This is a genomic window from Kitasatospora purpeofusca, from assembly GCF_000718025.1.
GTDB classification, from domain to species: Bacteria; Actinomycetota; Actinomycetes; order Streptomycetales; family Streptomycetaceae; genus Kitasatospora; species Kitasatospora purpeofusca.
Map to the genome: position 1 here is coordinate 169,107 of NZ_JODS01000006.1, position 55,171 is coordinate 224,277.

Consider the following 55,171-nt stretch of genomic DNA (forward strand, 5'->3'; position numbering starts at 1 on the left):
GGCGCCTGACCACCGCGTCCGGCCGCCGAGCCTCCGGGCCCACCGGGCCCGGCCCGGCGCCGACCCATCCGATCGACGACCCCGAAGGACGGGAAGCCATGAGCGAACCGCGCCGGACCAGGCGCAGGCCGGTGAAGACCACCGGCACCCTGCCCCCCGAGGGCTCGGCGGCCGCGCTCGGGCGCGACCACGCGCTGCCGGTCCGGCAGTGGCCGATAACGGTGGTCCTGCTGGTGGTCGCGGCGGGTCTCGCGGTCACCTGGTTCGCCGACTTCCAGGACGGCTTCAAGTACGGGCTGCTGATCGTCGGCGGCGGTGTGCTGCTCGGCGCGCTGCTCCGGCTGGTGCTGCCGGAGGTCGGCATGCTGGCGGTGCGCAGCCGCTTCACCGATGTGATCGTGCTGACGTTCCTGGGCCTGTCGATCGTGCTGCTGACCCTGATGGCCCAGCCGAACCCCTGGCTGGAGCTCCCGCTGCTGGACAACATCGGCCAGCTGATCGGCCGCCCGCGCCGTTGACCGGCCGTCCGCGCCGCTGACCGGGACCCCTTGCCGGCCCCCCGCCCGACGCCCGGGCGGGGGGCCGTCATCGTCTGTGACCGAGCAGTCACGACCGCGGCCGCGGCGTACGCTTCCCTTTGCGATACCCTGACGCCGGTTCTCTCGATGTCGAGAGACCGTCCTCGGCTCCAGCGCGCCGACGTGCCTGGGGCACCTGGCGATTTGCTGGAGAAGGTAGAAATGACCCGCACCCCCGTCAATGTCACCATCACCGGAGCCGCCGGCCAGATCGGCTACGCGCTGCTCTTCCGCATCGCCTCGGGCCACCTGCTCGGCGCCGATGTCCCGGTGAACCTGCGCCTCCTGGAGATCCCGCAGGGCCTCAAGGCCGCCGAGGGCACCGCCATGGAGCTCGTGGACTGCGCCTTCCCGCTGCTGCGCGACATCACCATCACCGACAAGCCGGCCGAGGCCTTCGACGGCGCCAACGTCGCGCTGCTGGTCGGCGCCCGTCCGCGCACCGCCGGCATGGAGCGCGGCGACCTGCTGCAGGCCAACGGTGGCATCTTCGGCCCGCAGGGCAAGGCCATCAACGAGAACGCCGCGGACGACATCAAGGTCCTGGTGGTCGGCAACCCGGCCAACACCAACGCCCTGATCGCCCAGCGCAACGCCCCGGACGTCCCGGCCGAGCGCTTCACCGCGATGACCCGCCTGGACCACAACCGGGCCGTCGGCCAGCTCTCGCTGAAGACCGGCGCCCTGGTCTCCGACATCAAGCGCGTCACCATCTGGGGCAACCACTCCGCCACCCAGTACCCGGACATCTTCCAGGCCGAGATCGCCGGCAAGCCGGCCTTCGAGGCCGTCGGCAGCGACCAGGCCTGGCTGGAGAACGACTTCATCCCGACCGTCGCCAAGCGCGGCGCGGCCATCATCGACGCCCGCGGCGCCTCCTCGGCCGCCTCGGCCGCCAACGCCGCCATCGACCACGTGTACACCTGGGTCAACGGCACCGCCGAGGGCGACTGGACCTCGATGGGTGTCGTCTCCGACGGCTCCTACGGCGTCCCGGCCGGCCTGATCTCCTCCTTCCCGGTCACCACCAAGGACGGCGAGTTCTCGATCGTCCAGGGCCTGGAGATCTCGGACTTCTCGCGCGGCCGCATCAACGCCTCGGTCCAGGAGCTGACCGAGGAGCGCGACGCGGTCCAGGAGCTCGGCCTCATCTGAGCCGGCCCCGACGCCTCCACGACGGCCCGTCGTCCCCGTTCCGCGGGGGCGGCGGGCCGTCGCCCTACACTGGCCCGCTGTGAACGAAACCATCGAGGACGCCGCGCTCGTCCTCGTCTTCATCGTCCTGGGCGGCCTGTTCAACGTCGCCGAGATCTCGCTGATCTCGCTGCGCGAGGGACAGATCCGGACGCTGGAGGCACGCGGCACCCGGCGGGCGGCCCGGGCCGCGCACCTCGCCGCCGACCCGAACCGCTTCCTGGCGGCCGTCCAGGTCGGCGTGACCTGCATGGGCTTCCTCTCCGCCGCGTTCGGCGCCGACACCTTGGCCGGCAAGGTGGCCCCGCTGTTCGTCCGGGCCGGGCTGTCCGAGGGCGTCGCCGACGCCACCGCCCTGGTCGGGCTGACCCTGGTGATCAGCTACGTCTCGCTGGTGCTCGGCGAGCTCACCCCGAAGCGGATCGGCCTCCAGCGCGCCGACTCCATCGCCCTGCTGGCGGCGCCGGTGGTCGACGTCATGTCGGTGGTGCTGCGCCCGGCGATCTGGCTGCTCGGCCGTTCCACCGACCTGATGGTCCGGCTGCTCGGCGGCGACCCGACCGCGGGCCGGGGCTCGATGAGCTCGGAGGAGCTCCGCGGCCTGGTCGCCGCCAACACCGAACTCGGGAACGACGAGCGGACGCTGATCGCCGATGTGTTCGCCGCGGGCGAGCGCCAGCTGCGCGAGGTGATGGTCCCGCGCACCGAGGTGACCTTCCTGGACGCCGAGCGCCCGCTCGCCGAGGTCCGCGCCCAGGCGGACTCCTCGCCGCACTCCCGCTACCCCGTGATCGAGGGCAGCTACGACGCGGTGACCGGCTTCGTGCACGTCCGCGACCTCTACGGCGTGCGCGGCGAACGGGCCGCCAAGGTCCGTGACCTGGCCCGCCCGATCAAGCTGCTGCCCGGCACCAAGCGGGTGCTGGAGGCGATGGGGGAGATGCGCCGGGAGGGCCACCACCTGGCGATCGTGGTCGACGAGTACGGCGGCACCGCCGGCATCGTCACCCTGGAGGACCTGGTGGAGGAGGTGATCGGGGAGATCCGCGACGAGTACGACACCCCGGAGTCCTCCCCGACCCGGCGCCTGGCCGGCGGCGGCGTGGAGCTCGACGGCCTGCTCAACCTGGCCGACTTCGTCGAGGAGACCGGCGTCACCCTCCCCGAGGGCCCGTACGAGACGGTGGCGGGCTGCCTGGTCGCCGCGCTCGGCCGGCTGCCCGCCGACGGCGACCGGGTGCGGATCCCGGCCGGTCCCGGCGAGGAGGTGCTGCTGACGGTGGCCAAGCTGGAGGGCCGGCGGATCGCCCGGGTGAGGGTGAGTGCGGTCACACTGGCGGAACCGCCGGGGCAGGAGGTTTCCTGACCGGTCGGTGGAACTGGAACAATGGCCCGCATGGTCAACGCAGCGGTCACTGGTCCGGTCAAGGACCGTCCCCGGGTGCTCTCGGGCATCCAGCCCACCTCCGGTTCCTTCCACCTCGGCAACTACCTGGGCGCGGTGCGCCAGTGGGTCGACCTGCAGAAGGAGAACGACGCCTTCTACATGGTCGTCGACCTGCACGCGATCACCGTGCCGCAGGATCCGGCGACGCTGCGCCAGAACACCCGGATCTCCGCCGCGCAGCTGCTCGGCGCCGGTCTGGACCCGGAGCACTGCACCCTGTTCGTCCAGTCGCACGTGCCCGAGCACGCGCAGCTCGCCTGGGTGATGAACTGCCTCACCGGCTTCGGCGAGGCCTCCCGGATGACCCAGTTCAAGGACAAGTCCTCCCGGTACGGCGCCGACAGCACCACCGTCGGCCTGTTCACCTACCCGATCCTGCAGATCGCGGACATCCTGCTCTACCAGGCGGACGCCGTCCCGGTCGGCGAGGACCAGCGCCAGCACGTGGAGATCACCCGCGACCTCGCGGAGCGCTTCAACTCCCGCTACAGCCCGACCTTCACGGTCCCGAAGCCGTACATCCTCAAGGAGACGGCGAAGATCCAGGACCTCCAGGACCCGGCCGTCAAGATGAGCAAGTCCGCGTCCTCCGTCAAGGGCCTGGTCAGCCTGCTGGACGAGCCGAAGGCCAGCGCCAAGAAGTTCAAGAGCGCCGTCACCGACACCGGCACCGTGGTCAGCTACGACGAGCAGGAGAAGGCCGGCGTCTCCAACCTGCTGCGGATCCACTCGGCGCTCAGCGGCCAGTCGATCGAGCAGCTGGTCGCGCACTTCGAGGGCAAGATGTACGGCGCCCTGAAGACCGAGCTGGCCGAGCTCTTCACCGAGTGGGTGCTGCCCTTCCAGGAGCGCACCAGGACCTTCCTGGACGACCCGGCCGAGCTGGACCGCGCCCTCGCGGTGGGCGCCGAGAAGGCCCGGGCGGTGGCGTCCGAGACGCTGGCCACGGTGTACGACCGGATCGGCTTCCTCCCGGCCTCCGCGCGGTGATTCCGCTGACGAGCCTGCCCGGTGGTCAGGAGCTCCCCGAGTTCCTGACCATCGGCGTGTCCGTCACTGTCCCGGATCCGTACGGCACGGCGATCCAGGACGCGCGGGCCGGGCACGGCGATCCGCTGGCCCGGTCGATACCCACGCACGTCACCCTGCTGCCGCCCACCGAGGTGCCGGCCGAGGCGCTGCCGAAGATCGAGGAGCACCTGGCGGCGGTGGCCGCCGCGCACCGGCCGTTCCGGATGGTGCTGCGCGGCGGCGGCAGTTTCCGCCCGGTCTCCCCGGTGGTCTTCGTCCGGGTGGAGGAGGGCGAGCGGGAGTGCCGGCTGCTGGAGGCGGACGTCCGCTCCGGTCCGCTGGCCCGTGAGCTGGCGTTCCCGTACCACCCGCACGTGACGGTGGCGCACGGTCTGGAGGAGCACGTGCTCGACCGGGCCCAGGAGCAGGCCCGGTCCTTCCACGCGGCGTTCCCGGTTCCCGGGTTCAGCCTCTCCCGCTTCGACGTCGACGAGGTCTGGCGGCCCTGGCGTTCCTACGCCTTCTGCTGACCCCCGGGGCGGGCGCCGAGCTCCAGCATCCGGTCGACCACCCGGCGGGCCGCGGCGCCGTCGTCCAGCACGCAGTGGGTGTCCCGGAAGCGCCGGTAGCGCTCGGCGTACCCGGCCGGCAGTCCGTCAGCTCCGTTGCCGCCGTCCGCGAGCGCGCGCAGCGCCGTGACCAGGGCGGCCGAGTCGTCGAGCAGCGGTCCCGGGGCCTGGGCCTCGAAGTCGAAGGCGAAGCCGCGCAGGCCGTCCCGGTAGTGCGCCAGGTCGTAGGTGAAGAACAGCACCGGCCGGCCGGTGACCGCGAAGTCGAACAGGATCGACGAGTAGTCCGTCACCAGGACGTCGGCGATCAGCAGCAGCTCCTGGACGTCCGGGTAGTCGGCGCAGTCGATCGCGAAGCCGTCCCCGGTGCCGGTGAGCGGCTCGCGGACGTGCGCGTGCGGCCGCAGCAGCAGCACGTGGTCCCCGCCGAGCGCCTGCCGGGCCCGGTCGAGGTCGAGCCGCAGGTCGAGCCGGAAGCCGTCGCCGTCCGGGCGTGGCCGGTCCTCCCGCCAGGTCGGCGCGTACAGCACCACCCGCCGGCCCGCCGGGATCCCCAGCCGGCGCCGGACGGCGGCCGCCCGGCGCGGGTCGGGGCGGGCCAGCACGTCGTTGCGCGGGTAGCCGGACTCCAGGATCTCGCCCCGGTAGCGGAAGGCCCGGCGCAGGATCGGGGTGGCGAAGGGGCTGGGGGAGAGCAGCAGGCTCCAGTGCGGGGTCTCCCGGTCGAGGGCCGCGAGGTAGCCGTGGTCGGCGAGCCAGGGGTTCTCGACGTCGTGGGCGATCCGCTTGAGCAGGGCGCCGTGCCAGGTCTGCACGACCACCTGGCCGGGGCGCCGGCGTAGGAAGTCCGGGAAGTGGGTGTTGCCGACGAGGTAGCGGCTGGTGGCCAGCGCCCGGTACCACTCGGGGCTCCAGACCCGGACGGCGCGGACCCCGGGCGGCAGCTCGGCCTGGGCGTCGTCGACCACCCACAGGTGCTCCAACGGCGTTCCGCGGCGGGCGAGTTCGGTGTGCACGGCGCGCGGTGAGTCGGCGTAGCCGCGGCCGCCGAAGACGTCGTAGAGCACGGCCTCGCGCAGCGGTTCGCGGCAGGCGGCCGGGTAGCCGGCGGTGCGCTGGCGGGCCTGGGTCCAGGCGCTGCGCTCGGCGGCGGTGAGCACGGGGGTGGAGTCCAGCAGCAGGGTGTCGTGCCAGCGGCGCTCCAGCAGGATCCGCTTGCCGCCGGCCAGGGTGGCGGCGGGCAGCGCGGCCAGGACGGCGGGCGAGGCGGTCAGCGGTCGGGCCGGTCCCGGCCGGCCGACGGGCTCCAGGGTGGCTTCCCACAGGCCCTTGCGCAGGGGCAGCGCGGTGCCGTCGGAGCCGGTGCGGGTGGCGGGCAGCCGGATCGTGAACCGCCGGCCGGGGCCGGTCCGGACCGGGTGGCGGACCTCGCCGCCGGTGCCGTTGTGCCGCAGGACGAGCTCCAGCGGGCCGTCGGTGGGGCAGTGGCCGGTGAGTTCGAAGCCGCCGGCCCGGGTGGTGAGCCGCTCGACCCAGCCGGCGGCGGGCCGGACGCAGAGCTGGAGCCGGCCGTCGGCGAGGTGCTTGAGGTGCAGGGCCCGGTCCTCGGCCCCGGGCAGCGGGTGCTGGCCGGAGACCGGCCCGCCGCGCTCGTCCAGGACCAGCGGCTCGGCGGTGCCGTCGGGGTGGACCAACGCGGCGTCCCAGTGCTCCAGTTCGCCGGCGCCGCGCCCGTCGGCGGTGAACGGCGCGTACGGCAGGAGGACGCCGCGGGTCCGCCCGGTGCCGGTGGCGGGCCGGATCAGGACGGTGCCGCTCTCGCGGTGGCGCAGCCGGAACGCGGTCCGGTCCGGGAGCGGCCCGGCGGTGGTGAGGTGCAGCTCGATCCCGTCGGGGCCGGGGACGGCCCGGGTGAGGCGGGCGGCGGGGCGTTCCAGCCGCACGGCGAGCCGGCCGTCGGCGAAGTGCGGCTGGAGCCGCACGTCGTGGTCGACCCAGCGGGCGGGCGGGTACTCGCCGGAGCCGCACCAGTGCGGGGCGAGGCCGCCGTACTGGCGGCGCAGCCGGGTGGGGCGGGCGAGGGTGAACAGGGTGGCCTCGACGGTCCAGTCGCCGAGCAGCCAGCCGTCGGCGGTGCGCAGCCGGCGCGGCTCGACCAGGGCGGTGAAGCCGGCCCAGTCGTGGTTGTGCTCGGGCTGGGCGCTGTCGTCGGTGATCTCGGGGAGCCGGCGGGGCCTGGTGGGGAGGTGCAGGGGGGTGCCGAGGTGGTCGGCGCGCAGGGTCAGCCAGGTCCAGGCCGAGCCGGGGCGGGCGGTGGACCGGTCGTCGGGGCGGGCGAAGCCGGTGAGCTCCAGGCCGCGGGAGGACCAGCGGGCGCGCAGCAGTCCGAAGGCGGCGTGCTCCTCCTCGCCCGGCAGCGGGGTGCCGAAGCGCGGGTCGCCGAACCGGGGGACGGCGTGCGGGAGGACGAACCGGGTGAGGACAGCCATTTCCACGGACCTTTCTCGGCGAGAATTTCCATCTCACCGGGAAAAGTATGCGAGGTCAATTTGAGAATTGACTGTGAATTAGCTGGCGAGTTCGTTCGGGAAACTCCTGTTCGAAAGCCGGGAAATGCAGGGGCCGGGAAATGCGAAAGGCGCCCGACGCGGAATGTGCGTCGGGCGCCCTCCACCGGGCGGGAATTCCCGGTCAGGCCTCGCGGCTCAGCATGGCGTCCACCGCCCGGGCGGCGGCGTGGCCGTCGTCCAGGTCGCAGTACTTGTCGCGGAACGCCGCGTACTTATCGGCGTACTCGGCGGTGATCTCGTCCACCCGGCCGAGCGCGGCCACCAGCTCCTCGGACGTGGCCAGCAGCGGGCCGGGCGCGTCCGCCTCGAAGTCCAGCGAGAAACCGCGCAGGTTGTCGCGGTAGTGCGCCAGGTCGTAGGTGAAGAACAGGATCGGCTTGCCGGTCACGGCGAAGTCGAAGGTCGCCGCCGTGTAGTCGGTGACCAGCACATCGGCGGCCAGCAGCAGTTCGCCCATGTCCGGGTAGCTGCTGACGTCCCAGACGTAGCCGTTGCCGGCGGCCGGGATCTGCTCGCGGACGTTGGCGTGCCGGCGGACCAGCAGCACCTGGTCGTCGCCCAGCGCGGCCTGCGCCGCCTCCAGGTCCAGCTGGAGGTGCAGCTGGTAGCCGCCGTAGTGGCGGCGCCGGTCCTCGCGCCAGGTCGGCGCGTACAGCACGACCTTCTTGCCCTCGGGCAGGCCGAGCCGCTCGCGCACCCGCTCGGCGGTCTTCTCCTTGTCGGCGGCGAAGAACACGTCGTTGCGCGGCAGGCCGCTCTCCAGGATCTCGCCCTTGAAGTCGAAGGCGCGGCGCAGCACCGGGGCGGCCCAGGTGCTGCCGGCCAGCAGCAGGCTCCAGTTCGGAACCTCCTTGGCGAGGCCCTTCAGGTAGTGCGCGTCGGTGAACCAGACCTTCTCGAAGTCGTGGCCGATCTGCTTCAGCGGCGAGCCGTGCCAGGTCTGCAGCACGATCTGGCCGGGCCGGCGGACGAAGAAGTCCGGCAGGTGCGCGCTGGTGACGATGTACTTCGCGGTGGCCAGGGTCTCGAACCACTCCGGGCTCCAGAGCCGGACCGAGCCCGCCGTCTGCGGCAGGTCCGCCTGCAGGTCGTCGGTGCCCCACAGGTGCTGCAGCGGCAGCTCGCGGCGCACCAGCTCCTCGTGGATCGCCCGCGGCGAGTCCGAGTAGAGGCCGCCGAGCGCGACGTTGTAGAGCACCGTGTCGCGCAGCGGCAGCCGGCGGGCGGCCGGGTAGTCGGTCGTCCGCAGCTTGCGCTGGCGCCAGCCGCTGCGCTCCTCCGGAAGCAGTATGTTCTCGGACTCCAGCTGCAGGCCGTCGTGGTGGCGCCGCTCCAGCACGATCCGCTTGCCGCGGGCCTCCACCTCCAGCGGCAGGCTGTTCCAGCACTCGGGCGCGATCAGCGCGTACGAGGCCATGTCCGGGTGGAAGACGGCGCCGACCGGGCGGAACGAGACGTTCCAGCCGCCCTGGGCCAGCGGCACGTTGCCCGCGAAGGACGCGGTCGGCACGGCCGGCAGCGCGGTCCGGAACCGGCCGTCCGCGATCTCCACCGGGTAGATGTGCTGCTCCTCGCCCCAGTGGTGGCGCACGACCAGCTCCCAGCGGTGGGTGCCGGGCAGCGGGAAGGTGCCGCTGAGCAGGAAGCCGTCCGCGCCGCGCGAGGTCACCTCGTGCACGACCGGCTGCAGCAGCTGGTCCAGGAACTGCAGGTAGCCGCCGGGGGAGGGCTTGGAGTAGAGGGCGCGCCGCTCCTCGGGCGCGGCGTCGGGGTTCAGCACCAGGTTGAGCTGCTCCGGCGCGTTCCGGTCGTCCCAGACGAGCGGCGCGGTGGTGCCGTCGGCCAGCTCCAGGGTGGTGTCCCAGCGGTCGCGGGCGCGCTCCACGGCGATCGGGTCCAGCTCGGCCCAGGACTCCCGGACCTCGGTCAGCTCGGCGATCGGCACGGCGGCGTGGAACTGCTGGAGGCTGCCGACCGAGGAGCCGGTGGACACCGGGAAGGTCAGCTCGCGCTCGGACTCCACGTGGGTCATCCGCAGCCGGGCCCCGGCCAGCCGGACGCCGGAGCGGGCGGCGCCGGACACCTCGACCGTGTCGCCGTTCGCGGCCAGCCCGGTCACCCGGACCTTGGCGTTCTCCACCCGCAGGTAGACGCTGCCGTCGCGGACGAACGGGACGACCCGCACGTCCGGCTCGACCCAGTGCGAGGGCTGGTAGAGCGCGGTGTCCGCCCAGCCGGCCCAGACCCGGCCCTTGTAGACGCCGCCCTTGCCCGCGCCGGCGACCAGGACGCGCCAGTTGCCGTCCTTCCACTGGCCGCGGTGCTTGAGCTTCTCCGGGTCGAGCGCGACGGTGAAGCCGGCCCAGTCGCAGTTGTAGAGGTCGTGGTGGTTGGTGGCGGTGGCCTCGGGGCTGTACTGGGTCTTCATCGGCACGGCGATGACCCGGCGGCCCTTGGCCTCGCGCAGCACCAGGGTGCGCACCATGTCGTGCTTGTTGGCCGCGCCCAGCTGCTCCGGGTACGCGTGCCCGGTCAGCCGCAGCCGGCCGGCCTCCCAGCGCGCGTCGTAGAGCCGGCTGCGGATGACGGTGGAGTTGCGCAGGCTGAGCAGGCCGGCCGGCACGCTCTTGCGCCCGCCGCGCAGGAACGGGTAGTCGGCGTACGGGCGCAGCAGGCCCTTGGCGACGACACCGCCGTTGCTCTCGCCCTCGTACTTGATCTGCTCGACGAACTCGTCGATCCGGCCCTGCAGGGTCAGGTGGTACTTGAGTCGCAGCGGCGCGCGCAGCTTCTTGACCTGCTCGGGGCCGATCGCCCGCAGCAGCCGGCTGACGCTGGTGATGTACGCGTCCCGGTACTCCTTGTCGCCGTCCACGACGGACCAGAAGAACATCGGGATCTCTTCGACGAGGGTGTTCTCGTCGTAGGTCTTCAGGTACTCGGCGAAGCGCGGCTCGGTCTGCTTCCTCAGCCAGGCGCGGACCAGCTCGACCGAGGCGACCCGGTCGACCAGGCCCTTGGGGTTGGTGCGCATCTGGGTGATCGACATCTCGCCGACCTCGCGCTCGCGCCAGTGGTAGATCGGCTCGGAGAGCACGTCCACGCTCTTGGCGAGGTAGTGGTGCGGCACGCTGACCGGGGCGTCCTCGTACAGGATGCCCTCGGGGTAGATGATCCCGGCCGCGTCGAAGAAGGAGCGGCGGTACACCTTGTTCCACGCGGTGCGGTCGGTGACCAGCGAGGGGATCTCGGTGATGTGCGTCTTGAGCACGGTCTTGGCGAACGGGCGGCTGTGGCCGCCGGACTGGTAGTAGCCGATCGCGCGGAAGCGCAGCACGTTGCCGGTGGCGAAGTCCGAACCGGTCTCGTCCAGCGTGTTGATCATCAGCTCGTACGCACTGGGCGGCATCGAGTCGTCGCTGTCGACGAAGCACAGGAACTCGGCGTCCGGGTCGATGTGCCGGATACCCGTGTTGCGGGCCGCGCCGAGGCCCTTGTTGACCTGCCGGACCAGCCGGAACCGGGAGTCCTTGGCGGCGTACGCCTCGGCGAGGGCGGCGCTGTCGTCCTTCGAACCGTCGTCGACCATGACGCACTCGAAGTCCGTGAAGGTCTGGGCGGCGATCGAGTCGAGGCATTCCACGAGGTAGCGCTCGACGTTGTAGATCGGGACGACGATGGAGAGGCGGGGAGCCATCGGCTACGCAGGCCTTTCTCGGGAAGGAGCGTGGCAGCCCCCTCGGGGTCTGACCGCACTTTGATTCGGTGCGTACGTGCGCGTCGATCCTACCCCCGGCACATGGCCCCGCCGGGGGCCCTCCGGGGGGCCCTGCGCAGGCCCACTACCCTGGGGCCATGCCCCGCTTCAGTGTGATCGTCCCGGTCTACCGGGTCGAGGAGTACCTCGCCGAGTGCCTCGCCTCGGTGCTCGGCCAGGACGGTCCGGACATCGAGCTGATCGCGGTGGACGACCGCTCCCCGGACGGCTGCGGCGCGCTGCTCGACGCGGCCGCCGCCGAGGACCCCCGGGTGCGGGTGCTCCACCTGCCGGAGAACGTCGGTCTCGGCCGGGCCCGCAACGCCGGCCTCGCCGTCGCCACCGGCGACTACGTGCTCTTCCTCGACAGCGACGACACCCTGACCCCCGGTCTGCTGACGGCCGTCGACGACCGGCTGCGCTCCGTCGGCGACCCGGACGTCCTGGTCTACGACTACGCCCGCACCTACGCGGACGGCCGGACCGTCCGGGCCGCCTCCGCCAAGGTCTTCGGCGCCCCCTCCCGGGAGGTCTTCGACCTCGCCGAGCGCCCCGAACTGCTCGAACTGCTCCAGGTGGTGTGGAACAAGGCCTACCGCCGCGACTTCGTCACCGCCCAGGGCCTGACCTTCCCGGCCGGGTACTACGAGGACACCCCCTGGACGTACCCGGCGCTGCTCGCCGCTCGCGGCATCACCCTGCTCGACCGGGTCGGCGTCCACTACCGGCAGCGCCAGGAGGGCGGCAACATCCTGGCCACCGCCAGCCGCAAGCACTTCGACGTCTTCGGCCAGTACGACCTGGTCTTCGCCTTCCTCGACGACCGCCCCGAGCTCGACCGCTGGCGCCCGGTGGTCTACGGCCGGATGCTGCACCACCTCAACACCGTGGTCTCCCGGCCCGGCCGGGTCCCGCCCGGCGACCGCCGGGAGTTCTTCCGGCGGGCCGCCGAGCACTGCGCCCGGCTGCGCCCGGCCGGCTACCGGGCGCCGATCGGGGTGTCCGCACTGCGCACCGAACTGCTCGGCCACGGCCGGTACACCGCCTACCAGGCGGTCCGCGCGCTGGCCCGGGCCCGCCGGATGGTCCGACGCTGACGGCGGGCCTGACGGCCGGTCTGACCGTCGGTCTGGCCGCGGGTCTGACGGCGGGCCTGACGGCCGTTCGGGGGACGGGCCGGTATAACCGGACGGTGGACTTTCTGACCCGCCTCCCGGTGATCGGCCCGATCGTGACGCGGGTGCTGCGCAGCCGCCCCTACCGCGCCTACGAGCACTTCACCGCGCTGCGGGGCAACCGACTGGCCGGCGCGGTCACCTTCTTCGGCTTCCTCGCGCTCTTCCCGCTGCTGACGGTCGCGCTGGCGATCGCCGTCGCGACCCTCAGCGACAGCCGGGTCGACGACATCCAGAAGCGGATCTCCGACCAGCTGCCGGGCATCTCCGACGCCCTCAACCTGCCCTCGCTGGTGGCCAACGCGGGGGCGGTCGGGCTCGTCAGCGGCGTCCTGCTGGTGCTCTCCGGCCTCGGCTGGGTGGACACCATGCGGACCTCGATCCGGGACATCTGGCAGCTGCCCGACGAGGAGGGCAACCCGCTGCTGCGCAAGGGCTGGGACTTCCTGGTCCTCGGCGGCCTCGGCCTGGTCTCGCTGGTCTCGCTCGGCGCCTCGGCCGCCGGGACGACGCTGGCCGGCCGGATCGCCGACTGGATCGGCCTGGGCTCGGGCGGCTACCTGCTCACCGCGGCCGGGCTGCTGATCGCCGTCGGCTGCGACATGCTGCTCTTCGCCTACCTGCTGGCGCCGTTCCCGAGGATCACGCACCAGCACCGGCGGGACGTCCTGAAGGCGGCGCTGATCGGCGCGGTCGGCTTCGAGCTGCTCAAGATCCTGCTGTCCTCGTACCTCGGCTCGGTCGCCGGGAAGAGCCTCTACGGCGCCTTCGGCGTGCCGGTGGCGCTGCTGCTGTGGATCAACTTCGTCTGCCGGCTGCTGATGTACTGCGTGGCCTGGACGGCGACCGCCGACCCGGCGGCGGCCCGGGAGCGGGCCCGCGAGCGCGCCGCCGCGCTGGTCGCGGCCGCGGACGAGGCGGAGGCGGCACCCGGCCCGGGGGAGCCGGCCGGCCCCGAGGAGGCGGCCGCGGGGGAGACGTCCGCCGAGGAGGACCGGCCCCGGCCCCGGCGCTCCCGGGACGACGGGGAGGGCTGAGACCGGACCGGGACTCCCCGGCGGACCGGGCTCAGCGGGCGGCCGCGCGCCGCCGGTTCAGCAGCAGCACGGCACCCGCGCCGCCCGCCGTCAGGACCACCCCGAGGACGACCCAGCCGACCGGCCCGAGGCCGTCCCCGGCGGAGTCCGCCGCCCGGGCGCCCGCCGGGGCCGACCGCCCGGTGGCGGTCGGCGAGGGGTGCGGCGGCGGGGCGGGCACCCCGGCGGCACCGCCCGCCTGGCCGGTCGGCGTCGGCGCGGCGCTCTCGCCCTCCTCCACCAGCTTCCCGACCGGGGCCACCTTGCCGGCCGCGGCGAAGCCCCAGTCCAGCAGCGCGGCCGTCTCGTCGTACACCTTCTGGTAGGTGGTCGGGTGCATCACCGTCACCAGCAGGGTGCGGCCGTCGCGTTCGGCGGCGCCGACGAAGGTGGAGCCGGCATTGGTGGTGAAACCGTTCTTCACCCCGATCAGGCCCGGGTACTTGCCGAGCAGCCGGTCGGTGTTGGCGATCCCGAAGCTGCCCCGCTGCCCGGTGTTCCGGTCCACCGCGCCCGGGAACATCGCGTCGCGGGTCGCGCAGTAGCTCCGGAAGTCCGGGTTGCGCAGCCCCGCCCGGGCGAACAGCGTCAGGTCGTAGGCCGAGGACACCTGGCCGTCCGAGTCGTAGCCGTCCGGCGAGACCACCCGGGTGTCCCGGGCCTGCAGCGCCTCCGCCCGCGCCTGCATCTCGGCCACGGTCTGCTGCACGCCGCCGTTCATGTGCGCGAGGACGTGCACCGCGTCGTTGCCGGAGCTCAGGAACACCCCGCGCCAGAGGTCCTCGACCCGGTAGTCCAGGTCCTCCTTGATGCCGACCAGGCTGCTCCCCGCGCCGATCCCCTGGATCTCCTCGGGCGCGACCCGGTGCACCGCGTTGCGGTCGAACTTGGGCAGCACGGTGTCCGCGAAGAGGATCTTCAGCGTGGAGGCCGGGGCGAGCCGCAGATGCGGGTTGCTGGCCGCCAGCACCTCGCCCGACGCGGCGTCGGCGACTATCCAGGACTGCCCGGTGAGGTCCCCCGGCAGCGCCGGGGCGCCCGCCAGCGGATCCACCTGGACCCCCGGGAGCCCCAGCCGGTCGCCCCCGACCGAGGCCGACGGCGGCGACCCGGGCGGGGCCGCGACGGCCACCGGGGCGGCGAACAGGAGCGGAAGGGCCGCGGCGGGGGCGGCGATCAGGCGTGCGAGCTTCGAGCTAGTGGGCACCAGCAGACGGTACCCACTCGGGACCCCCGCCGTCCGCCTCTCCGCTCCGGTCCGCCGCAGGAGGGGGCCGCCGTACGCCGAACGGACGCCCGCGCATACTGGGGAAGCACACCGCCTTCACCTCCCCGCCCCACCGAGGACCGCCCCATGAAGCTCAGCCGCCGCACCTCCTGGTTCCTGACCGCCTTCGGCGTCTGGTCCCTGTTCATCTGGACCACCTTCGTCAAGAACCTCTGGAAGGACTCCGGCGGCCAGGCCTTCACCGGCGGCGACCACTCCCAGCCCACCGCCTTCTTCTGGGTCCACCTCCTCCTCGCCCTCACCTCCCTCGCCCTCGGCCTCGCCATCGGCACCCTCGGCCTCCGCGGCCTCCGCGCCACCCGCCGCGAACCCGCCACCGACTGAGCGGGGCGCCGACCGGCAACGCGAAGGCCCCAACGCGAAGGCCCCCGTCCTGAGCGGACGGGGGCCTTCGGCGTGGGGCTCGGGATCAGAAGCGGCGGGTGACCAGGGCGCGCTTCACTTCCTGGATCGCCTTGGTGACCTCGATGCCGCGGGGGCAGGCCTCGGAGCAGTTGAAGGTGGTCCGGCAGCGCCAGACGCCCTCACGGTCGTTGAGGATCTCCAGCCGCTGCTCCGCGCCCTCGTCGCGCGAGTCGAAGATGAAGCGGTGGGCGTTGACGATCGCGGCCGGGCCGAAGTACTGGCCGTCGTTCCAGAACACCGGGCAGGACGACGTGCACGCGGCGCACAGGATGCACTTGGTGGTGTCGTCGAAGCGCTCGCGGTCCTCGGCGGACTGCAGGCGCTCGCGGGTCGGCTCGTTCCCCTTGGTGATGAGGAACGGCATGACGTCCTTGTACGCCTGGAAGAACGGGTCCATGTCCACGATCAGGTCCTTGAGGACCGTCAGGCCCTTGATGGCCTCGATCGTGATCGGCTTCTCCGGGTTGACGTCCTTGAGCAGGGTCTTGCACGCCAGCCGGTTGCGGCCGTTGATCCGCATGGCGTCGGAGCCGCAGATGCCGTGGGCACAGGAACGGCGGTAGGTGAGGGTGCCGTCCTGCTCCCACTTGATCTTGTTGAGCGCGTCCAGGACGCGCTCCTTCGGGTCCATCTCCAGCTGGTAGTCGACCCACACCGGGTCCGGGTGCTCCTCCGGGTTGAACCGGCGGATCCGGACGGTGACGGTGATCAGCTTGGTACCGCCGGCCTCGGCCGCGTCCAGAGCGGCCGAGTGCTTCTCCATGGTCGGAGTGCTCATCAGTACTTACGCTCCATCGGCTGGTAGCGGGTCGTGACGACCGGCTTGTAGTCGAGGCGGATGGAGGTGCTGCCGTCGGCGGCGACCTCCTGGTACGCCATGGTGTGCTGCATGAACTTCACGTCGTCACGGGTCGGGAAGTCCTCGCGGTAGTGACCGCCGCGCGACTCCTCGCGGGCGAGCGCCGAGACCGCCAGGACCTCGGCCAGGTCGAGCAGGTTGCCCAGCTCGATGGCCTCCAGCAGGTCCGTGTTGTAGCGGAAGCCCTTGTCCTGGATCGAGACGTTCTTGTAGCGCTCCTTCAGCGCGGCGATGTCCTCGACCGCCTGCTTCAGGGTGGCGCCGGTGCGGTACACCATCGCGTTGGCGTCCATGGACTCCTGCAGCTCCTTGCGGATCTGCGCCACGGACTCGGTGCCGGTGGACTCGCGGAGCGAGTCGACCAGGTTCTGGACCAGCTGCTCCGGGTTCTCCGGCAGCGGGACGAAGTCGTTGGCGTCGGCGAAGCCCGCGGCGGCGAGGCCCGCGCGACGGCCGAAGACGTTGATGTCCAGCAGCGAGTTGGTGCCCAGGCGGTTGGCGCCGTGCACGGACACGCAGGCGACCTCGCCGGCCGCGTACAGGCCCGGGACGACGTCGGTGTTGTTGCGCAGCACCTCACCCTCGACGTTGGTCGGGATGCCGCCCATGGCGTAGTGCGCGGTGGGCTGGATCGGGATCGGGTCCGTGTAGGGCTCGATGCCGAGGTAGGTGCGGGCGAACTCGGTGATGTCCGGGAGCTTGGCGTCCAGCTGCTCCGGCGGCAGGTGGGTCAGGTCCAGGTAGACGTGGTCGCCGTCCGGACCGCAGCCGCGGCCTTCGCGGATCTCGGTGTAGATCGCGCGGGAGCAGACGTCACGGGACGCGAGGTCCTTCATGACGGGGGCGTAGCGCTCCATGAAGCGCTCGCCGTCCTTGTTGCGCAGGATGCCGCCCTCGCCGCGGGCGCCCTCGGTGAGCAGGATGCCCATCCGCCAGATGCCCGTCGGGTGGAACTGGAAGAACTCCATGTCCTCCAGCGGCAGGCCGCGGCGGTAGGCCACCGCCTGGCCGTCACCGGTGAGGGTGTGGGCGTTCGAGGAGACCTTGAACATCTTGCCGGTGCCGCCGGAGGCGAACACGACGGCCTTGGCCTGGAAGACGTGGATCTCGCCGGTGGCCAGCTCGTAGGCGACGACGCCGGCCGTGCGGCCCTCGTTGATCAGCAGGTCCAGGACGTAGAACTCGTTGAAGAACTCGACGCCGTGCTTGACGCAGTTCTGGAACAGCGTCTGCAGGATCATGTGACCGGTGCGGTCGGCCGCGTAGCAGGAACGGCGGACCGGGGCCTCGCCGTGGTTGCGGGAGTGGCCGCCGAAGCGGCGCTGGTCGATCCGGCCCTGCTCGGTGCGGGAGAAGGGCAGACCCATCTTCTCCAGGTCGAGGACCGCGTCGATGGCCTCCTTGCACATGATCTCGGCGGCGTCCTGGTCGACCAGGTAGTCACCACCCTTGACCGTGTCGAAGGTGTGCCACTCCCAGTTGTCCTCCTCGACGTTGGCCAGGGCGGCGCACATGCCGCCCTGGGCCGCGCCGGTGTGGGACCGGGTCGGGTAGAGCTTGGTCAGGACCGCGGTGCGGCTGCGCTGCGTCGACTCGATGGCGGCGCGCATCCCGGCGCCGCCGGCGCCGACGATGACGGTGTCGTACTGGTGAATCTGCATGGGGGGTTAACTCGCCTCTGGCCTCTGCCGATGTCCGATGTGGATGCTGTCGGCTCAGATGTTGGGATCGAAGGTGAAGATCACCAGGGTGCCGAGCAGCACGGTGAAGACCGTGGCGGTACCCATGAGGCCCTTCAGCCAGAGCCGGGTGGAGTCCTTCTCGGCGTAGTCGTTGATGACCTGACGCATGCCGTTGGCGCCGTGCAGCATGGCGAGCCAGAGCATGGTGAGGTCCCAGACCTGCCAGAACGGCGAGGCCCAGCGGCCGGCCACGAAGGCGAAGCCGATCTTGGAGACGCCGCCGTCGAGCACCAGCATGATCAGCAGGTGGCCGAGGATCAGCACCACGAGGACGATGCCGGACAGGCGCATGAAGAGCCACGCCAGCATCTCGAAGTTGGTACGGGTGCGGCGCGGGGTCTTCTTCGACCGCTGCCTGGCCGGTTCGATCACGAACGCGTCGGCCGGGTTGCCGGTGCCGAGACCCTTGCCGGTGTGCGCCTGGGCGGAGGGGACCACCAGAGCGTCGGAGATTTCCGTGGACATGTCTCAGATCACTTCCCGAACCAGGAGGTCAGCGTGTGCTGCAGGATCGGGTAGAAGGCGCCGGCCATGAGGACGACCCAGACTCCGACCACGGTCCAGAGCATCTGCTTCTGGTACTTCGGGCCCTTGGACCAGAAGTCGACGGCGACGACGCGCAGTCCGTTCAGGGCGTGGAACAGGATGGCGGCCACCAGGCCGTACTCCATCAGGTTCACGAGCGGCGTCTTGTACGTCTGAATGACGGTGTCGTACGCCTCGGGAGACACCCGCACCAGTGCGGTGTCCAGGACATGGGCGAACAGGAAGAAGAAGATGAGGACGCCGGTGACTCGATGAGCCACCCAGCTCCACATGCCTTCCCGGCCGCGGTACAGCGTTCCAGCCGGCACGGAAAAACCCTCCGGAAGCGATTGGGGGCTCGGCCGGCTTCGGTGTCGGTCAGCCCGGCCGGGTACGGTCCACCGGCCGCGAGCATCCTATCGACGCGTTGTCGGGAACCGCCTCCGGGGGTCCGAGGTGTGATCAATCAGGCACGACTGGCCTAGTCGGGCGGGAACCCGGGCGGGAATCGCGACGCAGAGTGACCGCTCGAGTGCTCCGGGTCGCGCTACGGTGGCCCACCCGTTCGCCGCCGACACCCCGCCGAGGCCCCCGTGCCGCACCGCGCCCCGCATCCCGCCCGTCCCGCCCGCCCGTCCGGCCCGCTGCCGGTGACCCAGCAACGGGCCGTCCCACCGCTGGCCGTCCCGCTGCTGGCCGGGGCACTGCTGCTCGCCGCCGGCTGCGCCGCCCCGGCGGGCGGCTCGTCCGACCGGGCCGCCGCCGCCCCGGCCCGGGAGCTGTCCGCCGCCGAACTGCGCGCCGCCGCGGTCACCGATGCCGAGCTGGGGCCCGGCTTCACCGTCACCGTGATCGCCCCCGGCCACGGCGAGACCGGCCCGGACGGCGGTCGGGAGACCGCCGACAAGCCGGTCTGCCAGCCGCTGCTGGACGCGGTGGCGCCGGCGGCGGGCCCGGCGAAGGCGGCCCGGGCGTCCGCCTCCCCGACCCCGGTTTCGGCGGTGCCGTACGCGGAGACCGATCTGAGCGTGGCCCTGGCCGCCGACCCCTCGGGGAGCCTGTACGGCGGGCTGCTCGGCTACCGGGGCGACCGGGCGGCCGAGCTGCAGGCGGAGCTGGAGGGACTGTTCGCTCCGTGTGCGGAGTTCGGCTCGACCGCGCCGCCGCCCCCGGCGGACCGGAGCCGCGGGACGACCCGGACCGGGCACCGGCTGAGCCGGAACGACACGCCCACGCCCGAGGGAGCCGACGCGGCGACGGGTTTCACCCTGACGAATGAATCCGGTGCGGTCGTGCTCGCGCAGCGTGCCGTCCTGGCGCGGGTCGGACCGGCCCTGGTGATGTTCAGCACGGTGGGCGTCGGCGCCGAGCCGGCCCCGGCACCGGACGAGCGCGTCGTCCGGCACCAGGTGGCCAAGCTGCGCGCGGCCCAGAAGGCCCGGAAGAGCTGAAGGCCCCGGGCGCCGAGGGCGCCCGGGGCGAGGGGTCAGCGGGCCCCGGCCCCGGACTGGGTGGCGACCAGGTGCTCCAACCGGGTGAGGGCGATCCGGCGCAGCTCGTCGGCGGCGACCAGGCGCTCCTCGTCGGGGTCGTTGGCGAGGCGGGTGCGGATCGAGCTGAGCACGGCGTCGAGCATCTCCTCGGGGTCGATGCCCTCCAGGCAGACCACGAAGACATGTCCGAACCGTGCCTCGTAGGCGGCGTGGGCGGCCCGGAGCGCGGTGTGCGCAGCCTGGCTGCCGGGTGCGCGCATGCCGAGGAGCGGCTGCGGCATCCAGCTCTCGTCCGCCAGTGCCTCGGCCAGGTCGGCCGGACGCAGGTCGTACGAGGCCTCGCTGGCGGCGGCGCGCAGGGACTCTATGTCGGGGTAGGGCCGGTGGGCGGTGAGCCGGAGGGCCCACCGGTGGCTGCCGCAGCAGGCGAGCAGGGCCTCCTCCGCGGCTCCGGCGTCGGCCTCGTTGAAACGGTGCAAGCCGAGGAGGGTCGGCTCGTCCCGGGGGTCGAGCCTCGGTGACGGAATCTCGCTGGCCAGCGGGTCCTCCTCGTGAGGGCGGGAAGGGGCCGGTGAAGTGGCGGTGACGGCAGGTGAAGTATGAGGCTGCGGAACGGCGTCCAACGCCCGCCCGGCCGCGGCTCAACGGTAGTTGAGCCGTCATCAGTTGGGGAGGGCGCACGCGGATTTCATCCGAACGAGCTATCAAGTTGTGACGTTGACACCTTCGTGTCAGCGCCCTCCCCTTCTTCATCTGCTACGACGCACCGCCTCCACCGCCCCCGACGCCGCTCCGGTCGGCCCGGCGCCGGGTCAGAGCTCGCGGTGGACCTTGTGGTTGGCGGCCTGGGCGCGGGGGCGGACCACCAGCAGGTCGATGTTCACGTGCGGGGGCCGGGTGACGGCCCAGGCGACGGTGTCGGCGATGTCCTCGGAGTCGAGCGGCTCGGCGACGCCGGCGTACACGGCGGCGGCCTTCTCCTCGTCGCCGCGGAAGCGGGTCACCGCGAAGCCCTCGGACTTCACCATGCCCGGGGCGATCTCGATCACCCGGATCGGCTCCCCGCACAGCTCCAGCCGGAGCGTCGCGGCGATGGTGTGCGCGGCGTGCTTGGCCGCGACGTAGCCGCCGCCGCCCTCGTACGCGGCGAGCGCGGCGGTGGACGACATCACCAGGACCGTGCCGTCGCCGCTCGCCCGCAGGGCCGGCAGCAGCGCCTGGGTCATGTGCAGCACGCCGAGCACGTTGACCTGGTACATGGCGAGCCAGTCGGCCGGGTCGCCGTGCTCCACGGTCTCCGCGCCGATCGCGCCGCCGGCGTTGTTCACCAGGACGTCCACCCGGCCGAGCCCGGCCGCGAAGGCGTCCACGGCGGCCCGGTCGGTGACGTCCAGGGTGTGGGCGCGGCCACCGATCTCCTTGGCCAGCGCCTCGATCCGGTCGGTCCGGCGGGCGGTCAGCACCACCTCGAAGCCCTCGGCGGCGAGGCGGCGGGCGGTCGCCGCGCCGATCCCACTGCTCGCACCGGTGACGACGGCCACCTTCTGCTGGGTCATTGCCACTCCTGGGATAGCCCGGTCGGTTCGGCCGATCATCTCAAGACCGCCGACGAGGGGCGCAGGCGCGGGGCCGCGGGGCCGGGTCGAACACTTCGCGGGGCCGCAGGGTCGGGTCGAACACTTTGAGCCAGGATTCGAACTGCCGGGAGCCGGGCACCGCCGCCGGAGCGTCCGCGAACCGCCCGGCCGGGAGTGGCGTGACCGCCGTCGCCGATGGTCGTTGCACTGGGCAGGCACCATGGGGAAGGCGGCTGAAACAAGATGTCATACCCACCGGCGCGGCCGGTATGCGCCCATCCGGGCAGTGATTTTCGGGAAGTCAGGCCAAATCCCCCCAACGGGCCTACCCTTGTTGAGATGAACCGTCGTGAGTCCGCCCAGTCGGCCGTCACCCTCACCGCTGCACGCCCCGCCGCCGGTCTCCGTGACCGGGTACGCGAGCTGGAGCCCGAGCTGATCGCCTTCCGGCGGGACCTGCACCGGCACCCGGAGCTGGGCCGCCAGGAGTTCCGTACCACCGGCCGGCTGCGCGACCGTCTGGTCGCGGCCGGCCTCGCCCCCCGGATCCTCCCGGGCGGCACCGGAATGCTCGTCGACATCGTTCCCGAGTCCGCCCCGCGCGGGGCGGAGTTCCTCGCCTTCCGCGCCGACATCGACGCCCTGCCGATCGACGACGCCAAGACCGAGGTGCCCTACCGGTCGAGCGTCCCCGGCCGGGCCCACGCCTGCGGCCACGACGTGCACACCTCGGTGCTGCTGGGCACCGCGCTGGTGCTCGCCGAGGCGGCCCGGACCGGTGAACTGCGCCGCCCGGTGCGGCTGGTGTTCCAGCCCGCCGAGGAGGTCATGCCCGGCGGCGCCCTGGACGTGATCGCGGCCGGCGGCATGGAGGGCGTCGGCCGGATCTTCGCCGTGCACTGCGACCCCAAGGTGGAGGTGGGCCGGATCGGCCTGCGGGTCGGGGCGATCACCTCGGCCTGCGACCGCCTGGTCCTGCACCTGGACGGCCCCGGCGGCCACACCGCGCGGCCGCACCTGACCACCGACCTGGTCACCGCGATCGCCAGGACCGCCGCCGAGCTGCCGGCCGCGCTGGCCCGCCGGATGGACCCGCGCTGGGGCGTCTCGCTGGTCTGGGGCCGGATCGCCGCCGGTTCCGCGCCCAATGTCATCCCGCAGCACGCCGAACTGGAGGGCACCGTCCGCTGCCTGGAGCTGGACGGCTGGCGGGAGGCGCCGGACCTGCTGCACGAGCTGATCGCCCGGCTCGCCGAGACCCACCGCGCCAAGTGGACGCTGGACTACCACCGGGGCGTGCCGCCGGTGGTGAACGAGGCGGGCTCGGTGGGCCTGCTGGACGCCGCGATGACCGCGCGCTTCGGCGGACCCGGGGCGACCGTGGTGGAGGACACCGAGCAGTCGCTCGGTGGGGAGGACTTCTCCTGGTACCTGGAGCACGCTCCCGGCGCGCTGGCCCGCCTCGGCGTGCGCACCCCCGGCGACACCGCCGTCCGCGACCTGCACCAGGGCCGCTTCGACGTGGACGAGCGGGCGATCGCGGTCGGGGTGGAGCTGTTCGCCGCGCTGGCACTGGAGCCCGGGACGCCCTGACACACGCCCTCGTACCGACCTGAACCGGACACCCGCACAGGGTGTCCGGTTTGTCGCAATACTGCCTTTATTTCGGGTTACGTACACTGGGCTGGGCCAGTTCCAATCACCCTCAGTGAAGGGGAAAGGGGTGTCGGGTGGACCGTGAGACCACGGTTTGGTAACAACCCGAATGCTCCGGCGGCCCGTAACACAACCGTGTTCTACGCGCGTTACGGTGGCGTCCGACCACGCTAAACGGGTGCGTGTGAGAAGGAGATATTCCCTTGCGCCGTTCTACTAAGCTCGCTGCGGTTGTGCTCTCGGGTTCCCTGGGCATCGCCTCGCTCGCCGCTTGCGGCGCAAAGAGCAATGACACTTCCGCCTCCTCCGGCGCCTCCGACGGTGCGCTGAAGGTCGGTATGGCCTACGACATCGGCGGCCGTGGCGACCAGTCCTTCAACGACTCCGCCGCCCGCGGTCTCGACCAGGCCAAGTCCCAGCTCGGTGTCGCCGTCACCGAGGCCGACGCCAAGACCGGCGAGGCCGAGGCCGACAAGGAGACCCGTCTCAAGAACCTGGTGACCGCCGGTTACAACCCGGTCATCGCGGTCGGCTTCGTCTACCAGGCGGCCGTCGAGAAGGTCGCCAAGGAGAACCCGAACACCAAGTTCGCGATCATCGACTCGGCGTCCGACACCCAGCCGAGCAACGTCACCTCGCTGACGTTCTCCGAGCAGGAGGGCTCCTACCTCGCCGGTGTCGCCGCCGCCCTCAAGACGAAGACCAAGCACGTGGGCTTCATCGGCGGTGTGCAGACCGAGCTGATCAAGAAGTTCGAGGCCGGTTACCGCGCGGGCGTCAAGTCCGTCGACCCGAGCATCCCGGTCGAGGTCACCTACCTGACCACCCCGCCGGACTTCTCCGGCTTCGCCGCCCCCGACAAGGGCAAGGAAGCCGCGCAGGGCCAGCTCGACAAGAAGGCCGACGTCATCTACACCGCCGCCGGCTCCTCCGGCAACGGTGCGATCGAGGCGGCCGCCGGCGCCGGCGCCCTGGCCATCGGTGTCGACTCCGACCAGGCCGCGCAGCCCGCCCTGGCGAAGTACAAGAACAGCATCCTGACCTCGATGGTCAAGAACGTCGACAAGGCCGTTTTCGCCTACATCGAGTCCGCCAAGAAGGGCCAGGTCTTCACCGGTGTGAAGAACTTCGACCTCAAGGCCGACGGTGTCTCGCTCGCCACCACCGGCGGCAAGATCGACGACATCAAGACCAAGCTCGACGAGGCCGCGGCCGGCATCAAGAACGGCGCGATCACCGTTCCGACCGACCCGTCCAAGATCTAAGGTCCACGGCTCGACCGGACGTCGTTGCCGCTGCCGCCTGCCCGGCAGCGCGATGATGGACGCGACATCAGGGAGGGGCCCGGAAGGGTGCGCTCAACGCGTACCCCCGGGCCCCGTCCCGTCCCCCCACCCTTTTCGCTTTTGGCCCTCCAGCGCAACGACGCGCCTCCAGACCACCAGGAGATCGCCATCACCGCATCCGACCCCGCCCCGACCACGGGCGGCAACCCCAGCGCGGGGACGGCGACACCGGCCGTCGAACTGCGCGGCATCACCAAGCGCTTCCCCGGCGTCGTGGCCAACCACGACATCAACCTCACCGTCCGCACCGGCACCGTGCACGCCCTCATGGGCGAGAACGGCGCCGGCAAGTCGACGCTGATGAAGATCCTCTACGGCATGCAGAAGCCGGACGAGGGCACCATCGCGATCAACGGCGAGCAGTGCGAGTTCAACACCCCCGGCGAGGCCATCGCGCGCGGCATCGGCATGGTGCACCAGCACTTCATGCTCGCCGACAACCTCACCGTGTGGGAGAACGTCGTCCTCGGCGGCGAGCACCTGTACGGCATCGGCGGCAAGGCCAAGGCGAAGATCAAGGAGATCTCCGACCAGTACGGCCTGGGCGTGCGCCCGGACGCCCTGGTCGAGGACCTCGGCGTGGCCGACCGCCAGCGGGTCGAGATCCTCAAGGTGCTCTACCGCGGCGCCAAGATCCTGATCCTCGACGAGCCCACCGCGGTGCTCGTCCCGCAGGAGGTCGACGCCCTGTTCGACAACCTGCGGGAGCTGAAGTCCGAGGGCGTCACCGTCATCTTCATCTCGCACAAGCTGCACGAGGTGCTCTCGGTGGCCGACGCGATCAGCGTCATCCGCCGCGGCACCACCGTCGGCGACGCGGACCCGAAGAGCGTCACCGCCCGCCAGCTCGCCGAGCTGATGGTCGGTGCCGAGCTCCCCTCCCCGGAGAGCCGCGAGTCCACCGTCACCACCGACGAGATGCTGCGCGTCGAGGGCCTGCGGATCGCCAAGACCGACGCCGAGGGCATCGAGCGCGTCGTCCTGGACGACATCTCGCTGCGCATCCACAAGGGCGAGATCCTCGGCATCGCCGGCGTCGAGGGCAACGGCCAGGCCGAACTGGTCGAGGCCGTGATGGGGATGCTGCCGCTGGACGGCGGCACCGTCACCCTGGACGGCAAGGACCTCTCCGGCACCCTCACCCGGGCCCGCCGCGAGGCCGGCATCGGCTACATCCCCGAGGACCGCCACCGGCACGGCCTGCTGCTGGAGGCCCCGCTCTGGGAGAACCGGATCCTCGGCCACGTCACCGAGCGGCCCAACTCCAAGGGCGTGCTGCTCGACCCGGCCGCCGCCCGCAAGGACACCCAGCGGATCGTCGAGGAGTACGACGTCCGCACCCCCGGCATCGAGGTCACCGCGGCCTCCCTCTCCGGCGGCAACCAGCAGAAGCTGATCATCGGCCGCGAGATGAGCCACGAGCCCAAGCTGCTCATCGCCGCCCACCCCACCCGCGGTGTGGACGTCGGCGCCCAGGCGCAGATCTGGGAGCACATCCGGGTCGCCCAGCGGGCCGGCCTCGCCGTGCTGCTGATCTCGGCCGACCTGGACGAGCTGATCGGCCTCTCCGACACCATCCGGGTGATCTACCGCGGCCGGCTGGTCGCCGACGCCGACCCGGCCACCGTGACCGCCGAGGACCTCGGCACCGCGATGACCGGTGCCGCCCAGGGCCACATCGAGTCCGAGCCGGAAGCGGTCGCCGAGGCGCAGGCCCTGGCGGCCGAGGGGACCGAGGCGCAGTCCGCGGCCCCGACCGACACCGCCCCCACCGACACCGCCGACGACCAGCAGGCGGGGGAGTAGCCACATGACCAGTCCCAACCCCGCCGCCAAGCCCGCGCGGGCGAAGCGGTTCGACGGCGAGAAGATCGTCCTCGCCCTCGCAGCTCCGGTGCTCGCCGTGCTGCTGTCCGTCGTGATCTGTTCCGTCCTCCTGGCGACCTCGGGCAAGAACCCGTTCGACGCCTGGAACGTGATGATCACGTACGCGACCAAGTCGGACGGCCAGGTGGCCATCCTCAACCGGTCCACCACGTACTACCTGGCCGCCGCGGCCGCCGCCTTCGGCTTCCGGATGAACCTCTTCAACATCGGTGTCGAGGGCCAGTACAAGGTCGCCGCGCTGTTCACGGCCTACATCGGCAGCCAGCTCGACCTGCCGTCGTTCATCCAGATCCCGCTGCTGCTGATCACCGCCATGCTGGTCGGCGGTCTGTACGCGAGCATCGCCGGTCTGCTGAAGGTCTTCCGCGGCGTCAGCGAGGTCATCTCGACCATCATGCTGAACGCCATCGCGGTCGCCATCGTCGGCCTGCTGCTCGTCCCCGGCATCTTCGCGCCGGAGAAGAAGGGCGCCAGCAACGCGATCCAGACCGCCCCGGTCTCGGAGTCCAGCCACTTCTTCGCGATCAACACCGACGGCGGCCCGCTCTACGGCTTCCTCTTCATCGCGATCCTGGTCGGCGTCGCCTTCCAGTTCACCCTGACCCGCACCCGCTTCGGCTTCGACCTGCGCGCCACCGGCCGCTCGGAGACCGCGGCCACCGCGTCCGGTGTGAACGTCAAGCGCATGATCGTCATCTCGATGGTGGTCTCCGGCGCGCTGGCCGGCCTGATCGGCCTGCCCGAGCTGCTGCAGAACTCGTACAACTACGGCCAGAGCTTCCAGGCGGGCCTCGGCTTCCTGGGCATCTCGGTCGCCCTGCTCGGCCGCAACAGCCCGATCGGCATGGCCTTCGCGGCGGTGCTGTTCGCCTTCCTCGACGCGACCGGCGCCCAGCTGCCGCTCCAGGGCGGCTTCCCGTTCGAGATCGTCCCGGTCATGCAGGGCACCATCGTCATCTGTGTCGTCGTCGCCTACGAGCTGGTGCGCCGCTACGGCCTCAAGCGCCAGCAGCAGAAGGTCGGCGCCGAGCTCGCCGCCCAGGCCGCCGCGGCCGCCGAGAAGAAGGAGGTGTCCGCATGAGCACGGCCACCGCTGCCCGCGCCAAGGCGCCGGGTGCTCCCGCCAAGAAGCGCAAGATGTCCTGGCCGGTGGTGCTGCTGCTGATCGCGGGCGCCCTGGTCCTCTTCTCGGTCGTCGGCGTCATCACCGGCAACCACTCGCTGACCTCCTCCGGTCAGGTCACCGCCGCGCTCAGCGCCGCCGTGCCGATCGGCATGGCCGGTCTCGGCGGTCTCTGGTCCGAGCGGGCCGGCGTCGTCAACATCGGCCTCGAAGGCATGATGGTCGCCGGCACCTTCTGCGGCGCCTGGGGCGGCTACCTGGTCAACCCGTGGTTCGGCCTGGTGGCGGGCATGCTCGGCGGTGCGCTGGGCGGTCTGCTGCACGCCGTCATCACGGTGACCTTCGGCGTCGACCACATCGTCTCCGGTGTCGGCGTCAACCTGCTGATCCCCGGCATCTGCGCCTACGTCAACCGGATCTACTACAAGGACTACATCTCCGCCGGTGCCGGCGCGAACCAGTCCCCGCCGGCCGATCCGCTGCCGTACATCACGATCCCCGGCCTCTCCTCGGGGCTGAAGGACATCGAGGCGCACCACTGGTTCGTGGTCTCGGACGTCGCCGGTGTGCTCGGCGGCCTGGTCACCAACATCTCGGTGGTCGTGCTGCTGGCCGGCGCGCTGATCGTGGCGAGCTACTTCGCCCTCTGGCGCACCGTGTTCGGCCTGCGGCTGCGCTCCTGCGGCGAGAACCCGACCGCGGCCGAGTCGCTGGGCGTCAACGTCTACAAGTACAAGTACCTCGCGGTCATCATGTCCGGCGCCTTCGCGGGCCTCGCCGGCGCGTACCTCTCGCTGGTCGCGGCCCACTTCTACAAGGACGGCCAGACCAACGGCCGAGGCTTCATCGGCCTCGCGGCGATGATCTTCGGCAACTGGATGCCGGGCGGCCTCGCCATGGGCGCCGGCCTGTTCGGCTTCACCGACAGCCTCCAGCTGCGCGACCCCGAGTCGGTGCACGCGCTGATCCTGGTGGTCGCCATCGCGATGGCGCTGCTGGCGGCCTGGCACCTGTACCGCCGCAAGCACACCGCGGCCCTGATCTCGCTGGTGGTCTCCGGCGGCCTGTTCGCCTGGTACTTCACCACCGACGAGGTGCAGCGCCCGCTGATCGTCGCCACGCCGTACGTGATCACCCTGGTGGTGCTCGCGCTGGCCTCACAGCGGCTGCGGCCGCCGAAGGCGGACGGTCAGATCTACCGCAAGGGCCAGGGCAAGTGACGTCCGCGGCCGAGGTGGCCGGGTCGGTCGACTGGGACGCGCTGCGGGCGGCGGCGCGCGAGGCGATGAGCCACGCGTACGCGCCGTACAGCAAGTTCCCGGTCGGCGCCGCCGCCCTGGTGGACGACGGCCGGACGGTCACCGGCTGCAACGTGGAGAACGCCTCGTACGGTCTGGCGCTGTGCGCCGAGTGCGGCCTGGTCTCCATGCTGCACGCGACCGGCGGCGGCCGGCTGACCGCGTTCACCTGTGTGGACGGGGCGGGCGAGCTGCTGATGCCGTGCGGCCGCTGCCGCCAGCTGCTGTACGAGCACGGCGGTCCGGACCTGCTGGTCGAGCTGCCCTCCGGGGTGCGGCCGATGAGTGAGGTCCTGCCCGACGCGTTCGGGCCGGAGCGCCTGTAGGCGCGGCTCTGGCACTGCCGTTTGTTACGCGCGTAGAGTGTCGCGAGTGGAGCCCTTCCGGGCCGACTCGCGGCACTCTTCGCCTTTTCCACCTCGCATGTTGAACCTCTCTTGGAGCAATGGAGCATCCATGGACGCCATCTCCGTCATCAGGACCAAGCGCGACCGCGGAGAGCTGAGCGATGCTCAGATCGACTGGGTCATCGACGCCTACACCCGCGGGGAGGTCGCCGACGAGCAGATGTCCGCGCTGGCCATGGCCATCCTGCTGAACGGCATGAACCCGGGCGAGATCAGCCGCTGGACGGACGCGATGATCCGCTCCGGCGTCCGGATGGACTTCTCCTCGCTGGCGCAGCCCACCAGTGACAAGCACTCCACCGGCGGCGTCGGCGACAAGATCACCCTGCCGCTCGCCCCGCTGGTCGCCGCCTGCGGCGCCTCGGTGCCGCAGCTGTCCGGTCGCGGCCTCGGCCACACCGGCGGCACCCTCGACAAGCTGGAGTCCATCCCCGGCTGGCGCGCCCTGCTCTCCAACGAGGAGATGCTCCAGGTGCTGCACGACGCCGGCGCGGTCATCTGCGCGGCCGGCGACGGCCTCGCCCCGGCGGACAAGAAGCTGTACGCCCTGCGCGACGTCACCGGCACCGTCGAGGCGATCCCGCTGATCGCCTCCTCGATCATGTCCAAGAAGATCGCCGAGGGCACCGGCGCGCTCGTCCTGGACGTCAAGGTCGGCTCCGGCGCGTTCATGAAGAACCTCGACGACGCCCGCGAGCTGGCCCGCACCATGGTCGGCCTCGGCACCACCGCCGGCGTCAACACGGTGGCCCTGCTCACCGACATGTCCACCCCGCTCGGCCTCACCGCGGGCAACGCGCTGGAGGTCCGCGAGTCGGTCGAGGTGCTGGCCGGCGGCGGCCCCGCCGACGTCGTCGAGCTGACCCTGGCGCTGGCCCGCGAGATGCTCGCCGCGGCGGGCGTGCACGGCAAGGACCCGGCCGACGCGCTGAGGGACGGCTCCGCGATGGACCACTGGCGCCGCATGATCTCCGCCCAGGGCGGCGACGTGGACGCCCCGCTGCCGGTCGCCCGCGAGCAGCACGTCATCCCGGCCCCGGCCTCCGGTGTGCTCACCACCCTGGACGCCTACGCCGTGGGCGTCAGCGCCTGGCGCCTCGGCGCGGGCCGTGCCCGCAAGGAGGACCCGGTGCAGGCCGGCGCCGGCGTCGAGATGCACGCCAAGCCGGGCGACACCGTGGTGGCCGGCCAGCCGCTGCTGACCCTGCACACCGACACCCCGGAGCGCTTCGAGTACGCGATCGAGGCCCTCACCGGCGGCATCGAGGTCTCCCCGGCCGGCACCGCGTTCACCCCGAACCCGATCGTGCTGGACCGCATCGCCTGACCACCGCCCCTGCGCACGTACGCCGCTCAGGCGTACGTGCGCAGGACACCGGTGTCGAGCGTCCACGGGCCCACGGTGATCGTGTCCCCGAAGGCGAACTCCTTGCGCGAGGTGTAGCCGGGCTCGTCGTGGACGATGCCGGTGCCCTTGCGGGGGTCGACCAGCAAGTAGAGCGGGATGCCCATGGCCGCGTGGTCGCGGACCTTGGCGTGATGGTCGGTCGCCGGATTCGCCATGGAGACGACCTCCACCACCAGCAGCACCTCGTGCGGCAGGAGAGCGGGTCCGTCGCTCTCCAACGCCGCTTCGGCGAACACCATCAGGTCGGGATTCCGGAGCCGGAGCCTGCCGCGGGCGGCGTCCTCCAGATCCGCTCCCCCGTGGGCGATGTGTCCGGGGTGGGTGCGGGGGAGCTAGGTGTTTAGTTGCCGCGCGATGTGGACGACCGCCCACTCGTGCCGTTCGACCGGTGGGAGTGCCAGTGTGATCATGCCGCCGGCGATCTCGACCTTCCCGACGCCGGGAATCCGCGGCAGCCGGTCGGCGCTCACCCGCAGCCGCGCGTACTCGGCGGGATCGATGCTCATGGCCGGAGGGTACCGGGAACGGCAGCTGCCTCAGTCGGCGGCGGTGAGGGCGAGCTTCAGGAAGTCCTCGGGAGCCTCGCGGACGAGGTCGTGGCCGACCGGGAGGGTGTGGACGGTCCAGGCCGGGTCGGTGCGCAGGCGGGCGAGGGTGTCGAGGAACGGGGTGTCCTCGAAGCGCTCCGCGTGCAGGTAGACCCGGGGGACGTCCAGGGCGTCGACGGCGCCGGTGAGGCGGATCCGCTGGAGCAGGGTGGCCAGCGGGTGCACGGTGGCGCGCGGGTCGAGGGCCGGGTGCAGGCCGACCAGGTTGCGGCCGCCGCCCGCCGCGGCGCCGGCCAGGTACCGCTGCTTCCAGACGTCGTTGACGATGTCGTACGCCGACTCGCCGTCGCGCGGCACGAAGGCGTCCGCGTAGACCAGCCCGGCGATCCGCTCCGGGGCCCGGTCGGCGACGCCGGAGGCGACCATGCCGCCGTAGCTGTGCGAGACGAGGACGGCGTCGGTGACCTGTTCGGCCTCCAGCAGGCCGAGCACGTCCTGGATGTGCGTCCCCAGGTCGACGGCCAGGGTGTTGAGGTGGCCGCGCTCGCTCACCCCGGTCAGCGTCACCGGGTACACCTCGTGCCCGGCGGCCCGCAGCCCCTCGGTGAGCGGCCGGTACCACCAACCGCCGTGCAGGGCGCCGGGGATGAGGACGAAGGTGGCCATGGTGGTTCCTTTGCTCGCACTGTGCCGGGTGGGACGTGGACAAAGCTACGGCGGATACCTGACAACGAACGTCAGGTATCCGCCGCAGATCGTTCAGCGGGCCGCGCGGAGGGCGCCGCGGCGGGCGCCCGCGTGGGCCCGGTGGGTGGCGTAGAGGGTGACGCCCGCGGCCAGGGCCATGGCGGTCAGGCCGATGGTGGCGGCGCCCGGCCAGCCGGTCGCGTGGTAGGCGTCGGCGCCGATCGTGCCGCCCAGGCTGTTGCCCAGGTAGTAGGCGATCAGATAGAGCGCGGAGGCCTGGGCGCGGCCCTCGGTGGCGGTGCGGCCGACGGCCGAGGAGGCGGTGGCGTGCCCGGCGAAGAAGCCGGCGGTGATCAGTACCAGTCCGAGCAGTGCCGCGAGCAGCGAGTCGGCGAGGGAGAGCAGCAGCCCGACGGTGGTGGTGCCGATCGCGACGTACAGCGCGCCGCGGCGGCCGAGCCGGCCGGCCAGGCGTCCCGCCGCCGCCGAGGTGGCGGTGCCGACCAGGTAGACCACGAAGATCGAGGCGGCGACGGACTCCGGCAGGTGGAAAGGCGCGGCGATCAGCCGGTAGCCGATGGTGTTGTAGACGGCGCCGAAGACGGCCATGAACAGCAGCCCCAGCGCGTACAGCCGCAGCAGCAGCGGGTTGCGCAGGTGGCGGCCGACGGTGCGGGCCAGGGCGCGGGCGTCCACCGGGGCCGGGGTGAAGTGGCGGGCGGCGGGGATCAGCAGCCGGAACGCCAGCACGGCCAGCAGGGCGAGGGCGGCGGAGGCGGCGAGCCCCCAGCGCCAGCCGAATCCGGCCGCGACCCAGCCGGAGAGCAGCCGGCCGCCCATGCCGCCGATGCTGTTCCCCGCCACGTACAGCCCCATCGCCGAGGCCAGCGCGGAGGGGTGGACCTCCTCGGCGAGGTAGGCCATCGCGGTGGCCGGCAGCCCGGCGAGCGCGGCGCCCTGGAGGGCGCGCAGCACGACCAGGGTGGTGAGGTCCGGCGCGAACGGCAGGGCGAGGGCGAGGGCGGCGGCGGCCAGGGTGGAGGCCGTCATCACGGCGGTGCGGCCGTAGCGGTCGGAGAGCGCGCTCGCGGGGAGCAGGCCGAGGGCGAGGCCGAGGGTGGCGGCGGAGGCCGTCCAGCTGGCCTGCCCGGGGGTGAGGCCGAGGTCGCCCGAGAGGACCGGCAGCAGGCCCTGGGTGGAGTAGAGGAGGACGAAGGTCGCGATCCCGGCCGCGAACAGGGCGAGGTTGGCGCGGCGGAAGGAGCGCTGGCCGGGACGGTGGCGGTCGTCCTTGCGGAGGACGGCCGGCTGGGCGAGGGCGTCCGAGGTGGCCAAGGACGCCCCGGTACTGGAGGGCTGCATGACGTCGAAGGTAGAACTGTCGTACTGATGCGTCCAATGCATGAACCGGCAATAATCCATACCTGGACGCATGAGCGGAGCGTACGGACGAGGGACGGGGTGCTGTGACGACCGGTGGTGGCGAACCGACCCTCCCGGCGGAGCTGGGGCCCGAGCTCCCGGCCGTTCAACTGGCGCCGAGGCTGGCCCAGTTCGCGGCCGTCGCACGGCTGGAGCATGTGACGCAGGCGGCGGAGCTGCTGGGCATGCCGCAGCCCACGCTGTCCCGGGCGGTGGCCCGGTTGGAGGCCGAACTGGGCGTCGACCTGCTGGCCCGTCAGGGCCGGACGGTCCGGCTGACCAGGGCGGGCCGGCTGCTGCTGGCCTCGGTGGAGCGGGCGCTGGCCGAGGTCGAGCGCGGCGCCGAGGCGGCGCGGGCGGAGGCAGACCCGCAGACCGGCCGGGTGGCGTTCGGCTTCCTGCACACCATGGGGACGGACACGGTGCCGGCCCTGCTGCGGGACTTCCGGCGGGCGTACCCGCAGGTCAGGTTCCAGCTGGTGCAGGACTACGTGGGCGCGATGCTGGACCGGCTGCGCGCGGGGGAGCTGGACCTCTGCCTGGTCTCGCCGCTGCCGGACGGCGACCCGGCGCTGGTGGCCCGCCGGCTGGACGAGCAGCGGCTGTACCTGGCCGTCCCGGCGGACCACCGGCTGGCCGGGCGGCGCCGGATCCGGCTGGCGGAGGTGGCGGAGGAGCCGTTCGTCGGGCTGGAACGCGGGTACGGGATGCGGGCGATCACCGACGGGTTCTGCGCGGAGGCCGGGTTCGTGCCGAGGCTCGCCTTCGAGGGGGAGGAGACGGAGACCCTGCGCGGGCTGGTCGCGGCCGGGCTGGGCGTGGCGCTGCTGCCGCCGGCGCTGGTGCCGCGGCCGGGGGTGGTGGAGCTGGAGGTGACGGCGCCGCGCACCCGGCGGGCGATCGGGCTGGCCTGGGCGGCGGGGCGGCCGGTGACCCCGCCGGTGGCGGCGTTCCGGGACTTCGTGCTGTCGCGGCGCGGGCGGTTGCTGGCGCACGACTGAGGGCGGCGGGGCGGCGGCCGCGGCGGCGTCGGGGCGGCCTCGGCGGCGGCGCGGCACCGGTCGGGGCGGGCGTCCTGCGGGCAGATGACCCGAATCGTCCGTTCGGTGGAATTCCCGGTGGACATTGGACGATTCGGCCCTGTGAACGGTGGCCTGTCTACGCGCGTAGGAGCTACACTCCCGCAATGGAGAAGCAGATCCCCGTCACCACCGCGGGCACCGGCCCCCGGATTCCCACCCCCGACCAGATCGCCCGCGCCCCGAAGGTGCTCCTGCACGACCACCTCGACGGCGGCCTGCGCCCCGAGACCGTGGTCGAGCTGGCCGCCGCCGTCGGCTACGAGGGCCTCCCCACCACCGACGCCAAGGAGCTCGGCGAGTGGTTCCGCGAGGCCGCGGACTCCGGCTCGCTGGTCCGCTACCTGGAGACCTTCGCCCACACCTGCGCCGTGATGCAGACCCGTGAGGCGCTGATCAAGGTCGCCGCCGACTGCGCCGAGGACCTCGCCGCCGACGGCGTCGTCTACGCCGAGGTGCGCTACGCCCCCGAGCAGCACCTGGAGCGCGGCCTGACCCTCGACGAGGTCGTCGAGGCCGTCCAGGAGGGCTTCCGCCTCGGCGAGGCCAACGCCCGCGCGGCCGGCCACCGGATCCGGATCGGCACCCTGATCACCGCGATGCGGCACGCCGCCCGTTCGCAGGAGATCGCCGAGCTGGCCAACCGCCACCGCGAGGGCGGCGTTGTCGGCTTCGACATCGCCGGTGCCGAGGCGGGCTACCCCCCCACCCGCCACCAGGCCGCCTTCGACTACCTCAAGGGCGAGAACAACCACTTCACCATCCACGCGGGCGAGGCCTTCGGCCTGCCGTCGATCTGGGAGGCCCTGCAGTGCTGCGGCGCCGACCGCCTCGGCCACGGCGTGCGGATCGTCGACGACATCACCGTCGAGGAGGACGGCACCGTCAAGCTGGGCCGCCTCGCCGCGTACGTGCGCGACAAGCGCATCCCGCTGGAGATGTGCCCCACCTCCAACCTCCAGACGGCCGCCGCCACCTCGTACGCCGAGCACCCGATCGGGCTGCTCAGCCGGCTGAAGTTCCGGGTCACCGTGAACACCGACAACCGGCTGATGAGCGGCACCAGCATGAGCCGCGAGTTCGGGCACCTGGTGGAGGCCTTCGGCTACACGCTGGGCGACATGGAGTGGTTCACCGTGAACGCGATGAAGTCGGCGTTCCTGCCGTTCGACGAGCGGCTCGCGATGATCAACGACGTGATCAAGCCGGGCTACGCCGAGCTCAAGGCGGAGTGGCTGTTCAGCAACGGCGCCTGAACCGCTTCCCGGTGGTCGGATGAACGCCCTGTTCCGTCAAGGAAATTGGCGTTCATCCGACTACTCCCTCGGGTGGGTGAACGGCCGTTGATCCTCGTGCGACCCAATCACTACGGTGTGCCAGTCATTGCTGACCGGCTGTGGTGGACGGGCCCCCGTTGCGCCAGTCGCGCGGGTCGGCCACCGACGAGGACCCAAGGGGACTAACCAGATGAAGCAGGCCACTCTCAAGGCCGCCGGCACCGCCGCGCTCGGCATCGCCATCGCCGCGGTCGGCGCCGGCGCCGCCTCCGCCGCCCCCGCGGCCGCCACCGGTGGCCTCGGGCTCCCGACCTCCCTGCTGACCAACCCGGCGGCCACCAACGCCGTCACCGACGCCGCGGGCAAGCTGCCGGTCGCCGACAAGGTCAGCGGCACGCTCGGCACCCTCGCCCCCAGCGCGGGCCAGGCCGCCGCCCCGGCCACCGGCAACCGGGCCGGCGTGCCCAGCGTTCCGGGCCTCGACAAGACCCCGCTGGGCGGTCTCACCCAGACCCTCCCGCTCCCGGGCCTCGGCGGCTGATCCCGCCCCGGCTCCGCACGGCCGGAAGGGGCCGTCCACTCCTCGACGGGAGTGGGCGGCCCCTTCCGGCCGTTCCGCAGGTGGTCCGACGTTGCTGTCCCGGTGTGCTGTCCGGTGCGGTGTCCCGGAGCGGTGTCCCGGAGCGTCCGGGCTCCGGCGTCACGCCTCCTGGGGGAGCAGCAGCCAGAGCGCCAGGTAGATCAGGAACTGCGGGCCGGGCAGCAGGCAGGACACCAGGAAGATGATCCGGACGGTCCACGGGGTGAGTCCGAAGCGCTCCGCGATCCCGGCGCAGACGCCGGCGATGACGCGGTTGTGGCGGGGGCGGGCGAGGCGGCTCATGGTGAACTCCGTTGCTCTGCGCCGGTGACCGGTCCCTCCGGCTGGCGTATCTCCATGCTCCTTCCTCGCGCCGCCCGATTCCTCCGCCCGCAAGGCGATCCTGTCCCTGACCTGCGTCGTCGGTGGGCAGTAGTCCCTCTCGGGGTTCCGCTCAGGGTCGCCCCGGAGATTGACGGGGGAGGGGAAGGGGAACCGCCACGTGGGGTGGTTGCCCGAGGCGGCGGAACGGGACGGTGACGTCCGAGCTGTGCTCGCGCGGCCCGGCGGCCCCGAAGTTCGGGTAGTACACCTCCCGGTTGCCGCCGCAGCGCTCGTACCCCCGCTCCGCGACCCAGCCGCCGACGGCGTCGTGGACGGCCGCCACCGCCGCGAAGTCCCGCTGCTCCCCGGTCAGTTCCGCGTACGCCTCGCGGTGGGCGGGGTGGATCCGCACCGAGATCAGGGCGGTCGGCTCCACGGCGTCCGGCGTCGGCGCGCACACCTCGACCGGGCCGTCGGACTCCTCGCTCACATGGCTGTGGAAGACGGTGAAGATCGGTCCGGACAGGCCCGCGCCGGTCGAGCCCAGATGGGCGAGGAGCAGTTCGCCGGCCTCGGCGAGGAAGCCGGCGAGTTCGGCGGCCGTCACGTGCCGCCGCACGCAGACCACCTTCTGCTCGGGAATGTCGCGTTCCGCGATCCGGTACATGGTCGAGGTCCTCCCCGCGAGTACGGCCCTGGCGTGGCCCACCGCCTGCCGACGGGCCCGGTGCGAGGACTCCTGCTCGCGCCAGTAGGCGTCCAGCAGCCCGGACGAGGCCCCGCCGTCCGCGTCGAGCACCGCCGCGATCCGCGCCAGCGGCATGCCGACGGCGCGCAGCAGCGCGATCCGGCGCGCCCGTTCGACCTGGGTGAGGCCGTAGCGGCGGACCCCGGTGTCCGGGTCGACCCGGGCGGGCGCCAGCAGCCCCCGGTCCCCGTACAGGCGCAGCGCCTTGGGGCTGAGCCTGGTCCGGGCGGACAGCTCGCCGATGGTGATCAAGTCCTCGTGCACGGCCCCACTCTGGGGCCTGGCCCTGGGGCAGGGGCAAGCGGCCGGGGCAAGCGGCGGGGGTTGCCGTGCACACCTGCGGCCCCTCACGCACTTTGCGAACACCTCCCGCACTTTGCAAAGTGCACTTTGCAAAGTGCGGGAGGTGTTCGCAAAGTGGCTGCCTGGCTGTCCGACCCGCCGACCCGCCAGCTCGGCGGGTCGGCGGGTCGCACAACGGCCCCTAGGTTCAGCGGTAGTACGGCTCGACGGCGGCCCGGACCTCGTCGTACAGCGCCGGCCCCTCCTGCGGTACGGGCGGGAGGCCGTTCCCCGGCCGGATCCCCAGCAACTGCTCGCCGGAGAGGGCGAAGACGACCCGGCCGAGGCCGGCCTGCCGGAGCGCGGCCGCGCACATCGGGCAGGGCTCGCAGCTGGTGTAGAGGGTCGTCCGGGAGGCCGTGGCGAGGTCCAACTCCCGTCCGGCCCACCGGGCGAGCTTCAGTTCGGGGTGCGCGGTGAGGTCCCGGTCGGTGCGGGTGGTGTTGCGCTCCTCGGCCAGCACGGTGCCGTCCTGGGCGGCCAGCAGCGAGCCGAACGGCGGGTCGCCGTGGGTGCGGGCCTCGGCGGCGAGGGCGATGGCGCGGCGGAGCAGGGCGTGGTCGGCGGGGGTGAGCGTCATGAGGACTGTTCCGTTCGGGTCGGCGCGAGGTTCAGCAGGTCGGCCACGGCGGCGAGGGCCTCGAAGGCCGGTCCCGGGTCGCGGGTCTGCTCCGGGTCGCCGTGGTAGGGGTCGAGGACGACGGTGTCGGCGCCCAGCAGCCGGAGCCGGGTGAGGTCGGCGGCGATCTGCTCGATGCTGCCCTCGCCCGCGAGGCGCTGCGGCCCGGCGACCGGATCGGGTGTGAGCCTGAGGGCGATTCGGGGCGCGAACGCCGGGACGGGGAGCGCCTGTTCGTCCGCGTACGCCCGCAGCCGAGGCGCCGCCTCGCACAGCCACGGCGTGGTCGGGCGCAGCGGGTGCCAGGCGTCACCGAGGTGCACGGCGCGGCGCAGGCCCGCGTCGCTGTTGCCGCCGACCCAGAGCGGGATGCGGTGGGAGCCGTAGTCGGCGGTGTCCGCCCAGGCGGCGCGCAGCCGGCGCAGGTGCTCGTCGGTGAGGCGGCCGCGCTGCTCGAACGGGACGTCGAGGGCGGCGAACTCCTGCTGTGCCCAGCCGATTCCGACGCCGAGGACGAGGCGGTGCCCGCTCAGCGCGTCGAGGTTGGCGGCCATCCGGGCGGTGAGGAGCGGGTGCCGGTAGGGGGCGATGAGGACGGTGGTGCCGAGCCGGATCCGCTCGGTGTGGGCGGCGAGCCAGGCGAGGGTGGTGAACGGCTCGAAGAACGGGCAGGGGTAGCGCACGGCGACGTCGGGGGTGATGGCGACATGGTCCGAGACCATCAGCAGGTCGAAGCCCAGGCCCTCGACGGTCCTGGCCCAGGTGAGCAGGGCCGCCGGGTCGGTGCCGGGGCCGAAGTTGGGGACGTTGACTCCGATCTTCACACCCGAAAGCCTAGGGAGGGAAGGTGGATTGACTGAAGGGGTATCCACCGGTTCAGGGGTTGTTCTGCCGTGGAATCACCGGCAATCTGGGCTCATGACCGAGATTCTTGACGCGACGGACTGGGCGATCCTGGCCGAGCTCCAGGAGGACGGGCGGATCGCGTTCGCCGAGCTGGCGCGGCGGGTGAACCTGAGTGCGTCGGCCACGACGGAGCGGGTGCGACGGCTGGAGACGGCGGGGGTGATAACCGGCTACCGGGCCGAGGTGAACCTGGAGCGGACCGGGTACCCGGTAATGGCGGTCGTCCGGTTGAAGTACCCCGGGCCGGCGGCACGGCACGAGCCGCTGCGACGGCTGCTGGAGGAGCGCTCGGAGATCCTGGAGTGCCTGCGCACCACCGGGGACGACTGCTATTCGCTGAAGATCGCGACCACCTCGATGGGGCATCTCGAGGAGATCGTCGACGAGCTGGCGCAGTTCGGGAGCACGACGACGAACCTGGTCCTGAGCCGCCCCCTGGCCTTCCGCGGCCCGGCGGTACCCCGAGCGGGTGCGGCGGAGCAGTAGCAAGGATGCAATGGGTGGGGCGGGTCAGTGGCCGGGGTGGTCGTCCTCCTCATCCTCGCCGTGCACCTTCAGGGCGGTGATGACGCCCGTGACGACGGTGGCGAAGGCGAGGGCGAGGAGGACGGCGAAGGCGGCGCCGACGAGGAAGTTCACGCGGGTCGGCCCGTTTCGCGGAGGAGCGTGAGGAGGTTGAGGAGGGTGGCGACGGAGGTGTCGCCGAAGTCGACGAGGAGGCGGCCGTCGACGGTGCTGCCGTTGACGGCGGCGGAGCCCCACAGGATGCCGAAGGGCCTGCCCCGCTCGTGGAGTTCGCTGAGGAGGGAGGTCACTTCGGGCTCGGTGTAGGTGCGCAGGATCTTGTCGTGCGACCTGAGCGGTTCGAGGCTCATGCGGCGGCGTCCAGTTCGAACCAGACGACCTTGCCGTTCTTGAGGGGTTCGGCGCCGAACCGGTGGGTGAGGGCGCGAACGAGCTGGAGCCCTCGGCCCGACACCGCGTAGGGGTCGGCGAGGGTGCTCGGCTCGGGAAGATCGGGGCTGTCGTCGCAGACGGAGACCCGCAGCATGTGGGGGCGCAGGGCGACGATGACGTGCGGGGCCTGGCAGCCGGCGTGCTTCCAAGCGTTCACGAACAGCTCGTGGAGGGCGAGTTCGGCGTCGGCGACGATGTCCGGCGGCCAGTCCGAGGCGCTGAGAAGAGCTTGCAGCTCACGCCGGACGACGGACCAGTCGGGCGGGTTGAAGGCACACATCAGGGACCTCCGGGAGACGGGGAGGAATGGATCACCTACGAAGACAGGTGTCCGCTGCTCTGGATGCAGATTGACGCTTCGTCATGTGACCGGTGCAACACTGAGAGTAGGGGTGCATATGGCAAAGTTGCAAGCCGATTGAAGAGTCTCCCCGGACTGGCGTCACTCGGTGGCGCCGCGCAGGAGTTCTGCGCCACACTGCGCGCAGGTGAGGAAGGACAGTCGTGGGATACAAGGGGCCGATCAGTCAACGGCAACGCCGATTCGGCGAAGAGTTGCAGCGTCTGCGGACAGCGGCAGGCCTGTCGGCCGCAGAAGCCGGAGCCCTGGTCGGCATGCGGGGACCGGCCGTGAGCCACACCGAGGCCGGTCGGATCACGTTGAACGCGGAGCGCCTCGCGATCTGGCTGGACGCCTATGGCTGTACTGATCCGGTGTACCGCAGCGGGCTCGCGGACATGGCGCGCAGTACAGGCAAGGGCTGGTGGTCGGCGTTCGAAGGCCGAGTGCCGATGCTCTCGCTGGATCTGGCGGAGGCCGAGGATCGGTCGATCCGAATCACCAATTACGAGATGCTCTACATACCGGGAGTCCTGCAGTTGCCGGCCTATGCCGAGGCCATCTACGAGGATTCTCAAGGTGACGGGAAGTGGGCCATCGCCGATGCCGTCGCGTTCCGCATGGAGCGACAGCGAATCCTGGAGGAGGACAGGCAGTTCCACTTCGTCATTCATGAGGCCGCTCTGCACATGCGGTTTCCCGGGGACGAGGTGATGAGAGCCCAATTGCTCCACCTGCTCGACAGTGCGGAACGTCCGAACGTCACCATCCAGGTGCTTCCGTTCGCGGCGGTGAAGAAGCCTCCGAGTCCTGGTTCGTTCTTGTGCTGCGATCCGGGCTGCCTCGACCTGTCCACCATCGTTGTCGACGCCCCTGCTCGTGCAGAGCATTACGGTGATCCTGAGACGATCGCTGCCTACCGACTGAAGTTCGAGCAGCTGAAGAGCCTGGCACTGCCCGCTGCTGACGCGGCCGAGCCCCGCCGTGGTACGGCGATGCGTGACTCGTGGGGCCTCCTGCATCACCTTCTCTATCTGATCCAAGTCTGAAAGGCCTGCGATGTCCGAGATCCTTTGGCAGAAGTCGTCGTTCAGTGGTGGTGACCCCGGGAGCGCGTGTCTTGAGCTGGCTCGTGGTGGGGCTGACCGACGATTTCTTCGCGAGTCGGACGAGATGGCAACGGTGCTGGCCGTCGATGCCGCTGCACTCCGCGCGCTCCTTCTCGCCGTGAAGGCCGGCGAGTTCGACCACCTCGCCTGAGCGGGTCGGTCCTGGGGCCTCCAGGTCGCACCATGCATCGGGCGGTCTCGGGCAACTGCCCGCGACCGCCCGCCTCGTTGTGGAGATCGCCGAACGGGCGGAGCAGGAAGTCGGCCCGGCCGACTTCCTGCTCCAGGGTGGATACCTGCCTGGGAACCGCAGTCTCGCTGGCCGCCCCGCCGAGGTCAGCGGTCGAGGTCGCGGAGGTTGTCGTCGCACAGGCCGGTTCGGCAGCACACAGGCAGCCAGTCGGCTGCGGCCTCCCGGACGTCTTGCAGGCGAGCCCTGTCGGGTTCCACCACCGTGAGGATCTCGAAGGCGGTGCCAGCCTCCGGGCCCCGATTCGACAGCACCTCCACGTAGAGCAGCCAGAGACCGTGCACGGCAAGGTCCCGGCACAGTTCGGGAAGATCGAGTCCTCGTCGAGCGGACTCCCAATCCGTGCCCTCACCTGCCACCATGAGCTGCAGGAGGTCGAGGAACCATTTGCGAGCCGTCGGTGCGGCATCGTCTGCGAGAGCCGCCAGGGCGACGGATGTCACTGCCGGGGCCGGCTCCCACAGGACCGCCGGAGACCAGACATGCTCTTCGAGGCTGACATAGCTGGGCCTCTTCAGGGGCCCCCTACCCGCGAGCTGCAGCAGATCCCGGGACAGGTGCCCTGCCGAGCCGCCGCACCCGCACAGCATGCTCTTCCAGTCCTGCCTGGCTATCTCCATCTCGATCAGTCTCACAGGTCCCACATCCTAGGCGGCACCTGAAAAGGCTCTGCTGGAGCAGGAAGTCGGCCTCGTCGACTTCCTGCTCCGGGGTGGGTGCACGGTCAACCGCTCAAACGCAGCGCGTAGTAGGCCTTCAGTGCAGCGTCGGCGCCGGAGCCGGTGGCGGTCATGATGCGCTGGCCGCGGGCGGAACGTAGGTCTCCGGCCGTGAGAATCCTGGGGTGCTGGCGGTCGGGTGGGCAGTAGCCGTCCTCGCCCCGGACCATCGTGCCGGGCAGAGCAGCGGGGCGGACGCCCAGATTCACGAAGACCAGGCCGGGTGCGAAGGTGCCCAACTCGCCCGCCATGACCTGGCCCTCGTGGGAGCGGTGGAGCTCCAGGGCCTCGGTCTCCAGCAGGGTGACCCGCGGATCGCCCTCGACCTCCTCCGCCTTGTAGGTGTCGCCGGGCGGGTGCGGGACCACCAAGTCGAGCGGGACATCGGGGTGGGCGCGCAGCAGGGTGCCGAGGGGGCGGTCGGCGCCGAGGACCAGGGTGCGGCGGCCGCCGAGCACCGCGGCGTCCGCCTCCCAGAGCGGCGGTGGCGCCTCGACGGCGGAGGTGAGCCAGGTGGCCTCCTCCGGCCGGGCCGCGCGGACGCCGGTGGCGACGATCGCGTACCGGCCGCGCACGGTGGCCCCCGAATCAGCGAGGTGGACGGTCACGCCTTCGTCGTCGGCGTGCAGTTCCGTCGCCGGGGTGCCGAGCAGGAGGTCGCAGGAGTCGGCGACCCGCCGGACGTCCGCCGTGACGGCGTCCGCGAAGGCGGTTCCGGTCGCGAAGCCGAGCACATTGCTCACCGCCGGGACGCGCCGCAGGGTGGCGCCGAGCTCGCGGCGCTCGACCAGGGCGGACCGCAGCCCGACGCTCGCCGCCATCACCGCCGCCGCACAGCCGGCGGGTCCGCCGCCCACGATCACCAGGTCGTACGTCACCACGCTCCGAACACCCCTCTGCCGTCGGCGACCGATGCCGGCCGCCCGATCCCGCCCGCACCGCGCAGCGTAGTGCGGGCGGGGAGGGGAGCGAGGGGGACCGGCCGACGCCCTGGTGAGGGGCGTCGGCCGGTGGGGGGATCAGCCCTGCGGCGGGGCCGGCGGCTGGTACGGGGCTGCGGGGGCAGCCGGAGCGGCAGGGGCGGCGGCCTGGTACGGCGAGGGCTGCGGGTACTGCCCACCCTGCGGGTACGGCGCACCCTGCTGCGGGTACTGCCCAGGCGCGCCCTGCTGCGGGTACTGCCCAGGCGCGCCCTGCTGCGGGTACTGCCCAGGCGCGCCCTGCTGCGGGTACTGCGCGTTCGGCTGGTACGGCGGCGCCGCGGGCGCGGCCGGGGCCTGGGAGCGCGTGACCGCGGCCTTCACCGCGTTGATTATCAGCAGCACCGGCAGGATGAACGCCTTGAAGAAGATCGCGTAGGTGCCGCCCTCGAAGACGAAGGCCAGGTAGTACGCGTAGCCGGCGAAGCCGAGGCCGACGAGCACGTTGAGGGCACGCCAGCCGGCCTTGAGGCCGCCGACGTTGACGGCGCCGATGACCAGCAGGGCGATGCCGCTGAAGGCCAGCAGTACGACGTACCAGGAGAAGAGGGGGTCGACGTCGAAGTCGAGGTTCACGAGTGGGTCCTGTTGTTGCCGGGATCGGGCGGACGCGAACGGGCGGCCGCCGGGGGACGAGTGGGGACAGTACTGGAGCCGACCGACATCCGTCCTCACGATTTCATCACGGTGTCGTCGCCGAATCCGCCCGGCGAACCTCCCTTCCACCCCTTGAAAACCGCTCAGGAAGCGTCCGTGCGTTCGGATATGATGCGCCCGTCGCTGGTGGTTGGGGGGCGAAGCAGCGACCCGGGTGAGAGTCCCGGAGCGGCCTCCCACCTCGGCGAAACCGCCCCTGCTGCCGGGTTCGTCGGGTTCGCCCGCCTTCCTTCCGTGAGGTCCCCCGTGCGTATTCAGCACCGCAGATCCCTGGCCCTCGCCGCCGCTGCCACCCTGGTCTCGGGCGCTGCCCTGACCGCCGCCCCCGGTGCGGCCGCGCTGTCGCGCTCCGGCGGCACCGGCGGTGCGGTCCTCGGCGCCCCCGGGCCGGGCACCCCGGGGCCGGTCGGGACCCAGGAGCGGCGAAGCCCGGTGACGGTCACCGTCGCGGGCTTCCCCGGCACCCTGGCCGCCGGAGGTCCGGCCGCCGAGTTCACCGCCACGCTGCACAACTCCGCCGACCACGCGGTCGACGTCACCACCGGCTTCGCCGTCGCGAACGTCGACGCCGGGCTCCGCGAGAACCAGCTCACCCTCGACTACCAGTCCCCCGGCGGGGCTTCCTGGAAGTCCGCCGCCCTCGCCCCCGGTGCCGGCACCGGCGCCACCTGGAACCTCGACACCTTCACCACCCGGCTGAGCCTGCCCGCCGGCGCCTCCGCGACGTACCGGCTGCGGCTGGCCGTCACCGCCGCCGCGCCCGCCGGCCGGGCCACCGCCGGGTTCACGGCGCTGGTCGCCGACCCGACCCTGCCGCCGGAGACCCGGATCACCGAAGCCGCGAGCCCGCAGCGGGAGTTCACGGTCACCGCGGGCAGCCCCACCGGGGCGCCGTCGACCGCCCCCGCGCCCGGCGTGCCCTACCTCGGCCTGGACGCGGTGCCCGGCTCCTTCACCGCGGGCGGCGAGCCGAAGCCGTTCCGGCTGACGCTCACCAACCGCAGCGGCAAGGACGTCGCCTTCCTGCCCGAACTGACCTTCCGGGGCAAGGCCCTGCCCGCCGCCGAGGCGGTCCGGCTGGAGTTCCGGGCGCCCGACGGCGAGTGGCTGCCGGCCGTGGACAGCGGCCAGGGCGGATCCGGGCGCTTGGCGCTGACGCTGCGCACGGGCGACCGGGAAGCCTCGCTGGTGCGGCTGCGCGACGGCGAGTCCCGGACGCTGAACGTGCGGCTGGCGTTCGCCCAGGACGCCCCGGCCGGGGTGCTGTCGCTGCTGCCGACCGGGAACAGCCTCCCGGCGGCCGGGACCGGTACCGGGGTACCCGCCACCGGCTCGGCGGTCGACATCACCGTGGCCGCCCCCGCTCCGGCCGTCCCGTCCGCCGCGCCGAGCACCCCGCCCGCCGAGGCCGGCGGTTCGCCGTCCGCCCCGGCCGCGTCCCCGGCGGCCGAACCGCCCGCACCCGCCGCCACCGCGCCCGCGGTCGGACTGGCGGCGGTCACCCCGGCCGCGGACCCGAGCGGCACACCGGCGGCCGTCCCGGTCTCGGAGGTCACGCAGACGCCGCCGAGCTCGGCCGCCGCCCCGGCTCCGGCGGTCACGGTGACCGTGGCGGCGCCCCCGGTGCCGTCCGTGGACCTCGCCTCGACCGGCGGCTCGTCCACCAACACCCCGATGGCGATCACCGGCGCCACCTCGATCGCGATGGGCATCGGCACCCTGGTGGTGGCCCACCGGCGGCAGCGGACCCGCCCGGCCGCCGTCCGGACGCCGCTGCCTGCCGGGGGACCGGCGGCGGGCCCGGGCCCGCGCCCGGCGGCGGGCGGTCCGGCGCTGCGGCCGGGGGCGGCTCCGGCCGTCCGGCCCGCGCCGGGCCAGGCAGCCGCTCCGGGCACCGGTCCAGCCACTGGTCCGGCCGCCCGCTGAGCCGGACAGCCCGGACAGCCCGGACGGGCCGCGTGACCCCCGGCCCGCGCGAGCGCCGCGCGGGCCCGACCCGACAGGAGTGACCGCACCATGGCCGACCACGAGGTGCTCCACGTGTTCTGCGGCCCGGACGGCACGCACGGCAACGCGCTGGGCGTCGTCCGGGACGGCGCGGCCGTGCCCGCCCAGGCGGACCGGCAGGCCATCGCGCGGCGGCTCGGCTTCAGCGAGACGGTGTTCGTCGACGACCCGGAGAGCGGTGCGATCGACATCTGGACCCCGACCCTGCGCCTCCCCTTCGCCGGTCACCCCTGCGTCGGCGCGGCCTGGCTGCTGGGCGTCGACCGGCTGGTCACCGCCGCGGGCGTGGTCCGGGTGCGGCGCGACGGCGAGTTCACCCGGGTCGCGGCCCCGGCCGCCTGGGCGCCGCCGCGCACGCTCCGCCGGTACGCGACGGCGGCCGAGGTCGACGGGCTGGCGGTGCCGCCGCCGGGCGAGTGGATCTACGCCTGGGCCTGGCAGGACGAGACGGCGGGCACCGTCCGCGCCCGTGCCTTCCCCGGCCGGGGCGACGGCATCGACGAGGACGAGGCGACCGGCGCGGCCGCGCTGCTGCTGACGGCCGAGCTGGGCCGGGGGCTGACGATCACCCAGGGGCTCGGCTCGCAGCTCGTCACCGGGATCCCCGGGGAGGGGTTGGTCGAGGTCGGCGGCCGGGTCCGCCGCGCGGACCGGTAGGGCCGTTCGGGGACGCGGGCCGGCCGGAGGTCAGCCGCGCCGGGCGGGGCCCGGCGAGCCGAGGCTGAGCAGCGGCTCGGCCTTCCGCCCGGGGTGCGCGGCCGGAGCGGCGGCGGCCCTGGACGGGTTCGGGACGGCGGCGGGCGCGCCCTGCGGAACCGGAACCGTAACCGGAAGAGGAGCAGGAGCCGGGTCGGGCTGCGAGGCGTGGTCGACCGGGCCGAGCGGGCCAGCGGCGCGCCGCTGGAGCAGGACCCGGCCGGCGGGGACCAGGGCGAGGTGGGTGGCCGCGACACCGACGACGGCGAGCAGTATGTGGTCGACGTTGAGCACGTGCCCGGGCGCCCACGAGGAGAGGAACTCCAGTGCCGTGGCCAGCAGGGCCGAGGCGCCGGTGGTGCGCAGGAAGGACGGGAGCCAGGGGGTCCCGAGCCGGCCGCCGGCGAGCGGGAGGAGGACGCCGAGCGGGGCGGGCAGCAGCAGCTCGCCGAGCAGCTGGCCCGCGGAGGAGAAGCGGAGCGAGGCCAGTGGCGTCAGGTTGGCGTCGTAGACCCAGGCCACCGGCAGCGGTCTCAGTACCAGCCAGCCCAGCAGCAGCAGGTGGAGGGCGAGGCCGAACCGTCCCACCGCCCGTAGTCGACTCCGGTGGTGCTGGACGGCCGTCGCCCGTCCGGTCTCGGTCCGCACGTCGGCACGCTCCCCGCGTGTCCTGGTGCCATCTCGCTGCACGGGGGGAAGGACGTGTTCTGGCGGCGTGACGGTTCCACCCCCGGTGCGAACTTTGCGTCGCACGCCGGGGGCGGGCTCCCGCTCCCGGCGTGACCGCCGGGTGAACCCGCCCGGCGACCGCCTGCTACCGGCAGGGCGGCGCCGTGGTCGAGGCGGAGGGCGACGGCAGCGCGCCGAACACGTTGTCCGCCGGACCGGTCGGAGCGGCCGTCACCGCCGGGGCCGTCGGCGACACCACCGAGGGGGACGGGGAGCCGCCCGTCGGGGCCGCGTGCGCGGGCGCGGTGGGCACCGGAGCGCTGTGCGCCGCCGCGGCCTGCGGCGGGGCGCCGGCCGCTGCCCCGGACGGCGTGCTCGGGGCCGTGGGTATCCGCGCCACCGTCGGACAGGCGGTCCGGCTGGCGGGCGCACCCGCGTCCACCGGGACCGCCGTCGGACGGATGCCGCAGCCGGCGGCCAGCACGGCCAGCCCCACCAGCGCGGCGGCGGTCAACGGGCGCCGCAGCGGGCTCGTTCCTCGGGTCACCGGGCACTCTCCTCGGCGGTGTCGTCGGCGGGCGGCGGCGGGGTCAGCGGCAGGGTCAGCGTGAACACCGCCCCCACCTCGCCGTTCGCGGCCGTGATGGACCCCCCGTGGATCTGCGCGTTGGCCATCGCGATGGACAGGCCCAGACCGCTGCCCTCCGAACGCGCCCGCCCCTTGTCGGCCTTGTAGAAGCGGTCGAAGACGTGCGGCAGCACGTCCTCCGGGATACCGGGACCGCTGTCCGACACCGCGACGACCACCGTGTCCCCCTCCTCGCGCACCCGCACCCGCACCGGCGAACCGCCGTGCTTGAGCGCGTTGCCGATCAGGTTGGCGAAGACGACGTCCAGCCGGCGCGGATCGACCACCGCCAGGATGCCGCGCGGCGCGTCCAGCTCCACCGCGTCGTACCAGGCCCGGCCGTCGATGCAGGACATGATCAGGTCGGCGATGTCCACCTCGTCGGCGACGAGCTTGGCGGTGCCGGCGTCGAAGCGGGTCACCTCCATGAGGTTCTCCACCAGGTCGGAGAGCCGCCGGGTCTCGCTGACCACCAGCCGCACGGCCGGTTCGATCATCGGGTCCAGCGACTCCGCCTCGTCCTCCAGGATGTCCGTCACGGCGGTCATCGCGGTCAGCGGGGTGCGCAGCTCGTGCGACATGTCGGCGACGAACCGCCGGCTCTGCGCCTCGCGCGCGCTCAGCTCCTCGACCTGCCCGTGCAGCGACTCCGCGGTCCGGTTGAAGGTCCGCGCCAGATCGGCGAGTTCGTCCGAGCCCTCGACCTCCAGCCGGGTGTCCAGATGGCCCTCGCCGAGCCGCCGGGCCGCGTCGCCCAACCGCTTGACCGGCCGCAGCACCGTCGCCGACGCGGCCTGCGCCAGCAGCGCCGAGCCGATCAGCGCCAGCAGGGTGGCGATCGCCAGCGACCAGCCGAGCGTGTTCAGGTCGGCCCGCTCGTTCTCCAGCGACTTGAACATGTACGCGGTCGGGCCGGTCGTCACCACCTTGGTGCCGCCGATGACGAACGGCCGCCCGTCGAGGTTCTGCCGCTGCCAGTACAGGTGGTAGGTGTACGGGTTGGACTCGGTGAGCTCGCGCGGCTTGCCGACCGCCGTCCGCAGCGCGGCCGGCACACTGGCGATCGTGTACTGCGCCGAGTTGGACGAGGCGACGCAGTTCGGCAGCGCCGGATCGGACACCACCACGTCGTAACTGAGGCCCGAGCTGGCGACGGTGCTCGCGAGCGCGTTCAGGTCCTCGCAGGTGGCGTTCAGCGGCAGGTTCGACACATTGCGGCTGAGCGAGACCCGGAAGTCGTTGAGCGCGGTGTCCTGGGCCCGCTTCAGCACCGCGTCGCGGTTGAGCCAGTACGCGATGCCGGACGCCGAGACGGCGGTGGTCAGCGCGACCGCGGCGAACACCGCGATCAGCCGCACGCGCAACGAGCGCAGCCGGCGCCACGGGCCGGAGGAGAACCGGGCCGTCGTCTGTTGGTCAGTCACAGGAGCCTGTCGTTACGGAGGTCATCAGCGCGCGCGGCGGGATATCGCCGGCGCCGGACGGAGGTGGGCGGGTGCGTGGGCCGGGCCGGTCACGCCGGCGGGTCCAGCCGGTAGCCGACCCCGCGCACCGTGCGGATCAGCGTCGGCGCCGAGGGCACGTCCTCGACCTTGGCCCGCAGCCGCTGCACACAGGCGTCCACCAGCCGTGAGTCGCCCAGGTAGTCGTGCTCCCAGACCAGGCGCAGCAGTTGCTGCCGGGACAGCGCCTGCCCGGGCCGCCGGCTGAGCTCCAGCAGCAGCCGCAGCTCGGTCGGGGTCAGCTGGAGGTCCGCACCGTCCTTGGTGACCGTCATCGCCGCCCGGTCGATCACCACGGTCCCGTACACGGACGAGTCCGAGCTCTCCCGCTCGCCGCGCCGCAGCACGGCCCGGATCCGGGCGTCCAGGACGCGGGGCTGCACCGGCTTCACGACGTAGTCGTCCGCGCCCGACTCCAGACCGACCACGACGTCGATGTCGTCGGACCGGGCCGTCAGCAGGACGATCGGCAGCTGGTCGGTGCGGCGGATCCGGCGGCAGACTTCGAAGCCGTCGATTCCGGGCAGCATGACGTCCAGCACGATGAGGTCCGGCCGCTGCTCCTTGAAGAGCCTCAGGCCGTCCTCGCCGGACGCGGCGGTGGCCACGCGGTGGCCCTGGCGGGTGAGGGCGAGTTCGAGGCCGGTGCGGATGGCGTCGTCGTCCTCGATCAGAAGGAGGAAAGGCACGGCCTCATTCTGGCTCACCCGGAGCGGCGAATCACCCCCCACTGTCCGCCCGGGGGCCGCACCCGTCCCGTCCGCCGCGCGTCCGGGAACCGGAATGCCCGCCACCGGCGTCCGTCAACGGCGGGACAGCGGTCGGGACGAAAGCCCCGGGCCTGTGACAGCCCTGTGACAGTCGACGGACAGCGCCATCACAACCGGCGGGCAGGATTTTCCATGTCGCCGCAGGACAGCGGGCCGATCGGCCCACTGGACGGCGGCGACGGAACCGCTCGAACCGATCCAGAGGGGGCGCACGATGAACGCCACGCTTCAGACCCGGACCAACCCGGCCGTCCGGACCGCGCGTTCGTCAGCGACCGCCCACCGGAGCCGGTTCGAGACCGGGGCCGAGGAGGCCTCCGGTGCCGTGATCGCACGGGGGTGCGCACACAGCACCGGTGGAAGCACTGTTGCCCGCCGGGTGAGCGGCGGCGGCAGGGCGGGGGAGCTGTACGGGATCGGCCACCGGGGGAACACGGCCGACTCCGCCGCGACCTTGACGCTGCGGGGGATCCTCCCCGTCCGTGTCGAGGGAACGGACGCCCCGGCGGGGAACCGGGGCATCGCGGGAACAGGCCTGCGGAAGGCCGACTCGGGGGAGTCGGCCGGCCGCGAGGCCGCCGGTGCGACGCTGCTGCGGCTGAACCCCGCGGCGGCCCGCACCACCGAGCAGAAGGCGGGCGGGGCGGCGTTCACCGCGGCGCAGGGCGAGCGCCCGGCGGTCGCGGAGGACCACATCACGGAGTTCACCGCCTACGTGCGGGAGCGCCGCGCCTCCCTCTACGCCACCGCCTACCACCTGACCGGTGACCGCTACGAGGCCGAGGACCTGCTGCAGAGCGCGCTCTTCAGCACCTACCGGGCCTGGGGCCGGATCACCGACAAGGCCGCGGTGGGGGGCTACCTCCGCCGCACCATGACCAACCTGCACATCTCCGCCTGGCGGCGCCGCAAGGTCAACGAGTACCCGACCGAGGAGCTGCCGGAGACGGTCGGCGACACCGACGCGATGGGCGGCACCGAGCTGCGCGCCGTGCTCTGGCAGGCGCTGGCCAAGCTGCCGGAGAACCAGCGGACCATGCTGGTGCTCCGCTACTACGAGGGCAAGACCGACCCGGAGATCGCCGACGTGCTCGGCATCAGCGTCGGCACCGTCAAGAGCAGCATCTGGCGCGCGCTGCGCCGGCTGCGCGACGACGAGCAGCTGAACACCTCGGGCGACACGATCCGTGCGTTCGGCGAACTGGTCGCGTAACGCGACCGGGACAGGACTCCCGTCGGGGGACGGGTAGCAGGACGGAAGCGGACCAGGCGGCGCCGGCTCGGGGGAGCGGCGGCGCAGGGGGGAGCCGTGACCGTCCGGGGAAGGCGGCGGGCCCGGTGCGGGGGAGACGCACCGGGCCCGCCGTTCCGCGTTCCCGGACGCTGTGCGGGCCGTTCGGGCCGTTCGGGCCGTTGCTCGGGGCCGCTGTCCCAGGTACTGCCCCGGGCCGCCGTTCAGACCGCGGAGAGCTCCCCGGCGCGGGCCGCCGCGCGGATCCGCCGCTCGGCCTCGGGCCCGGCGCACGGACGCGCCCCCAGCGCGACCTGGCGGCCGACGATGCCCCGCTCGGCCCGCATCAGCCGCCAGCCGCGCCGCACCAGCACGGGCAGCGACTTGCGGCCCTCGCGGACGTCCCGGCGCAGCCGCCACCAGGCGGTCGTGAGCGCGCCGTTGCGCAGGCACAGGGCGTCGCCCAGCAGCTCCGCGGCGGCGCAGTCGGACGTGATCTCGGCCGCGAAGATGCCCTCGGCGACGAACGCGGTGGCCCCGTCGAGCTCCAGCACCCTGGTGGAGACCCGGCCGTTGGCCGGGATCGAGTACACCGGCACCTCGGCCCGGCCGGTGTCGCACAGGGCGCGGATGGCCGCCAGGGCCTGGTCCCGGTGCCAGGACAGCGGGGAGTCCCAGTCCACCGCCCCGTCGGGCAGCAGGGGCAGGCTGGGGTCGTCGCCGTCCTTGTAGAAGTCGTCGAGCTGGAGCACCGGCAGGCCGCTGCGCTCGGCGAGCGAGGACTTCCCGGAGCCGGAGGGCCCGGAGAGCAGGACCACCCGGGCAGGGGCTATCGACACAGGGTTCAGCGGGGAGTCACTCACGGGACACCAGTCTGACGCATCGGGGCCCGATGCCGAAACCCTGCGGATCACACCTCCTGCGCGACCGCCGGGGCGAGGAGCGAGGCGTGCAGCAGCGGCAGGTACCGGCTGTCGACCTGGAGGTACACCGGGTGATCGGCGCCGGGCGCCCGGTACGCGGTGGCGGCCCAGTCCTGGTCGTGCCAGGCGTCCGGCTCGGGGGCCTCGAAGGTGCCGCCGACGGCCAGTTCGAGCCGGTCGCGGCCGGGGGCGGTGAAGGCGGCGGTCGGGGCGCCGGGGGCGATCCGCAGCTTTCCGGCGACGTAGCCGGGCCGCCCGCCGGTGCTGTCGCCGGGCGCGGCAGGGCCGTGGGAGGTACGGGCCGAGCAGGGGATCCGGACCGGCCGCCCGGCGGCCAGCCGGCGCTCGGCGCGGGCCACCCGCAGCGTGCGCAGGAAGCCGTCCGCGACCAGTGCCATCAGCTCGCCGGCCAGCTCTCCCATGGACCTTCTCCCCCTCGGTGCGCGGTGTTGCCCCAGTCTGCGCGGCCGGCCCCGGGCGCGGGCAGCGTCGAACGGCTCGACCCGGCGCGACGAAAGTCGACGGCGGAGGCCGCGGAGGCGGCGGAGGCCGCCGAGGACGGCCCCGGGAAGTACGACGGACCCGCGCCAGGGGGGGAGAGGCGCGGGTCCGTCCTGTGACCGTCCGGGCCCTGGGGGGGTGAGGGCGCGGGGGACGGCCAGTCTGTGGAGTTGTCACCGACTCGCGGTCACGGAGCGTAGCAGCTCCGGGGGGCCGTAGGTCAGATACCCATCGGGTGCCAGACCGTCTTGGTCTCCAGGAACGAGAGTAGCCGGTCCGTTCCGGGAGCATTGGTCCAGTCCTGGGCGAACGGGTCCGGTTCCGGTCGGATCACCCTCTTCAGGGTATCCGCGGCCAGTGCTTCCAGCCCGCCCGCCGCGCCGGGACCGTCGGCGGCGATCGCGCCGGTCAGGTCCAGCGCGTTGACGTCCTGGTGCGAGGCCAGGGTCGGCGCGATGTCGGCGGTCCGGCCGGACAGGATGTTGACCACGCCGCCGGGGACGTCCGAGGTGGCCAGCACCTCGCCCAGGGACAGCGCGGGCAGCGGCGCGTCGGCCGCGGCCGCCACCACCACGGTGTTGCCCGTGGCGACGGCCGGGGCGATCACCGAGACCAGGCCGAGCAGCGAGTGACCGTAACCGGCCTGCGGCGCGACGATCCCGACCACGCCGGTCGGCTCCGGGGTGGAGAGGTTGAAGAACGGACCGGCGACCGGGTTGGCGCCGCCCGCGATCTGGGCCACCTTGTCGGTCCAGCCCGCGTACCAGACCCAGCGGTCGATCGCGGCGTCCACCAGGGCGGCGGCCTTCTTGGCGCCGACGCCCTCGGAGAGCGCCACCTCGGCGGCGAACTGCTCCCGCCGGCCCTGCAGCATCTCGGCGACCCGGTACAGCACCTGGCCGCGGTTGTACGCGGTGGTGCCGGACCAGCCCTTGACCGCCGCGCGGGCGGCGACGACCGCGTCGCGGGCGTCCTTGCGGGTGCCGAGCGGCGCGTTGGCCAGCCACTCGCCCTTCGCGTCCGTCACCTCGTACACCCGCCCGCTCTCGGAGCGCGGGAACTTCCCGCCGACGTACAGCTTGTAGGTCTTGAGGACATCAAGACGGCTCACGACATCAGACATCGAGGTAGGCCTCCAGACCGTGCCGGCCACCCTCGCGGCCGTAGCCCGACTCCTTGTAGCCGCCGAACGGCGAGGTCGGGTCGAACTTGTTGAAGGTGTTGGCCCAGACCACACCGGCCCGGAGCCTGCTCGCCGTCCAGAGGATGCGCGAGCCCTTCTCCGTCCAGATGCCGGCGGAGAGGCCGTACGGGGTGTTGTTGGCCTTCGCGACCGCCTCGTCGGGGGTGCGGAAGGTCAGCACCGACAGCACCGGGCCGAAGATCTCCTCCTGGGCGATCCGGTGGGCCTGGCTGACGCCGGTGAACAGCGTCGGCCGGAACCAGAAGCCGGTGCCCGGCAGCTCGCACGCGGGCGACCAGCGCTCGGCGCCCTCGGCCTCGCCGGCGTCGGTCAGCGCGGTGATCCGGGCCAGCTGCTCGGCGGAGTTGATCGCGCCGATGTCGGTGTTCTTGTCCAGCGGGTCGCCGACCCGCAGGGTGCCCATCCGGCGCTTCAGCGCGTCCAGCAGCTCGTCCTGGACCGACTCCTGGACCAGCAGGCGCGAACCCGCGCAGCAGACGTGGCCCTGGTTGAAGAAGATGCCGTTGACGATGCCCTCGACGGCCTGGTCGATCGGCGCGTCGTCGAAGACGATGTTGGCGGCCTTGCCGCCCAGCTCCAGCGAGAGCTTCTTGCGGGTGCCGGCCACCTGCTTGGCGATCGCCCGGCCGACCGGGGTGGAGCCGGTGAACGCGACCTTGTTGACGTCCGGGTGCGCGGTGAGCGCCGCACCCGTGCTGCCGTCACCGGTGACGATGTTGACGACGCCCTTCGGCAGACCCGCCTGGCGGCAGATCTCGGCGAAGCGCAGCGCGGTCAGCGGGGTGGTCTCGGCCGGCTTCAGCACGACCGTGTTGCCGGTGGCCAGCGCCGGGGCGATCTTCCACGCCAGCATCAGCAGCGGGAAGTTCCACGGGATGACCTGGCCGGCCACGCCCAGCGGCTTCGGGTTCGGGCCGTAGCCGGCGAAGTCCAGCTTGTCGGCCCAGCCCGCGTAGTAGAAGAAGTGGGCGGCGACCAGCGGCAGGTCGACGTCGCGGGTCTCGCGGATCGGCTTGCCGTTGTCGATCGACTCCAGCACGGCCAGCTCGCGGCTGCGCTCCTGGATGATCCGGGCGATCCGGAACAGGTACTTGGCGCGCTCGCT

Annotated in this window: 57 protein-coding genes (2 of these 57 only partly in view); 26 read left to right on the forward strand and 31 right to left on the reverse strand. The window is 72.5% G+C overall.

Annotation, left to right across the window (positions count from 1 at the left end; genetic code table 11):
- From IF01_RS0112200 to IF01_RS0112225, 6 genes are all read left to right on the forward strand, one after another.
- Positions 1 to 9, forward strand: partial view of a bifunctional methylenetetrahydrofolate dehydrogenase/methenyltetrahydrofolate cyclohydrolase gene (locus tag IF01_RS0112200; RefSeq protein ID WP_030393370.1) — the end only. It extends 846 nt beyond the left edge of the window; 9 of the gene's 855 nt are visible here — the last part of the coding sequence; its start codon lies off the left edge, out of view; its stop codon occupies positions 7 to 9.
- Positions 10 to 98: 89 nt separating this feature from the next.
- The gene (locus IF01_RS0112205) at positions 99 to 518 is read left to right on the forward strand and encodes a DUF3017 domain-containing protein (protein WP_037779666.1); all 420 of its coding nucleotides are present in this window, start codon (positions 99 to 101) and stop codon (positions 516 to 518) included.
- 222 nt (positions 519 to 740) lie between these two features.
- Positions 741 to 1,733, forward strand: a complete 993-nt coding sequence (locus tag IF01_RS0112210; protein ID WP_030393372.1) for a malate dehydrogenase — start codon at positions 741 to 743, stop codon at positions 1,731 to 1,733.
- Positions 1,734 to 1,812: 79 nt separating this feature from the next.
- Complete coding sequence (locus IF01_RS0112215) at positions 1,813 to 3,138, forward strand: hemolysin family protein (protein ID WP_030393373.1); 1,326 nt, start codon at positions 1,813 to 1,815, stop codon at positions 3,136 to 3,138.
- A 30-nt stretch (positions 3,139 to 3,168) separates the two neighbouring features.
- A complete protein-coding gene (trpS, locus tag IF01_RS0112220; RefSeq protein WP_063764198.1) occupies positions 3,169 to 4,209 on the forward strand; it encodes a tryptophan--tRNA ligase in 1,041 nt (346 codons plus the stop codon).
- Positions 4,206 to 4,760, forward strand: coding sequence for a 2'-5' RNA ligase family protein (locus tag IF01_RS0112225; RefSeq protein ID WP_233290250.1), 555 nt, complete (start codon positions 4,206 to 4,208; stop codon positions 4,758 to 4,760). The genes trpS and IF01_RS0112225 overlap by 4 nt, the downstream gene beginning before the upstream one ends.
- Here the strand turns inward: IF01_RS0112225 and IF01_RS0112230 are convergent.
- Complete coding sequence (locus IF01_RS0112230) at positions 4,745 to 7,288, reverse strand: CDP-glycerol glycerophosphotransferase family protein (protein WP_051755238.1); 2,544 nt, start codon at positions 7,286 to 7,288, stop codon at positions 4,745 to 4,747. The two genes, IF01_RS0112225 and IF01_RS0112230, sit on opposite strands and share 16 nt — an antisense overlap.
- Before the next feature lie 202 nt (positions 7,289 to 7,490).
- Entirely contained in the window at positions 7,491 to 11,066 is a 3,576-nt protein-coding gene (locus IF01_RS0112235) for a bifunctional glycosyltransferase/CDP-glycerol:glycerophosphate glycerophosphotransferase (protein ID WP_030393377.1), read from the reverse strand.
- Positions 11,067 to 11,224: 158 nt separating this feature from the next.
- On the opposite strand from IF01_RS0112235, the gene IF01_RS0112240 reads away from it, so the two are divergent.
- Both IF01_RS0112240 and IF01_RS0112245 read left to right on the forward strand, forming a co-directional pair.
- Positions 11,225 to 12,223 carry a glycosyltransferase family 2 protein gene (locus IF01_RS0112240; RefSeq protein ID WP_030393378.1) on the forward strand — a complete coding sequence of 333 codons (999 nt, stop codon included), beginning with the start codon at positions 11,225 to 11,227 and terminating at the stop codon, positions 12,221 to 12,223.
- Between the two features lie 95 nt (positions 12,224 to 12,318).
- Positions 12,319 to 13,338: a YihY/virulence factor BrkB family protein gene (locus IF01_RS0112245; RefSeq protein ID WP_063764196.1), complete on the forward strand. Its 1,020-nt coding sequence runs from the start codon at positions 12,319 to 12,321 to the stop codon at positions 13,336 to 13,338.
- A gap of 31 nt (positions 13,339 to 13,369) precedes the next feature.
- Here the strand turns inward: IF01_RS0112245 and IF01_RS0112250 are convergent, their stop codons facing one another.
- Positions 13,370 to 14,584 carry a D-alanyl-D-alanine carboxypeptidase family protein gene (locus IF01_RS0112250; RefSeq protein ID WP_037779667.1) on the reverse strand — a complete coding sequence of 405 codons (1,215 nt, stop codon included), beginning with the start codon at positions 14,582 to 14,584 and terminating at the stop codon, positions 13,370 to 13,372.
- A gap of 147 nt (positions 14,585 to 14,731) precedes the next feature.
- On the opposite strand from IF01_RS0112250, the gene IF01_RS0112255 reads away from it, so the two are divergent.
- Complete coding sequence (locus IF01_RS0112255; RefSeq protein WP_030393381.1) at positions 14,732 to 14,989, forward strand: SCO4848 family membrane protein; 258 nt, start codon at positions 14,732 to 14,734, stop codon at positions 14,987 to 14,989.
- An 85-nt stretch (positions 14,990 to 15,074) separates the two neighbouring features.
- On the opposite strand, the gene IF01_RS0112260 is transcribed toward IF01_RS0112255, so the two are convergent.
- The 4 genes from IF01_RS0112260 to sdhC are packed head-to-tail and all read right to left on the reverse strand — an operon-like array spanning position 15,075 to position 18,525.
- On the reverse strand, positions 15,075 to 15,848 hold the full coding sequence (locus IF01_RS0112260; protein WP_030300553.1) for a succinate dehydrogenase iron-sulfur subunit: 774 nt from the start codon (positions 15,846 to 15,848) through the stop codon (positions 15,075 to 15,077).
- The gene (gene sdhA / locus IF01_RS0112265) at positions 15,848 to 17,590 is read right to left on the reverse strand and encodes a succinate dehydrogenase flavoprotein subunit (protein WP_030393382.1); all 1,743 of its coding nucleotides are present in this window, start codon (positions 17,588 to 17,590) and stop codon (positions 15,848 to 15,850) included. The genes IF01_RS0112260 and sdhA overlap by 1 nt, the downstream gene beginning before the upstream one ends.
- Before the next feature lie 54 nt (positions 17,591 to 17,644).
- Positions 17,645 to 18,136, reverse strand: coding sequence for a succinate dehydrogenase hydrophobic membrane anchor subunit (locus IF01_RS0112270; RefSeq protein ID WP_030393383.1), 492 nt, complete (start codon positions 18,134 to 18,136; stop codon positions 17,645 to 17,647).
- Between the two features lie 8 nt (positions 18,137 to 18,144).
- Complete coding sequence (sdhC, locus tag IF01_RS0112275; RefSeq protein ID WP_037779669.1) at positions 18,145 to 18,525, reverse strand: succinate dehydrogenase, cytochrome b556 subunit; 381 nt, start codon at positions 18,523 to 18,525, stop codon at positions 18,145 to 18,147.
- Positions 18,526 to 18,846: 321 nt separating this feature from the next.
- Between sdhC and IF01_RS50960 the strand changes: the two genes are divergently transcribed.
- Entirely contained in the window at positions 18,847 to 19,647 is an 801-nt protein-coding gene (locus IF01_RS50960; protein WP_157855204.1) for a hypothetical protein, read from the forward strand.
- A gap of 35 nt (positions 19,648 to 19,682) precedes the next feature.
- On the opposite strand, the gene IF01_RS0112285 is transcribed toward IF01_RS50960, so the two are convergent.
- The gene (locus tag IF01_RS0112285; protein ID WP_030393385.1) at positions 19,683 to 20,168 is read right to left on the reverse strand and encodes a 2-oxo-4-hydroxy-4-carboxy-5-ureidoimidazoline decarboxylase; all 486 of its coding nucleotides are present in this window, start codon (positions 20,166 to 20,168) and stop codon (positions 19,683 to 19,685) included.
- Positions 20,169 to 20,501: 333 nt separating this feature from the next.
- Positions 20,502 to 21,245 (reverse strand): SDR family oxidoreductase, encoded by a 744-nt coding sequence (locus IF01_RS0112290; RefSeq protein WP_030393386.1) that lies wholly within the window; start codon positions 21,243 to 21,245, stop codon positions 20,502 to 20,504.
- Between the two features lie 360 nt (positions 21,246 to 21,605).
- Here IF01_RS0112290 and IF01_RS0112295 point away from each other — a divergent pair, with 360 nt between their 5' ends.
- From IF01_RS0112295 to IF01_RS0112325, 7 genes are all read left to right on the forward strand, one after another.
- Positions 21,606 to 22,859: an amidohydrolase gene (locus IF01_RS0112295; RefSeq protein ID WP_030393387.1), complete on the forward strand. Its 1,254-nt coding sequence runs from the start codon at positions 21,606 to 21,608 to the stop codon at positions 22,857 to 22,859.
- Between the two features lie 266 nt (positions 22,860 to 23,125).
- Positions 23,126 to 24,187, forward strand: coding sequence for a BMP family lipoprotein (locus IF01_RS0112300; protein WP_030393388.1), 1,062 nt, complete (start codon positions 23,126 to 23,128; stop codon positions 24,185 to 24,187).
- A gap of 348 nt (positions 24,188 to 24,535) precedes the next feature.
- Complete coding sequence (locus IF01_RS0112305) at positions 24,536 to 26,074, forward strand: ABC transporter ATP-binding protein (RefSeq protein WP_051741296.1); 1,539 nt, start codon at positions 24,536 to 24,538, stop codon at positions 26,072 to 26,074.
- A gap of 4 nt (positions 26,075 to 26,078) precedes the next feature.
- A complete protein-coding gene (locus IF01_RS0112310; protein ID WP_051741008.1) occupies positions 26,079 to 27,236 on the forward strand; it encodes an ABC transporter permease in 1,158 nt (385 codons plus the stop codon).
- Positions 27,233 to 28,498: an ABC transporter permease gene (locus tag IF01_RS49255; protein ID WP_030393391.1), complete on the forward strand. Its 1,266-nt coding sequence runs from the start codon at positions 27,233 to 27,235 to the stop codon at positions 28,496 to 28,498. Before IF01_RS0112310 ends, IF01_RS49255 begins: the two co-directional genes overlap by 4 nt.
- On the forward strand, positions 28,495 to 28,902 hold the full coding sequence (locus tag IF01_RS0112320; RefSeq protein ID WP_030393392.1) for a cytidine deaminase: 408 nt from the start codon (positions 28,495 to 28,497) through the stop codon (positions 28,900 to 28,902). The genes IF01_RS49255 and IF01_RS0112320 overlap by 4 nt, the downstream gene beginning before the upstream one ends.
- A 130-nt stretch (positions 28,903 to 29,032) precedes the next feature.
- The gene (locus IF01_RS0112325; protein ID WP_030393393.1) at positions 29,033 to 30,310 is read left to right on the forward strand and encodes a thymidine phosphorylase; all 1,278 of its coding nucleotides are present in this window, start codon (positions 29,033 to 29,035) and stop codon (positions 30,308 to 30,310) included.
- Positions 30,311 to 30,336: 26 nt separating this feature from the next.
- Here the strand turns inward: IF01_RS0112325 and IF01_RS45430 are convergent, their stop codons facing one another.
- The 4 genes from IF01_RS45430 to IF01_RS0112340 form a co-directional block, all read right to left on the reverse strand.
- Positions 30,337 to 30,699: a Uma2 family endonuclease gene (locus tag IF01_RS45430; protein ID WP_341845484.1), complete on the reverse strand. Its 363-nt coding sequence runs from the start codon at positions 30,697 to 30,699 to the stop codon at positions 30,337 to 30,339.
- 24 nt (positions 30,700 to 30,723) lie between these two features.
- On the reverse strand, positions 30,724 to 30,897 hold the full coding sequence (locus tag IF01_RS48190) for a hypothetical protein (protein WP_157855205.1): 174 nt from the start codon (positions 30,895 to 30,897) through the stop codon (positions 30,724 to 30,726).
- A 30-nt stretch (positions 30,898 to 30,927) separates the two neighbouring features.
- The gene (locus IF01_RS0112335) at positions 30,928 to 31,605 is read right to left on the reverse strand and encodes an alpha/beta fold hydrolase (RefSeq protein WP_030393394.1); all 678 of its coding nucleotides are present in this window, start codon (positions 31,603 to 31,605) and stop codon (positions 30,928 to 30,930) included.
- Positions 31,606 to 31,698: 93 nt separating this feature from the next.
- The gene (locus IF01_RS0112340; RefSeq protein ID WP_037779671.1) at positions 31,699 to 32,988 is read right to left on the reverse strand and encodes an MFS transporter; all 1,290 of its coding nucleotides are present in this window, start codon (positions 32,986 to 32,988) and stop codon (positions 31,699 to 31,701) included.
- A gap of 143 nt (positions 32,989 to 33,131) precedes the next feature.
- Between IF01_RS0112340 and IF01_RS0112345 the strand changes: the two genes are divergently transcribed.
- The 3 genes from IF01_RS0112345 to IF01_RS48195 all read left to right on the forward strand — a co-directional run bounded on the left by IF01_RS0112345 (position 33,132) and on the right by IF01_RS48195 (position 35,945).
- A complete protein-coding gene (locus IF01_RS0112345; RefSeq protein ID WP_030393396.1) occupies positions 33,132 to 34,049 on the forward strand; it encodes a LysR family transcriptional regulator in 918 nt (305 codons plus the stop codon).
- Between the two features lie 185 nt (positions 34,050 to 34,234).
- Positions 34,235 to 35,383: an adenosine deaminase gene (locus IF01_RS0112350; protein ID WP_051755241.1), complete on the forward strand. Its 1,149-nt coding sequence runs from the start codon at positions 34,235 to 34,237 to the stop codon at positions 35,381 to 35,383.
- Positions 35,384 to 35,594: 211 nt separating this feature from the next.
- Complete coding sequence (locus IF01_RS48195; protein WP_030393398.1) at positions 35,595 to 35,945, forward strand: hypothetical protein; 351 nt, start codon at positions 35,595 to 35,597, stop codon at positions 35,943 to 35,945.
- A gap of 159 nt (positions 35,946 to 36,104) precedes the next feature.
- Here the strand turns inward: IF01_RS48195 and IF01_RS0112360 are convergent, their stop codons facing one another.
- The 4 genes from IF01_RS0112360 to IF01_RS0112375 form a co-directional block, all read right to left on the reverse strand.
- Complete coding sequence (locus IF01_RS0112360) at positions 36,105 to 36,287, reverse strand: PspC domain-containing protein (RefSeq protein ID WP_030393399.1); 183 nt, start codon at positions 36,285 to 36,287, stop codon at positions 36,105 to 36,107.
- A gap of 151 nt (positions 36,288 to 36,438) precedes the next feature.
- Entirely contained in the window at positions 36,439 to 37,320 is an 882-nt protein-coding gene (locus tag IF01_RS0112365; protein ID WP_157855206.1) for a MerR family transcriptional regulator, read from the reverse strand.
- Between the two features lie 226 nt (positions 37,321 to 37,546).
- Positions 37,547 to 37,978 (reverse strand): nucleoside deaminase, encoded by a 432-nt coding sequence (locus IF01_RS0112370; RefSeq protein WP_030393401.1) that lies wholly within the window; start codon positions 37,976 to 37,978, stop codon positions 37,547 to 37,549.
- Complete coding sequence (locus IF01_RS0112375) at positions 37,975 to 38,841, reverse strand: LLM class flavin-dependent oxidoreductase (protein WP_030393402.1); 867 nt, start codon at positions 38,839 to 38,841, stop codon at positions 37,975 to 37,977. The genes IF01_RS0112370 and IF01_RS0112375 overlap by 4 nt, the downstream gene beginning before the upstream one ends.
- 94 nt (positions 38,842 to 38,935) lie before the next feature.
- Between IF01_RS0112375 and IF01_RS0112380 the strand changes: the two genes are divergently transcribed.
- On the forward strand, positions 38,936 to 39,409 hold the full coding sequence (locus IF01_RS0112380; RefSeq protein WP_030393403.1) for an Lrp/AsnC family transcriptional regulator: 474 nt from the start codon (positions 38,936 to 38,938) through the stop codon (positions 39,407 to 39,409).
- A gap of 24 nt (positions 39,410 to 39,433) precedes the next feature.
- Here the strand turns inward: IF01_RS0112380 and IF01_RS50965 are convergent, their stop codons facing one another.
- From IF01_RS50965 to IF01_RS0112395, 3 genes are read right to left on the reverse strand one after another with little or no spacing between them, the layout of a single operon-like run.
- Positions 39,434 to 39,562 carry a hypothetical protein gene (locus IF01_RS50965; RefSeq protein ID WP_279617259.1) on the reverse strand — a complete coding sequence of 43 codons (129 nt, stop codon included), beginning with the start codon at positions 39,560 to 39,562 and terminating at the stop codon, positions 39,434 to 39,436.
- The gene (locus IF01_RS0112390; RefSeq protein ID WP_030393404.1) at positions 39,559 to 39,798 is read right to left on the reverse strand and encodes a hypothetical protein; all 240 of its coding nucleotides are present in this window, start codon (positions 39,796 to 39,798) and stop codon (positions 39,559 to 39,561) included. Before IF01_RS0112390 ends, IF01_RS50965 begins: the two co-directional genes overlap by 4 nt.
- Entirely contained in the window at positions 39,795 to 40,160 is a 366-nt protein-coding gene (locus IF01_RS0112395) for an ATP-binding protein (protein WP_030393405.1), read from the reverse strand. Before IF01_RS0112395 ends, IF01_RS0112390 begins: the two co-directional genes overlap by 4 nt.
- A gap of 224 nt (positions 40,161 to 40,384) precedes the next feature.
- Between IF01_RS0112395 and IF01_RS0112400 the strand changes: the two genes are divergently transcribed.
- Both IF01_RS0112400 and IF01_RS0112405 read left to right on the forward strand, forming a co-directional pair.
- Positions 40,385 to 41,269, forward strand: a complete 885-nt coding sequence (locus IF01_RS0112400) for a helix-turn-helix domain-containing protein (RefSeq protein WP_030393406.1) — start codon at positions 40,385 to 40,387, stop codon at positions 41,267 to 41,269.
- Positions 41,270 to 41,279: 10 nt separating this feature from the next.
- The gene (locus IF01_RS0112405) at positions 41,280 to 41,480 is read left to right on the forward strand and encodes a DUF397 domain-containing protein (protein WP_030393407.1); all 201 of its coding nucleotides are present in this window, start codon (positions 41,280 to 41,282) and stop codon (positions 41,478 to 41,480) included.
- A gap of 185 nt (positions 41,481 to 41,665) precedes the next feature.
- Here the strand turns inward: IF01_RS0112405 and IF01_RS0112410 are convergent, their stop codons facing one another.
- From IF01_RS0112410 to IF01_RS41650, 3 genes are all read right to left on the reverse strand, one after another.
- Entirely contained in the window at positions 41,666 to 42,214 is a 549-nt protein-coding gene (locus tag IF01_RS0112410) for a hypothetical protein (RefSeq protein ID WP_030393408.1), read from the reverse strand.
- A gap of 89 nt (positions 42,215 to 42,303) precedes the next feature.
- Positions 42,304 to 43,179, reverse strand: a complete 876-nt coding sequence (locus IF01_RS0112415; RefSeq protein WP_030393409.1) for an FAD-dependent oxidoreductase — start codon at positions 43,177 to 43,179, stop codon at positions 42,304 to 42,306.
- Between the two features lie 138 nt (positions 43,180 to 43,317).
- Complete coding sequence (locus tag IF01_RS41650) at positions 43,318 to 43,854, reverse strand: hypothetical protein (protein WP_051755247.1); 537 nt, start codon at positions 43,852 to 43,854, stop codon at positions 43,318 to 43,320.
- A gap of 327 nt (positions 43,855 to 44,181) precedes the next feature.
- On the opposite strand from IF01_RS41650, the gene IF01_RS0112430 reads away from it, so the two are divergent.
- Together IF01_RS0112430 and IF01_RS0112435 are read left to right on the forward strand one after the other, a co-directional pair.
- On the forward strand, positions 44,182 to 45,861 hold the full coding sequence (locus tag IF01_RS0112430) for a hypothetical protein (protein WP_030393410.1): 1,680 nt from the start codon (positions 44,182 to 44,184) through the stop codon (positions 45,859 to 45,861).
- A gap of 90 nt (positions 45,862 to 45,951) precedes the next feature.
- Positions 45,952 to 46,599 (forward strand): PhzF family phenazine biosynthesis protein, encoded by a 648-nt coding sequence (locus IF01_RS0112435; protein WP_030393411.1) that lies wholly within the window; start codon positions 45,952 to 45,954, stop codon positions 46,597 to 46,599.
- Positions 46,600 to 46,629: 30 nt separating this feature from the next.
- On the opposite strand, the gene IF01_RS43840 is transcribed toward IF01_RS0112435, so the two are convergent.
- The 4 genes from IF01_RS43840 to IF01_RS0112455 form a co-directional block, all read right to left on the reverse strand.
- On the reverse strand, positions 46,630 to 47,226 hold the full coding sequence (locus IF01_RS43840) for a VanZ family protein (protein ID WP_051755249.1): 597 nt from the start codon (positions 47,224 to 47,226) through the stop codon (positions 46,630 to 46,632).
- Between the two features lie 226 nt (positions 47,227 to 47,452).
- Complete coding sequence (locus IF01_RS43845) at positions 47,453 to 47,854, reverse strand: hypothetical protein (protein WP_157855207.1); 402 nt, start codon at positions 47,852 to 47,854, stop codon at positions 47,453 to 47,455.
- Complete coding sequence (locus tag IF01_RS0112450) at positions 47,851 to 49,359, reverse strand: ATP-binding protein (protein WP_051755251.1); 1,509 nt, start codon at positions 49,357 to 49,359, stop codon at positions 47,851 to 47,853. The genes IF01_RS43845 and IF01_RS0112450 overlap by 4 nt, the downstream gene beginning before the upstream one ends.
- Before the next feature lie 89 nt (positions 49,360 to 49,448).
- Positions 49,449 to 50,126: a response regulator gene (locus IF01_RS0112455; protein WP_045938110.1), complete on the reverse strand. Its 678-nt coding sequence runs from the start codon at positions 50,124 to 50,126 to the stop codon at positions 49,449 to 49,451.
- A 601-nt stretch (positions 50,127 to 50,727) separates the two neighbouring features.
- Here IF01_RS0112455 and IF01_RS0112460 point away from each other — a divergent pair.
- A complete protein-coding gene (locus IF01_RS0112460; RefSeq protein WP_063764199.1) occupies positions 50,728 to 51,420 on the forward strand; it encodes a SigE family RNA polymerase sigma factor in 693 nt (230 codons plus the stop codon).
- 242 nt (positions 51,421 to 51,662) lie between these two features.
- Here the strand turns inward: IF01_RS0112460 and IF01_RS0112465 are convergent, their stop codons facing one another.
- From IF01_RS0112465 to IF01_RS0112480, 4 genes are all read right to left on the reverse strand, one after another.
- Positions 51,663 to 52,301, reverse strand: coding sequence for an ATP-binding protein (locus IF01_RS0112465; protein ID WP_051741013.1), 639 nt, complete (start codon positions 52,299 to 52,301; stop codon positions 51,663 to 51,665).
- A gap of 47 nt (positions 52,302 to 52,348) precedes the next feature.
- Entirely contained in the window at positions 52,349 to 52,783 is a 435-nt protein-coding gene (locus IF01_RS0112470) for a hypothetical protein (protein WP_030393418.1), read from the reverse strand.
- Positions 52,784 to 53,082: 299 nt separating this feature from the next.
- Positions 53,083 to 53,985 (reverse strand): aldehyde dehydrogenase family protein, encoded by a 903-nt coding sequence (locus tag IF01_RS0112475; RefSeq protein WP_030393419.1) that lies wholly within the window; start codon positions 53,983 to 53,985, stop codon positions 53,083 to 53,085.
- Positions 53,978 to 55,171, reverse strand: partial view of an aldehyde dehydrogenase family protein gene (locus IF01_RS0112480; protein WP_030393420.1) — the 3' portion only. The gene runs 321 nt beyond the window's last position; only the last 1,194 of its 1,515 coding nucleotides appear in the window; the start codon falls outside the window, past its right edge — the gene reads right to left on this strand; the stop codon is at positions 53,978 to 53,980. The genes IF01_RS0112475 and IF01_RS0112480 overlap by 8 nt, the downstream gene beginning before the upstream one ends.

Bases quoted from the DNA above. Each gene is read 5' to 3' on its own strand.
- IF01_RS0112205 (WP_037779666.1), top strand. From the start codon at position 99: ATGAGCGAACCGCGCCGGACCAGGCGCAGGCCGGTGAAGACCACCGGC.
- IF01_RS0112210 (WP_030393372.1), top strand. From the start codon at position 741: ATGACCCGCACCCCCGTCAATGTCACCATCACCGGAGCCGCCGGCCAG.
- trpS (WP_063764198.1), top strand. From the start codon at position 3,169: ATGGTCAACGCAGCGGTCACTGGTCCGGTCAAGGACCGTCCCCGGGTG.
- IF01_RS0112230 (WP_051755238.1), bottom strand. From the start codon at position 7,288: ATGGCTGTCCTCACCCGGTTCGTCCTCCCGCACGCCGTCCCCCGGTTC.
- IF01_RS0112235 (WP_030393377.1), bottom strand. From the start codon at position 11,066: ATGGCTCCCCGCCTCTCCATCGTCGTCCCGATCTACAACGTCGAGCGC.
- IF01_RS0112240 (WP_030393378.1), top strand. From the start codon at position 11,225: ATGCCCCGCTTCAGTGTGATCGTCCCGGTCTACCGGGTCGAGGAGTAC.
- IF01_RS0112255 (WP_030393381.1), top strand. From the start codon at position 14,732: ATGAAGCTCAGCCGCCGCACCTCCTGGTTCCTGACCGCCTTCGGCGTC.
- IF01_RS0112260 (WP_030300553.1), bottom strand. From the start codon at position 15,848: ATGAGCACTCCGACCATGGAGAAGCACTCGGCCGCTCTGGACGCGGCC.
- sdhA (WP_030393382.1), bottom strand. From the start codon at position 17,590: ATGCAGATTCACCAGTACGACACCGTCATCGTCGGCGCCGGCGGCGCC.
- IF01_RS0112270 (WP_030393383.1), bottom strand. From the start codon at position 18,136: ATGTCCACGGAAATCTCCGACGCTCTGGTGGTCCCCTCCGCCCAGGCG.
- IF01_RS0112290 (WP_030393386.1), bottom strand. From the start codon at position 21,245: ATGACCCAGCAGAAGGTGGCCGTCGTCACCGGTGCGAGCAGTGGGATC.
- IF01_RS0112295 (WP_030393387.1), top strand. From the start codon at position 21,606: ATGAACCGTCGTGAGTCCGCCCAGTCGGCCGTCACCCTCACCGCTGCA.
- IF01_RS0112305 (WP_051741296.1), top strand. From the start codon at position 24,536: ATGGGCGAGAACGGCGCCGGCAAGTCGACGCTGATGAAGATCCTCTAC.
- IF01_RS0112310 (WP_051741008.1), top strand. From the start codon at position 26,079: ATGACCAGTCCCAACCCCGCCGCCAAGCCCGCGCGGGCGAAGCGGTTC.
- IF01_RS49255 (WP_030393391.1), top strand. From the start codon at position 27,233: ATGAGCACGGCCACCGCTGCCCGCGCCAAGGCGCCGGGTGCTCCCGCC.
- IF01_RS0112325 (WP_030393393.1), top strand. From the start codon at position 29,033: ATGGACGCCATCTCCGTCATCAGGACCAAGCGCGACCGCGGAGAGCTG.
- IF01_RS48190 (WP_157855205.1), bottom strand. From the start codon at position 30,897: ATGAGCATCGATCCCGCCGAGTACGCGCGGCTGCGGGTGAGCGCCGAC.
- IF01_RS0112335 (WP_030393394.1), bottom strand. From the start codon at position 31,605: ATGGCCACCTTCGTCCTCATCCCCGGCGCCCTGCACGGCGGTTGGTGG.
- IF01_RS0112340 (WP_037779671.1), bottom strand. From the start codon at position 32,988: ATGCAGCCCTCCAGTACCGGGGCGTCCTTGGCCACCTCGGACGCCCTC.
- IF01_RS0112350 (WP_051755241.1), top strand. From the start codon at position 34,235: ATGGAGAAGCAGATCCCCGTCACCACCGCGGGCACCGGCCCCCGGATT.
- IF01_RS48195 (WP_030393398.1), top strand. From the start codon at position 35,595: ATGAAGCAGGCCACTCTCAAGGCCGCCGGCACCGCCGCGCTCGGCATC.
- IF01_RS0112360 (WP_030393399.1), bottom strand. From the start codon at position 36,287: ATGAGCCGCCTCGCCCGCCCCCGCCACAACCGCGTCATCGCCGGCGTC.
- IF01_RS0112370 (WP_030393401.1), bottom strand. From the start codon at position 37,978: ATGACGCTCACCCCCGCCGACCACGCCCTGCTCCGCCGCGCCATCGCC.
- IF01_RS0112380 (WP_030393403.1), top strand. From the start codon at position 38,936: ATGACCGAGATTCTTGACGCGACGGACTGGGCGATCCTGGCCGAGCTC.
- IF01_RS0112390 (WP_030393404.1), bottom strand. From the start codon at position 39,798: ATGAGCCTCGAACCGCTCAGGTCGCACGACAAGATCCTGCGCACCTAC.
- IF01_RS0112395 (WP_030393405.1), bottom strand. From the start codon at position 40,160: ATGTGTGCCTTCAACCCGCCCGACTGGTCCGTCGTCCGGCGTGAGCTG.
- IF01_RS0112405 (WP_030393407.1), top strand. From the start codon at position 41,280: ATGTCCGAGATCCTTTGGCAGAAGTCGTCGTTCAGTGGTGGTGACCCC.
- IF01_RS0112435 (WP_030393411.1), top strand. From the start codon at position 45,952: ATGGCCGACCACGAGGTGCTCCACGTGTTCTGCGGCCCGGACGGCACG.
- IF01_RS0112470 (WP_030393418.1), bottom strand. From the start codon at position 52,783: ATGGGAGAGCTGGCCGGCGAGCTGATGGCACTGGTCGCGGACGGCTTC.
- IF01_RS0112475 (WP_030393419.1), bottom strand. From the start codon at position 53,985: ATGTCTGATGTCGTGAGCCGTCTTGATGTCCTCAAGACCTACAAGCTG.